This window comes from Saccharothrix sp. ALI-22-I (assembly GCF_001984175.1).
In the GTDB taxonomy this organism is placed as follows: domain Bacteria; phylum Actinomycetota; class Actinomycetes; order Mycobacteriales; family Pseudonocardiaceae; genus Actinosynnema.
The window spans coordinates 1-57671 of the sequence record NZ_MTQP01000063.1 but is presented as its reverse complement, the minus strand read 5'-3'; the positions used below and the strand labels follow the sequence as shown (position 1 = coordinate 57671).

Genomic DNA, 57671 nt, shown 5'->3' with positions numbered 1-57671 from the left:
CGGCTACCGCCTCACCTGACGGCTACCGCCTCACCTGGCGGAACCACCGGCAGTCGTACGGGCCCAACTCGATCCGCGCCTTCCCGTCCTTCACCTCGACCGTGCCGTCCACCAGCACGTCGGCCAGCTCGCCCTCCAGCTCCGGCAGCTCCACCGCCGCATCCCGGTCGGCCAGGTTGTGCACCGCGACGACCGTGCCGCCGTCGATGTCGCAGCGGTGCGCGAACACCCCCGAATCCGCCGTGTCCACCACCCGGAACGCGCCCCACGCCAACTCCGGACACTCCCGGTACCGCTCGACGAGCAGCCGCGTCCACGCCAGCAGCGACTCCGGATCCCACCGCTGCTCCGCCTCCGCGTCCCACCACATCGGCGTGCGCACCGCCTCCCGCCCCTCCAAAGCGAGGTCCTCGGTCATGCCGAGCTCCTCGCCGTAGAACAACACCGGCGTCCCCGGCAGCGAGAACAACAGGCTGTACACCATGCGGATACGGCGCATGTCGTGCCCCAACATCCCCGGCAACCGACGCCGCAACCCCCGCCCGTACAGCTGCATCTCCTCCTCCGGACCGAACGCGTCGAACACCTCCCGACGCTCCGGCACGGTCAGCTTGTCCAACGTCAACTCGTCGTGGTTGCGCACGAACGTCGCCCAATGGCAGTCACGCGGCGGCTGCGGCCGCTCCCCCAACGCGTGCGTCAACGGCCCCGCGTCCTGCCGCGCCAACGACAGGTACATCTGCTGCATCCCGATGAAGTCGAAACACATGTGCAGCTCGTCGCCCACACCGTCGTTGTGGCCGAAGAACTTCATCGTCTCCGCGTACGGCAGGTTCACCTCGCCCAGCAGCACCGCCTCACCGTTGCGCCGCGACAGGAACGCCCGCAGGTCACCCAGGTAGTCGTGCGGATCCGGCAGCTCCTCGATCGGCGCCTCCAACAGGAACGGCACCGCGTCCACCCGGAACCCCGACAACCCCAACTCCATCCAGAACCCCATCACCCGCGCGATCTCGTCCCGCACTGCCGGGTTCGCCACGTTCAGGTCCGGCTGGTGCCGGTAGAACCGGTGCAGGTAGTACTGCTTCGCCTTGCGGTCGTAGGTCCACAGCGACTTCTCCTTGTCCGGGAACACCACCCCCTTCTCCGCGTCCGGCGGCGGCTGGTCCCGCCACACGTACCAGTCGCGGAACGGGCTGTCCGGCTCCCGCGCGCTCTGGAACCACGGGTGCTGGTCCGACGTGTGGTTCACCACGAGGTCCGCGATCACCCGGATACCCCGGTCACGCGCCGTGCGGACGAACTCCACGAAATCGCCCAACGTCCCCAACCGCGGGTCCACGCCGTAGAAATCGGTGATGTCGTACCCGTCGTCCCGCTCCGGCGTCGGGAAGAACGGCATCAACCACACACACGTCACACCCAACCGGTGCAAGTGGTCGATCCGCTGCGTCAACCCCCGGAAATCACCACAGCCGCTGCCGTCGGAATCGTGGAACTTCTCCACGTCCAGGCAGTACACCACCGCGTTCTTCCACCACAGGTCCGCCGTCCTGGTCAGCTTCACGCCCGCACCTCCGGCAGCACCCGCGCACCGAACGCCTCCAGGAAACGCCCCTGCTCCCGACCCACGTGATGCAGGAAAAGCCCTTCGAACCCCAGGTCGACGTAATCGCGCAACATTCCGGTGTGCCGGCCCAGGTCCGACGACACGTTGACCACCTCCGCCACCCGCTCGGCCGTCACGTGCTCCGACGCCACGTCGAAGTGCTCCGCCGTCTCCAGGTCCCAGCACACCGGCGGACCGAACACATTGCTCCGCCACTGCTCGTGCGCGACCGCCCGCGCCTCCTCCTCCGACTCCGCCCAGCTCAGGTGCACCTGCAGGTACAACGACCCCCGACCACCCGCGTCCCGATACGCCCCCACCACCCGCTTCAGGTGCTCCACGGGTGCGTTCACGGTGATCAACCCGTCCGCCCACTCCGCACACCACCGCGCGGTCGGCTCACTCACCGCCGCACCCACCAGCCGCGGAGGCTCCTCCGGTCTCGTCCACAACCGCGCCCGATCCACCCGCACCAGCCCGTCATGCGAGACCTCCTCCCCCGCCAACAACGCCCGGATCACCTCCACGCACTCCCGCAACCGCGCGTTGCGCACCTCCTTACGCGGCCACGGATCACCGGTGATGTGCTCGTTGCTCGCCTCACCACTGCCCAACGCCACCCACAACCGACCCGGGAACATCGCCCCCAACGTCCCGATCGCCTGCGCCACGATCGCCGGGTGATACCGCTGACCAGGCGCGTTCACCACCCCGAACGGCAACCCCGTCGCCTGCATCGCCGCCCCCAACCACGACCACGCGAACGCCGACTGCCCCTGACGCGCACTCCACGGCGAGAAGTGATCCGAACTCATCGCCGCGTCGAACCCCACCTCCTCCGCCTGCCGGACCGCGGCCAACAACGCGGACGGATGAACCTGCTCGTGCGACGCGTGCACACCGATGACGGTCATGCCGTCTCACGTACCCCACGAGCCGGCAGGCGAACCGGACACACCCGGCACACCTCACACACCGAGGCCGGGCCCACTCCGGACGATTCGCTCGCTCCGGACGGTTCGCTCGCTCCGGACGCTCGGTTCAGAACGGCTCGGCGCTCGGTCGGGTTCGGCTCGGTCGGCCGGTTCAGACGGCCCAGCGCTCACGCGGCTTCGGCTCGGTCGGGCCGTCTGGGCGGGCCGGGCCGGTCGAGGGCCGGCTCAGTCGGGCCGGTCGAGGGCCGGATCTGCTCAGCCGACTCGGGCCGGCTCGGGTCAGGGTGGGGCGGGCAGGGGGCTTGTGGTCTCGGGGGCTCCTCTTGGTTTTGACCGACGTTTCAAGAATAAAATAACAGCGTTTCCTGAGGTTGCCGGACCATGATCACCCGATCGTGTGGCGGGACTCGGAGGTCAGGTGAGTTCGGGGCGGTTCGTCGGCGTCTCCGGCCGGACGTCCACCACGTCACCGTCGACCACCACACCACCCGCCATCGGGTGCTGCCCGTACCGCAGGTTCAGCGTCATCGCCCGCTCACGCTCCTCCGCCCGCCGCGCGATCCGCTTGCTGACCAACCGCCGCGTCGGCGGGAACAGCAAGAACAGGCCCACGACATCGCTGATGAACCCCGGCACGACGATCAGGAACCCCGCCGCCGCGATCAGCACCCCGTCCGCGATCTCCTGATGCGGCGCGCGCCGCGTCCGCAACGCCTCCGAGAACGCCGCCATCGTCCGCGCGCCCTCACGGCGCATCAGAACCGAGCCCACCACCCCGCCCAGGATCAGCAGACCCAGGGTCGGGAGCAGACCCCAGGCGCCGAACGCCGCCACCAGAGCGGTGACCTCGACAGCCAAGCCGATGAGCAGTACCGCCAACACGCGCATACCCACCCCAACGCACGAGCCGCCCGAAACGCTCCCCGCCGAAATATTTACGTCGAACTAGCCATCTGACAGCATATCTTCAGGCCACCTGACCGGTAGGGAGCATGGATGACTGCGCTGCACGAGGCCGCACCCACGTTGCACCGGGCTGACCCACAGCCCTACACCTACGTGCGCCGAGAACTGGTCGAACCCGACTGGCGCCGCTTCCCCGGCTGGCGCGACGTCACCGACGCCCAATGGCGCGACGCCCAATGGCAACGCGTCAACTGCGTCAAGAACCTCAAACAACTCCGCACCCTCACCGGCGACCTGCTCACCGACCGCTTCTACGAAGACCTCGTCGCCGACCAGGAACAAACGGCCACGATGTCCATGCTCGTGCCGCCCCAGATGCTCAACACCATGGCCCCCGACGCCCCCCAGGACCCCGAAGCGTTCACCACGGCGTTCCTCGCCGACCCCATCCGCCGCTACATGCTCCCCGTGCGCTCCGACCGCGACCCGGACTGGCCCAGCCACCCCCACTCCGCCCGCGACTCCCTGCACGAAGCCGAAATGTGGGTCGTCGAAGGCCTCACCCACCGCTACCCCACCAAGGTCCTCGCCGAACTGGTCTCCACCTGCCCCCAGTACTGCGGCCACTGCACCCGCATGGACCTCGTCGGCAACTCCACCCCCCAGGTCCAGAAACACAAACTGACCCTCAAACCGGTCGACCGCCAAGACCGGATCATCGACTACCTCAAGCGCACACCCGGCGTACGCGACGTCGTCGTCTCCGGCGGCGACGTCGCCAACGTCCCCTGGCCCCAACTCGAATCGTTCCTGATGCGACTACTCGACATCGAAACGGTCCGCGACATCCGCCTCGCCACCAAAGCCCTCGCCGGACTCCCCCAACACTGGATCCAACCCAAAGTCGTCGAAGGCCTCGAACGCGTCGCCCGCACCGCCTCCCGACGCGGCGTCAACCTCGCCATCCACACCCACGTCAACCACGTGCAATCCGTCACACCACTCGTCGCCGAAGCCGCCCGCACCGCCCTCGAAGTCGGCATCCGCGACGTGCGCAACCAAGGCGTGCTCATGAGGGGCGTCAACGCCACCCCCGACGACCTGCTCGACCTCTGCTTCGCCCTCCAAGGCGAAGCGAACATCCTGCCGTACTACTTCTACATGTGCGACATGATCCCCAACGCCGAACACTGGCGCGTCGCACTCTGGGAAGCCCAAGACCTCCAACACGCCATCATGGGCTACCTCCCCGGCTACGCCACCCCCCGCATCGTCTGCGACGTCCCCTACGTCGGCAAACGCTGGGTACACCAACTCCACGACTACGACCGCGAACTGGGCATCTCCTACTGGACCAAGAACTACCGCACCGGCATCGAACACGACGACCCCGAAGCACTCCACCGCCGCTACCCCTACTACGACCCGATCTCCACCCTCGGCGACACCGGCCGCCAATGGTGGACCGACCAGGCCTGAACCACCCCCCACGCCAAGCCCCGGACACCCACGTGTCCGGGGCTTCGCGCACCCCAAAGCTTGACCACGCCACCGAACGGGTAACACTCCCCCGTAACACAACGAGGGGATCATGACCCGATGGACTCACGCCGGATCGCAGTGGGCTGCGAGTTCGTCTACCACGCCGAAATCCCCACCCCGACCATCTTCCAGGTCCAACCCGGCGACGAACCACCCGTCACGATTCTCGAAGAACACCACACCACCACCCCCGACACCCCCACCGGCCACTACACCGACCTCTACGGCAACCGCTGCCTCCGACTCGTCCTCCCCGCCGGCCGATCCACCTTCACCTACCAAGCACTCGTCGACGTCCCCGACGCCACCGAAGACGCCGACGAGAACGCACCCGAACTACCACCCGACCAACTCCCCGACGACGTCCTGCTCTACACCCTCCCCAGCCGCTACTGCCTCCCCGACGTCCTCGGCGACGAAGCCTGGTCCCGCTTCGGCTCCACCCCCACCGGCTACGGCCGCGTCCAAGCCATCTGCGACCACGTCAACAAACACCTCGAATTCCGCTACGGCAGCACCACCGCCCAATCCACCGCCTACGACGTCAACACCAGCGGCTTCGGCGTCTGCCGCGACTTCACCCACCTCGCCATCACCTTCTGCCGATCCCTCAACATCCCCGCCCGCTACGTCTTCGGCTACCTCCCCGACATCGACACCAACCCCGACCCCATGGACTTCGCCGCCTGGATGGAAGTCTGGCTCGGCGGACGCTGGTGGACCTTCGACCCCCGCAACAACCGCCGCCTCACCGGACGCATCGTCATCGGCCGAGGCCGCGACGCCTCCGACGTCGCCATGGCGACTACATTCGGCGGACCCGTGCTCGAATCCATGGTCGTGACCGCCCACGAGGTCCACCCCCAGGAGGAAACCCAGTGACGGCCCACGACTCACTCACCGCACCCCTGCTCGACCACACCGCACTCGACCTCGACGCCGCACGGCGCATCACCTACCGCATCGAACAGAACTTCCGCTACGACTACGACACCCCCGTCCAAGCCGTCCGCCAACGCCTCGTCGTCGTACCACCCGCCCGACACGGCGACCTGCACCGCCGCACCCACCGCGTCCACGTCACCGGCGCCACCACCCGACGCCGCGTCGGCCGCGACGCCGCCGGCAACACCGTCGTCCGCATCCACGCCGACCGCGTCGAACGCAGCGTCGAGTTCCACATCACCGCCGTCCTCGAACGCATCCGCGCCCACGGACACCCCCGGCTGCCCGCCTCCGCCCTCGCCGACCCCCGCCTGCTGCGCCCCACCCAGCTCACCGGCGCCGACGACCACGTACGGGCCCTCGCCCACGACCTCGCCGCCGACGGCGCACGCGGACTCGACCTCGCCGAACGCATCTGCACCGAAGTCCACGCCGCGATCACCTACGAGGACGGCGCCACCACCGTCTTCACCACCGCTGCCCAGGCACTCGCCGGCGGACGCGGCGTCTGCCAGGACACCGCCCACCTGATGCTCGCCCTGTGCCACGTGCTCCGACTGCCCGCCCGCTACGTCTCCGGGCACCTCCTCGGCCAGGGCGGCACACACGCCTGGGTCGAAGTCGTCGTCCCCGAGCACGACCAGGCCGTGGCCGTCGCCTTCGACCCGTGCCACGGCCGGCGCGCCGACAACGGCTACGTCACCGTCGCCACCGGCCGCGACTACGTCGACGTGGCGCCGACCTCCGGCACCTACGTCGGCGCACCTGGCGGCCGGCTGAGCGCGACCCGCCAGGTCGGCGTGATCGCCGCCGCCTGAGCCTCTTGGCTGCTTTGTGCTGCTCGTGCTGTACCACTCCGATGTGGTTGATTTTGGTCAACACTGAAGCTATCGAGCCGATAAAACTATGAAGGCCGCTCGACTACGCCATTCCGTTGGCGACCGTGGTGCCCCGCCGTCACCGCAGGACAGACTGGCGGCCATGACCGAATCAGTCGTTGCGCTCAAGTCCTACGACATCTTCGCCCCCGAGGCGCTGGCGGACCCGATGCCGCTCCTGCACCGGATTCGCGCCGAGAGCCCGGTCAGCGTGATCCCCCAGCTCGACGCGTACCTGCTCACCCGGCACGCGGACATCCTCACGGCGCTCAAGGACCGCCGCCTCTCCCCCGCCAACATGGCACAGGCCCTGGCCACGTTCAGCCAGGCCGAGCAGGACGAGCTGCTCCCCCTGCGCCAGTCCATGGAGCTGTGGATGGGCCACACCACCGAGGCCGGCCACACGCGGTTCCAGCAGCTGCTCAAGCGCTACTTCACCCCCGCCACGGTCAACGGCTTACGCCCCAGGGTGCGCGAGCTGACCAACGAACTGATCGACGCGGTGGCCGAGCAGGGCCGGATGGACGTCGTCACCGACCTCGCCTACCCGTTGCCCGCCAACGTGATCGCCGAGATGCTGGGCATGCCGACCGAGGACCGCGAGCAGTTGCAGGCGTGGTCGCGCGACATCCTGGCGATCTTCCAGCTCACCGGCATCGATCGGCTGCGCCGCTCCCAGAGCAGTGTGCTGGAGATGCAGGAGTACGTGCGCGGCCTGGTCCGACAGCACCGCGCCGACCCGCGCGACGACCTGATCAGCATGTTCGTCGCCGCCGAGCGTGAGGGCCTGGTCAACGAGGACGAGATCGTGGCCAACTGCGTGCTGCTGCTGTTCGCGGGCCACGAGACGACCGCCGGACTCATCGCCAACGGGCTCGTGCTGCTGTTCCAGAACCCCGACGAGCTGGCCCGGCTCAAGGCCGACCCGGAGCTGACGCCCTCCGCCGTGGAGGAGATGCTGCGCTGCGACGGGCCGGCGGGCCTGATCGTGCGGGAGAGCACCGAGCCGGTCGAACTGGCCGGCCTGGACCTGCCCGCCGGCAAGCGGTTCTACCTGGCGATGATGGCGGGCAACCGGGACCCCGAGGTGTTCACCGACCCGGACCGCTTCGACATCACCCGCCGGCCCAACCGGCACACCGCGTTCGGCCTGGGCGCGTTCTACTGCCTCGGCGCCGCCCTCGCCCGCACGGAAGCCGACGAGTGCTTCCGCGTCCTGCTCGACCGCTGCCCCGACATCCGGCCCGCCTACGACGTCCTCGACCGCACCCCCGTCCCGCCGCTCACGCACCGGCTGAACTCGCTCGACGTGGAGTTCTGAGGTCGGCCGCCGTTCGCGCATGATGTGCGCGTGAATGGAACCGCAGCATGGGACGTCATCCTGCGGGACGACGTCCAGGCGGCTTGTTGACCGTCTGCTGCGTGAGGGCTTTTTTCAGCCAACACTGAAGCTATAGAGGTGAGTGTGGGTCGATCGCTTCCGCACAATGGGCGGCATGGGGAAGCCGAAGGTGTTCGTCGCGGGGCCGGTGTCGTGGAACCGGCTGGTGTTGCTGGACCGGCTGCCGGAGCCACGACCGCACACCGTGTTCGCCGCCGGCCACCGCACGGCGGTCGGCGGCACGTCGGCGGGCAAGGCGCTGAACCTCGCCTCGCTCGGCGCGGACGTCACGCTGCGGACCGTCGTGGGTGACGACGACGCCGGGCGTGCGGTGCTCGACGTGCTCGAACGGGCGGGCGTGGAGGTGATCGCCGAGGTGGCGGACACCGCCACCGAGCAGCACCTCAACCTGATGGACCCGAACGGCGGGCGGCTGTCGATCTACCTCGAACTGCCGCGACTCCCCCGTCCCCGGCACGACGACCGGTCTTCGGCCGCGTTGGCGGCGGCCGACGCGGCGGTGATCGACCTCGCCGACCACGCCCGTCCCCTGCTCGCCGCCGCCCGTGAGGCCGGCGTGCCGGTGTGGTGCGACCTGCACGACTACGACGGCGTCGCCGACTTCCACCGCGACTTCCTGGCAGCCGCCGACCACGTGTTCCTCAACGACGACGCCTTCCGCGATGAACACAGTGAGAGGGACGCGCTGCTGGTGTTCCTGAAGTCCCTCGACAAGCGGGTGATCGCCACGCTCGGGGCCGACGGCGCGATGGGCGTGGTCGACGGCGCCGTCCACCGCGTCCCCGCCGTGCCAGTCGAGGAGATCGTGGACACCAACGGTGCCGGTGACGCCTTCTTCTCCGGCTTCCTCATCGCCCACCTCGCCGGCGCGGACGTACCCGCGGCGATGGCCGCCGGTGCCGAACAAGCCGCCCGTTGCCTGGCGTCGCCGGGCTTGGCGCCCGAAATGTGAGCGTCAAGACCCGCCTGCCTGCCGACCGACGCCGCCGTGGGCGTGGTCGTCGCGAGCCGGTCGACCTGCCGGCCACTCCCCCACACCGACGACGACTCGCCCGTGCCACCCGCTTTGTGGATCTCACGGCGGCCGGATACGGCGATGTCGTACGGTGTCCGGATGACCGAGCGGGCATCGGGACACGGTGGGGTGCCGCGGGCGCTGAGTTCGTTCGTCGGCCGCAAGGAACTGCTCGCCGAGCTGCGTCGTCGGATCGGCGCGGCGCCGCTGATCACGCTGACCGGCGTCGGCGGTGGGGGCAAGACACGGCTGGCGCTGGAACTGGCCGCGCAGGTGCACCGCGCCTACGACGACGGCGTGCGCGTGGTCGAGCTGGCGTCCGCGCGCGGCGGCGACCCCGAACTGCTGGCGCAAGTCGTGTCGAGCGCGGTGGGTGTGCCCGACCAGGCCACCACCACGCCGTTGGCGACACTGGTCGACTACCTGCGGTCGCGCCAGCTGCTGCTGGTGCTGGACAACTGCGAGCACCTGGTCGAACCGGTCGCGCACCTGGTGCACACGGTGCTCGGCGCGGCTCCCGGCGTGCGCATCCTGGCCACCAGCCGGGCCCGGCTGCGGGTGCCCGGCGAGGTGCTGGTCATGGTGCCGCCGCTGGACGTGCCCGCCGAGGACGCGCCGCTGGACCTGGACTACGAGTCCGTCGCGCTGCTGGTCGACCGGGCCGAGGCGAGCGTGCCCGGCTGGCGGGTGACGCCGGAGAACTGGCCGGACGTGGTGCGGGTGCTGCGCCGGGTCGCGGGCATCCCGTTGGCCATCGAGCAGGCCGTGGTGCGGATGCGGTCGATGCCGGTGTCGCTGCTGGCCGACCGGCTGGACGACGTGATCCGCGTGCTCACCGCCAACGACACCACCGCGGTCGAACACCACCAGACCATGGCCGCCCTGATCGACTGGAGCCACGACCACTGCACGCCCGCCGAACGCCTGTTGTGGGCGCGGCTGTCGGTGTTCGAGGGCGGGTTCAGCCTGCCCTCGGCGGAGGCCGTGTGCGCGGGTGACGGCCTGGCCGCCGACGACGTCGCCGACGCGCTGGCCGGGCTGCTGGACAAGTCGATCGCGCTGCCGACCGCCGACCGCAGCCGCTACCACCTGCTGGAACCGTTGCGGCAGCACGGCGCGGCGCAGCTGCGGACCGCCGGTGAGGTGGACGACCTGCGGATGCGGCACCAGGAGTACTTCCGGCGTGAGGCGGCACGGCTGGCCGAGTCGTTCGTCGGACGCAACGAGGCCGCGTTGCTGTCGGCGGTCGACGCGGACATGGCCAACTACCGGGTGGTGCTGGCCGACCTGATCCGCAACCCGGCCACCCCGCACGTCGGGCTCCAGATGAGCGTGGACCTGGCCCGCACCCGCTGGTACACCTACGCCGGCCGATTACCGGAAGAACGGCTCTGGCTCGGACGCGCGCTGGCCGCCGTGCCGGAGACCGCGGACCCGTTGCGGGCCAGCGCGATCGCCCTCGACGCGTGGATCGCGTTGTGCCTCGGGGTGGAACGGGAGCTGGTCGCGAAGCGGGTGGACGAGGCCGACGCCCTGGCCCGTGAGGTGGGCGGGCCGCTGCCCGCGGTGACGTTCGTGCGCGGGGCGTACGCCGTGCTGGCGTTGGGCGCGGTCGAGGGTGTCGAGTTGCTGCGCCAGGCGCACGAGGAGTTCGGGGCGCTCGGACCGGCCTTCGCGGTGGACCACCACCTCGCGCACATCCTGCTCACCGTGTCGCTCGTGCTGCTCGGTTCACGTGAGCAGGCCGAACCCGCGGCGGACGAGTTCTTCGCGGCCTGCGAACGGCTCGGCGCGCAGTGGGGGTTGAGCTGGGCGCACTGGTGCAGTGGCGTGGTGCAGACCCGGTGGGGTGACCCGGAACGCGCGCTGGACGTGCTGTTGGAGGGTCTGCGGATACAGCGGGCGATCCGCGACAAGTGGGGTCCACTGTGGACGATCGAGGCGTTGGGGTGGGCACAATCGCGGGCCGGTGACGGCTACACCGCGGCCCGGATGCTCGGGTTGGCGAACAGGCTGCACCGGGTGACCGGGGTGCGGTTGGACGGCTTGGTGCCGTTCGCGTGGGTCGCCGCGCAGGCCGTGGCGCGGGCCAGGGCGGTGCTCGGCGACGAGGAGTACGCGCGGGCGTACTCGAACCAGGTGGAGTCGGTGGACCACGCGCTGGCCATCGTGCTCGACGAGGTCGCCACACCCGAGCCCGACCGCCGTCCGGGCGGGCTGACCCCGGCCGAGTGGAACGTGGCCCGGCTGGTGGGCGACGGCCTGTCCAACCCGGAGGTCGCCACCAGGCTGGTGATCTCCCCCGCGACCGTGCACACCCACCTGACCCGGATCTACCGCAAACTCGACATCGCCAACCGCCACCAGCTGATCACGCTGCTGGCGAGCATGGCCGGCTAGGTCACGACGTCCGGGCGGTTCTGGAGTCGAGCCGCCCGGACGGACGGCCGCGGTGTCGGGACCAATCCGGAGCGAGGATCGACATCACGGTGGCGTCCACGCGCTCACCCTCCCACAGCAGCGCGTCGCGCAGCACGCCCTCGGCGACGAAGCCGACCTTCTCGTAGACGCGGCGGGCGCGCGGGTTGAAGGCGTACACCTCCAGCGCGATGCGGTGCAGGCCCAGCTTCTCGAAGCCATAACCGACGATCAGCCGCACCGCCTCCGTGCCCAGGCCGCGGCCGAACGTGCCGGGCACGAACGAGATGCGGAAGCCGCAGCTCTCGTTGCCCGCGTCCCAGTCGTTGAGCACCGCTTCCCCGACCACGTCCCCCGTCGCCTGCTCCACCACGGCCAGGTCCAGCCGGTCGTCCTGATCACCGCGCGTGTCGTACCAGGCCCGCAGCCGCACCTCGTCGACGCCGCCGTGGCTGCCGGTCAGCCGCGTGATCTCCGGGTCCCCGAACATGGGCATCAACGCGGGCACGTCGGCCGCCGTGACCGGCCGGAGCAGGACCAGCTCCCCGCTCAGCGTGGGCTTGACGCCGAAATCGGGGGCCGGAGCGGTTCGATCACGATCAGCCATGGCGGCAGTGTGTCCGGCCGACCGGCCCGTTGTCCTCCGGATTCGACGCGACACGGCTACAACTTTCCCCCGACCGGTGGCAGTCCCCACGAGCGGCGGCACTCGTTGAGCAGGTCCAGGGCGGCGACCGGGTTCAGGCCGCTGACCCGTCGGACCTCGGCCAGACCGTCGAAGAACGGCGCGCGATCCATGCGCTCCTCGTCCAGGCCGTCGTCGAACACGGCCAGCACGGCGGACAACAGCGCCACGTTGACCGCGAGCACATCGCGCAGCCGCGCGTCGTCGGCGTCGACCGCCAGCAGCCGCTCCACGTACCGGTCCAGCGGTCCGCTCGCCAACGGCGTGCCCAACGGCTCGACCAGCGCCCGGAACAGCACCGGGTTGCCCGCGCCCACCGCGTGCGCCGTGGACTTGCGCACCCGCTCGACGTCCAGTTCCACCAGCCGCAGCGCCACCTCGGCCAACGTCATGCCGCTCAGGTCCAGCATCGCGATCGAGTAGCGCACCAGGTCGCGCGGGATGCCACCGGAGAGCACGTGCACCAGCGCCGCGAACTGCACGGGCAGACCGACGATCTGGTGGCCGAGCAACTCGCACGCCGTCCTCAGGTCGAGGTTCTCCAGCCGGACCACCTCGTCGAACGCGCTGTCGAACACCGTGCGCAACCCAGGACTGCCGAGGTCGAACTCGTACAGCGCGTCCTCCGACACCGACACCAGGAAGAAGCACCCGCCGGCGCCGAACACGGCCTTGATCTCGTTGAGGAACGTCCTGGCCCGCTCCCCCGTGCCCAGCCGGTCCAGCTCGTCGATACCGACGATCACCCGGCCGGGCAGCTCGTCGTCATCTTCCGTGGCGGCCCGGAGCGTCGCCGCCACCTCGCGCAGGAACTCGGAGAACTCGTCCACGATCTCGGGGTAGGTCAACGCCCGCGTCGCGAAGGCGATCGACTTCCGGCCGCTCAGCTCCACCCCGGACCGCCCGGCCTTGCCCGCTATCTCGCCGGTGTAGGTCTGCAGCGACCGCACCGCCACCAGCCGGGACATCGCCGTCTCGGCCAGGTCGGCGATCCGGGTCGGCCGGTGCCCGGTGGCCCCGTACATCCCGACGGACCGCTCGCGGAACTCCGTCAACCAGCGCCGTTGCCGCATCAGCTTCGCCGGGGGCGGTGACTTGCGCGGATCACGGCCGCGGGCGTACTCGATCACCCGCCGGCACAGGGCCGCGTACAGGTGCAGGACGAACTCCTGCGGCTCGTACACCACGGGCGCCGACACCATCAGCGTGAGGTCGGGCGCACGGCCCGGCTCGCGGTAACGGCCGGCGCAGAACGCCCGCATCAGGTTGGTCTTGCCACTGCCGCGCGGCCCCGACAGCGCGAGACTCCCCCGTCCCCGCGCGGCCACGATGCGAGCCAGTTCCTGCCCGGTCCTCGTCTGCACGTGCACCGCCCGGTCGTGCGAGATGCGCAGACCGGGCGACTCCTCGACGTCCAGCACGGTCTCGAACCGCGGGCCCAGTTCGTCGTTCAGGCGTTTGCGCAGGAACGGCAGCACACCGTCGGTGAGCAGCACCTGTTCCCACTCCTTGCGCACCGACATCCGGATCAGCCGGTAGCGCCGGCGGACCCGGCCGACGCCCTGCTCCCCCACGTTGACGAGAAACCCGCCGACCGCGGACACGCCCTTGGTCGGGACCGTCTCCAAGATCACCCACGCCACGACCAGGGCGACGAGGACGACCACCGTGACGGCGGTGGAACCCCGCGACGCGCCGATCGCCTCCGACACGAACTCCTGCACCCTCGGATCCGGCACGACATGGCGCAGCACGAGCGCCACGCTGGCCGCCATCGCGGCCAGGAAGACCAGCACGTCGTAGAAATCCGGGTTGAGCAGCACCACACCGCGGCTGCGCGGACCCCCCAACCGCGCCCGCAGTTGCGCGGAGAGGGGGAACGCGGCGACGTAGAGCACCACCAGAGCACTCTCGAACCAGCTCCCGAGCTCCTGGTAGGCGAACAGCAGGAGCGGACCGTAGAAGATCACCAAGTCCAGTACGCGCCCAGTGCCGCGCGCCACCCGGGTGAGCAGTCGTCCGGTGCCGATCGACAGGCGGCGCAGCGGGCTGCGGTGCATCGCCTCCAGTTCGGCGTGCGCCGACTCCTGCACGCTCGCCACCGCGCTGATGCTCGCGCTCTCCGCGAACACCAACGACCGCAGATCGGGTTGCGTGAGCGACGACTTGGTCAGGCCCCAGGCGATGTCCGGCTCACCGAAGGCCGCGGATACCGCGGCGCGTAACGGCTTGTCGTCATCGGCGTCCACGAGAGGTCATCTTGTCAGCGGATCCCGTCGGCCCGCGATCACGGCTCCAGCAGCACGTTGACCGCGGCGAAGGTGCTGGTCACGACCTTGTCGCCGCGATCGAGCTCCGCCGGGTCCACCGCCAGCCGGGCCGACGGCGCGCGCTCGCGCAACGCGGTCAGCGCCGCCCTCGCCTCGATCCGCGCCAGGTGGTGGCCCAGGCAGTAGTGCACGCCGTGCCCGAACGTCGCGTGTCCCAGTGCCGCGTTGCCGGTCGCGGGCGCGCGCGTCGGGTCGAACCGGTCCGCGGTCGGACCGTGCACCAGCGGGTCACGGCCCGCCGTGCCGAGGCCGATCATCACCACCGAGTCCGCCGGGATGACACCGCCGGGCAGGTCGATGTCCGCGGTGGCGCGGTAGTGCGGGGTGACGCGGATCGGCGAGTCCCAACGGGCCGCCTCCTCGACGGCGGCGGCGACGGTGTCCTGGTTCAGCGCCTCCCACGCGCCGGGCGTGGCGAGCAGGGCGACGGCGGCGTTGCCGATCAGGCCGGTGGTCGTCTCGTGTCCCGCGACGACGAACAGGATCGCGGTCGTCAGCAGTTCCTCGGGGCTGAGCTGATCGCCGTCGATCCGTGCTTCGACGAGGGCGCTGAGCAGGGCGTCGTCCGGCTGTTCCCGCTTGTACTCGACCAGGCCGGCCAGGTAGCCGAACATGGCGTCGGAGGCGGGCACCACCAGCTCGGGCCGTTCGGTCATCATCGCCGTGGTCCAGTCGTGCAGCTGGTCGCGGTCCTCCTCCGGCACGCCGAGCAGGTCGCAGATCACCGCCAGCGGCAACGGGAACGCCAGGCCGGCGATCAGGTCGGCGTCCTCGGGGAGGGCGGCGACCAGTTCCGCGGCGGTCTTCTCCACCGCCGGGCGCAGGGCGTTGATGCGGCGCGGTGTGAACGCCTGCGACACGAGGGCGCGCAGCTTGCGGTGGTGCGGCGGGTCGGTGTTGAGCATCGACGGGCCGATGATCCGGGACAGGTCGGTGGGCCTGCCCTTGCGCGCCAGCTGGTCCTGCATCGCGGCACGCAGCCCGGCGGCGTCCTTGGCCAGCCGGCCGTCGTTGAGCAGGTCGCGCGTCGGTTCCAGACCCATGGTGGTGACGAGCACTTCCAGGCCGTTGGGCAGTTCGGCCGGGTGCACGGGGCCGAGGCGGGCCAGCGCGTCCTCGTGCGCGTGGTGCTGCCATCCGCGCAGCGGACCGCCGACGAGGGCCTGTCGGTCCGGGGCGAACTCCGCGGTCAGCTGCACATCGTCTCCTCGGTATCGCTACTGGTTGCAGTGTCCACTTTCGTGTGAACACCACACCCCGCGCATCAACCGCCATCCGTATTCCGGGTGACGACATACGGAGATCGGTGGACATGACCGCACCATTGCGGATACGGAGGGTTGTACGGATGTTTGCTGATGCGGATACCACCTCCGTACGTGACGCTGTAGGGCGTTCGGCACCCCGACGGCCGAACACACGCCGGGCGGGTCAGGCGGTTGGGCCGCCGCCCGGCATCCCGGGGGGACGGGGAGGGGGCCGCACTACGCGCGGCCCCTTTTCCCCGACGCGGAACCAGCCCTCGCCACGATGCCGGAGCGGCATCCCGTGTGCCGGCGCTACCAGGAAGTCAGCCCGCTGAGCGGGCGGGCGAACACCAACTCCCCCGGCCCGGCGCGGACCACGTCATCGCCAGCCGGCAGTGCGATCAAGACAGCCTGACAGCCGCCCAGCCGATATCCACGGGTAGATTGTTTCGGTCTACACTGAAGCTACGAAGATGAGTGGCACGACCGAGCGGTCGGCGTCGACTCAGGCTGCCCAGCGGCCCGCCGCCGTCAGGACGTAGGGGGCGAGTGCGTCGGCGATGAGCGCGTAGCCCGCGGGCGAGGGGTGGAAGCGGTCGGCGGAGAACAGGCCGGGGTCGGTGGCGAACCGGTCGAACAGTTGGGACCCGACGGCCGCCACCACACCGCCCGCGCGGACCACCGCGTCGGCCTGGGCACGGGCGTAGAGGCCGCTGGCCTGCGAGACGAACGCCCGGTAGGCGGACGGCACGTGCGAGACGACGCCGAGGTCCGGCGCGGTGGCCACCACCACCTGGCCGCCCGCACGGCGCAGGTCCAGCACGGCGTCGTGCAACAGCCTCGCACCCACCGCGGGCAGCGTGAACGACGTCAGGTCGTTCGCACCGATCACGATCAACGCCAGATCGGCACCCGTGGACACGGCGGCACGCACCTGCGCGGCCAGACCGGTGGAACGCGCGCCGGACACGGCGTGCACCCCGAGGTCCACCCCGTGCCCCGCCGATCGGAGCACGTCGGTCAACAGCCGACCCAGGGTCTGCTCTGCCCGCGCGCACCCCACACCGACGGCGAGCGAATCACCCAGGACGCGAAAGCGGAGTTGTTCAGTCATCACGAAGAACAACGTCGGAACCCGTCTCCGTGCTCCCGAGCGTCGCCGACCTCACCGCCGGCGGTCGGAGTCACTTCAACTGGTTGCCGAAGCCGCCGGTCAGGTGGAACCGCCTTCGACGGGTTCCAGGACGAAGGCACAGGCACCGGCCGCGTCGAAGGCCGGGAACGCGGCCGGTGACACGAAGGACCGGGCTCGACGCGTCGATGAAGACGTACACGCTCTGGATCACGCTGTCCTGGACGGTGATCACGTCCCGCCCGGTGACCACGGGTGCCCCTCCGACCGGCCCCATGGCCCACGAATAGGTCGTCAGCGCTTGGACGGGTCGCAGTGCGCCTCGGTCGCCGTCACGTAGACCGGCACGCCACCGACCACGGCGCTGACGACGACGTCAGCCCGAATCGCCGGAAGTACCCGACCCAGACGGGGATCGACACCCTGACTTGTCGTCCACAGAATCCGCACCGGCAAAGGCTAGGGGCGGACCGGACGGCGGACCTACCAGGTCCGGACGACCACAGCGTCACCGGTTGAGGGGCGTTATTCTAGTGTTAGAATAACGACGTGCCCGAACGTCTCACACCTGCCGAGCTGACGTTGCTCGGCCTGCTTGTGGAGAAGCCGCGCCACGGCTACGAGTTGGAGGAAGTCATCACGGCCCGCGGCATGCGGGAGTGGACCGAGATCGGGTTCAGCTCGATCTACTACCTGCTCACCAAGCTCCGTGACCGTGGCCTCGTCGCCGAGACCGGCGAGTCCGGAGAGTCCGGCGTGCCTGCCCGCGGCAAGGCTCGCAAGGTGTTCGCGCCGACCCCGCCAGGCCTGCAGGCGTGTGCGGCAGGCGCCGAGCAGGCCATCGCCACCCTGCGACCGGTGTTCCCGCCGGTCCTCGTCGGGCTGGCCAACCAGCCCGTCATCCCGCCCGAGCGACTGCGCGCCGCCCTGGCACGACGGGCGGAGGCGCTGGCCGAGCGGATCGCCGAGGTCCGGGCCGCCGCGCCACCGGACGCGCCGGACTTCGTTCGCGCGATCTTCGACTACTCGCTCCACCAGCTGGAGGCCGAACAGGCGTGGCTGGCCACCTACCGAGGAGAACAGCGATGACCCCGTACGACGTGAAGCGCGAGCTGAAGGAGTTCTACGCGCCGACGAGTCGGGAGTGGACCCTGGTCCACGTGCCGCCGCAGCAATTCATCGCGGTCACGGGCGCGGGCAACCCGAACACGGCGCCGGAATACGCGCAAGCGGTCGAGGCGCTGTACTCGGTCGCCTACACGCTGAAGTTCGCGAGCAAGCGCGCGGGTCGTGACTTCGTGGTCGGTCCGCTGGAAGGCCTGTGGTGGGCGGACGACCCCTCGGTGTTCACCACGCGCGCGAAGGACTCGTGGCAGTGGAAGATGCTGATCAGCCAGCCGGAATGGATTACGGCCCAGGACATCGAGGAGGCCGCGGAGTCCGCGTCGGCGAAGAAGAAACTCCCGGCCATCGCACACGTCCAGCACGTGACGTTGGAAGAGGGCACGTGCGCCCAGGTACTGCACGTCGGCTCCTACGACGACGAAACCCCGATCTTGGCCACCCTCCACGACGAGTACCTGCCCGACAACAACCTGGCGATGTCCGGCCTGCACCACGAGATCTACCTGGGTGATCCCCGCAGAACCGAACCGGCGAAGTTGAAGACCGTCCTGCGCCAACCGGTCCGGCCGGTGGCCTGACAGAGCCTGATGTGAAGGCACCACCGGCGTCCTCGCGTTTCCACGGTGCGGGTGCTCGCCACTGGCTGTTCATCTCGGAGACGCCTCGATGGGTTAGAAAGCGCGCGCCCGTCATCGAGGTTGGAGGCCCCATGGCCCGTCCGGTCCGTCTTCTCGCAGGTCTGGTGGCTTGTGGGGTGACCATGTCGCTTCTGCCGGCGTCCGCGACGGCGACCGCGCCCGACCGGTTCCAGCGGGTCGACACCCTGTCCGTGTTCCGCAACAGCTCGGTCGGCGAACACACGGCCGCCGAGATCGCGGCGGCGACGGCGGACGGCGGGACCGTGGTCTACACCGACTCACCGGCCGGGCGGATCGGGTTCGCCGCGGTCGGTCGGGACGGGGAGCTGAAGCCCGCCGGAGTGCTCGACATGCCGGGCGAGCCGACGTCGGTGGACGTGCTGGGGCGTCTGGCGCTGGTCGCCGTCAACACGTCCGAGTCGTTCACCGCGCCCTCCGGTGTGCTGGTGGTGGTCGACCTGGACAGCAGAGCGGTCGTGGCCACGCATGACCTCGGTGGGCAGCCGGACTCGATCGACGTCTCCCCCGACGGCCGCTACGCCGCCGTGGCGATCGAGAACGAGCGTGACGAGGACGTCAACGACGGCGCGATCCCGCAGGCACCGGCGGGTTTCCTCGCCATCGTCGACCTCGCGGGTGCCCCGACTGCGTGGGAGGTGCGCCGGGTCGAGCTCACCGGGATCGCCGAGGTCGCTCCGAGCGACCCCGAGCCGGAGTACGTCAGCATCAACGGCCGGGGGCAGGTGGCCGTGACGTTGCAGGAGAACAACCACATCGCGGTGGTGGACCTGCGTTCCGCGACGGTGGTGAACCACTTCTCCGCGGGCACGCTGACCGTCCAGGGCGTGGACATCGCCGACGACGGCCGGATCGACCCGACGGCGACGATCACCGCGGCCCGTGAACCCGACGCGGTGGCGTGGCTGGACGACCGCATGCTCGGCACCGCCGACGAAGGCGACTACCGGGGCGGCGCGCGCACGTGGACGGTGTTCGACGCGGCGTCCGGCCAGGTCGTGTTCTCCTCGGGCAACGAGCTCCAGGCGGCCGCGATCCGCCAGGGGCAGTATCCCGACGGCCGTTCGGACAACAAGGGCGTCGAGCCGGAAGGGCTGGCCGTGGCCGTCTTCGGGCGCAACCGGTACGCGTTCGTCGGCATGGAACGCGCCAACCTGGTCGCGGTCTACGACATCAACGACCCGCGCCGGCCGCGACTTCTGCAAGTGCTGCCGACCGGTGTCGGCCCTGAGGGTCTGCTGCCGATCCCGGCGACCGGCACGCTGGTCGTGTCGGCCGAGGAGGACTCCGCCGAGGACGGCGTCCGGTCCTCACTCACGTCCTACCGCCTGACCCGCACGCCGCAGGTGGTGGCGTTGGCGCGCAACGCGGGTGCGCCGTCGATCGTGTCCGACGGTATCGGTTTCGGGGCGCTGTCCGGACTTTCCGGCATCCCCGGCAACCACCGCGATGTCGTCGCGGTCACCGACTCGGCGTACAGCCCGACGCGGGTGTTGACCATCGACACGTTGTCCGCGCCCGCGCGCGTCCACGCGGAACTGGCGGTGACCAAGGCCGGGCAGCCGGTGGAGTACGACGGCGAGGGCATCGCCGCACGTCGGGGCGGTGGCTACTGGGTGGCCGCCGAGGGCGACGGGAAGACGCGGCCGAACCTGCTGGTCGAGGTGACCCGTTCGGGCGAGGTCGTCCGTGAGGTGCCGCTGCCTGCCGCGGTGGCGGCGACGGCCACGAGCAACGGCTTCGAGGGCGTGACCACCACGGGACGCGGCGACGGCGAGCAGGTGTGGCTGGCCGTGCAGCGGGAGTGGAAGAACGACCGCCCCGGACAGGCGACGCTGGCCCGTTTCACCCCCGCCACGGGCGAGTGGGCGTTCGCGGCCTACCCGCTCGACGCCGCGTCCGCGGGCTGGGTGGGTCTGTCCGAGGTGACTGCCCTGAACGACCGCACGCTGCTCGTGCTGGAACGCGACAACCAGCGCGGGGACGCGGCCGTGACCAAGAAGGTCTACCGCGTCGACCTCTCCGGGGTGACACCGGCCGCCGCAGGCCAACCCAAGCCGCTGGTGGCCAAGACCGGGGCACGCGACCTGCTGCCCGCCCTCACCGCTGGTGGCGGCGCGGCGCACGACAAGCCGGAGGGCCTGGCAGTCGTGGGAGACGGTCCGCTGCGGCGCCTGGTCGGCGTGGTCGACAACGACGGCGTGGACGACGCGCCGGGCGAATCGGTGTTCCTGCGCCTCGGCTGGATTCGGTAGGCACGACTGGCGGGTGCCTGAACCACCTGGCCCAGGCACCCGCCACACCTGCCGCGCTGTGCCGCCGTGAGTCACGACCGATCCGGGCGGCCGTGACCTCTCCGACTGCGAGGGTCGGCCGGCGGCGGGACAGTGGTGCCGGGGCTTGCCGTGGCGGCGGCCGAGCCGGTGGCGATGAGCCGGCTCCCTCTGCGCTTCATGTGGTTCCCCAAGGTGGTGCGACAGCCTCAGGGCGGCTGTCGATCACGTCACCGCTAGGACCCACAAGGTCGGTCGGGGGTTGTCATCACCGTCGAACTTTTACGCACTGTGCCGACACCGTCACAAGGTGTTCAACATCCCGTCCACCCACGGCATGTCCTGATCTGCCCTGTCTCGGACCGCGCGGAGCCTGTTGTTCGAAGTCGTGGCGCCGCCGCCGCCGGGGTGCCGGCCTGTGGCTAATCGAGACGCAGGATGGTTTCCTCGATTTCGGCGTTGCGGGCGGGTGCGTAGGAGATCTCGGTGCCGGTGATCGTGAAGCCTGCCTTTTGCAGAACCCTGAGCGATCCGAGGTTGTCGCTGGCGGCGCGGGCGTACAAAGGCCGGACCGCGACCGTGTCGAGGAACAGGGCCAGGGCTTGGCCGGCGACTCCTTGTCCCCAGGCCGAACGGTCGATCCAGTAGGTGATCTCGGTGTCGCCGTCCACGACGAAGCAGGCGATGCTGCCGACGAGGTGCCCGTCGCGGGTCACCGCGCGCATCGTGACGTCGTGAGAGATCCTCACCTTCGACATGTGGGTGTCGAACGCTTTGCGATCGTCGGGGTCCTTGGCGGTGAAGGCGGCCATCCGGACCGACTCGGGGTCACGCATCTGGTCGAACAGCGCGTCGAGGTCGGAATCCTCGATCGACCGCAGTGCCACGCCTGCCACTGGTGTTCACCTCATCCTGATCCGCCTGAACTCGCGGGGAACGTATCAGCGGCATCCGACAATTCCTGGCGTGCCTGGGCGGTGTTCACAACACGTTGTTCAGTTCGCGGGGAACGAACCTGAACACGCGCTTCGCGGCTTGACTCGGGGTCGATACCGGAGCCCGTACCGCGTTCACCGTCCGCGGTACGGGCTCTCCCACGAACAGGGAGGTCCCGTGGCGCGAAGAGCAGTGGCGCTGGCGCTGGCCGCCGTACTGGCGGGAGCGGCGGCGCCCGCCCACGCCGCACCGGACAGGACCACGTTCGGCAGCACGCGGGGGAAGGCGGTGCCGGGCGATCGGAAGACCGTCACGCTCGTCACCGGCGACCGGGTCGTGCTCGACGGCGACCGGCTCGTCTCGGTCACCCCCGGCACGCATCGGGAGGACGTCTCGTTCCAGGTCACCCGGCACGCGGGCCGGCTGCGCGTCATCCCCGCCGACGTGGCGGGGGCGCTGGCCGAGGGGCGGGTGGACCAGCGGCTGTTCGACGTCACCGGGCTGGTCGAGGCCGGGTACGACGACGCGCGGCGCGACACCGTGCCGGTGATCGTCTCCGGTGGCCGCCCGCCGTCGGGCGCGCGGGTGGCCGACGCGTTGCCCGCCGTGGACGCGGTGGCGGCCGAGGTGCCGAAGGCGACCGGGTGGCTGGAACTGCCCGAGGGCACCGGCAAGGTGTGGCTGGACGGAATGGCCCGCCCGCTGCTGGACCGCAGCACCGCGCAGGTCGGGGCGCCGGTGGCGTGGGCGGCGGGGTTGACCGGCGCGGGCGTGACCGTCGCGGTGGTCGACACGGGTGTGGAGGGCGACCACCCCGATCTGGTCGGGAGGGAGGTCGCCGGGCGCGACTTCACCCACGAGCAGGACGGGATCGACCGCTACGGCCACGGCACGCACGTCGCGGCCACGATGGTGGGCCATCGCGCGCCCTACCGGGGGGTCGCGCCGGACGCGCGGCTGCTCGACGCGAAGGTGTGCGACAGCGAGGGCTTCTGCCCGGAGTCGGCGATCATCGAGGGGATGCGCTGGGCCGCGGAGCAGGGCGCGGACGTGGTGAACATCAGCCTGGGCCTGGTCCCGAGTGACGACATCGACCCGGTGGAGGCGGCCGTGGACGCCCTGTCCGCGAGCCACGGCATCCTGTTCGTCGTCTCGGCGGGCAACTCCGGGGACCAGGCGGGCACCTTGCTCTCCCCCGGCACCGCCGACTCCGCGCTGACCGTCGGCGCGGTGGAGCGGGACGACTCGCTGGCGGACTTCTCCAGCCGGGGCCCGAGGGTGGCTGACGGCGCGGTCAAGCCCGACATCACCGCGCCGGGCGTGGACATCGTCGCGGCCAGGGCGAGCACCGGCGGGTTCCTCGGCACGCCGGTCGGCGAGGAGCACATGTCCCTGTCCGGCACGTCGATGTCCTCACCGCACGTCGCGGGCGCGGCGGCGCTGCTGGCGCAGCGGCACCCCGACTGGAGCGGCGCACGGCTCAAGGCCGCACTGACCGCCTCGGCCAAGCCGAACCCGGCGCTGAGCGTCTACGAGCAGGGCTCGGGCCGCCTGGACATCGCCGCGGCGTTGGCCACGACGATCACCAGCGAGCCGACGTCGGTCGTCCTCGGCCGGCACGAGTGGCCGCACGACGACGACGTACCCGTCACGAAACCCCTGGTCTACCGCAACGACGGCGCGCAGCCGGTCACGCTGGACCTGGCGGTGCAGGCGCGTGGGCCGGACGGCGCTGAGCACCCGGTGTTCTCGGTGTCCCCGACGCGGGTCACCGTCCCGGCGGGCGGCACGGCCGAGGTCGCCGTGACGGGCGATTCACGGCAGGGGTCCGTGGACGGCGTGTACTCGGCGTCGGTGGTGGCGACCGCCGACGGCTCGGAGGTGCTGCGGACGCCGGTCGGGCTGAACCGGGAGACCGAGAGCTACCCGGTCACCTTCGACTACCCCGGCGCCTCCGAGGGCAGGGCGTTGACGCTCTTGCTGAACATGGCCACCGGCACGCGCACCTACGTGCGGGACGGCACCGCACGGCTGCCCAAGGGCGACTACCTGGTGCAGGCGCTGCTGGGCCCGGAAGAGGGCCCGCACACCATCGTCACCCGGCCGGACCTGCGGGTGGAGGGGACGACGCGGGTGATCCTCGACGCCCGCACGGCTGGACCGCTGGAGGTCGTCGCGCCCGATCCGGCGGCGGTGCCCGGCGCGCACAGCCTGGTGGTCGAGCGCAGGCTCGGCGAGGACACCGCGAGCGTGTCCGTGCACCACCCCGGCGGTTTCAAGGCGGGGACGCGGATAGGCCACGCGGGGCCGTCGCTGCCCGCTGGGGAGCTGGACGTGTTCGTGTCCGCGCAGTCCGCGAGCCCATCGGCGTCCTACTGGCTGGGGTGGACCGAGCAGGGCCGGGTGCCCGACGGGTTCGTGCGCCGGCCGCGCGAGTCGGACCTGGCGAAGGTGCGCACCACGATCGCCCTGAAGAACCTGGGCGGGTTCCGGGATCTGGCGGGCTACGTGGTCGCGCCGTCCGGGGCGTTCGGTCCGACCTTCTACACCGACGTGGCCTCCACGCCCACCTCGACGAGGTACACGACACCGGACACCGGCTGGCGGACGCTGTTCTTCGACGAAGGGAATCTGATGAGTGGGAACGAGGAGCGGTACGGCGCGGGCCTGACCTATGACCGGTCGTTCGGCGCACCGGTCATCGGTCCGATGATGTACTCCGGCGGCTACCCGAACCTGACGCGCACCGGCAACGAGGTGTCGCTGTCGCTGACGCTGTTCGGCGACCGGGAGGGCAACGAGGGCTACTCCAGGACCACGTCCACGCGGACCGCGCTGTACCGCAACGGGAAACTGGTGAGCGAGAACGACAACGCCGGGCACGGGGTGTTCACCGTGCCGCCGGGGCCCGCGGTGTTCCGGGCGCGGACCGAGGTGACGCGCGCGCAGGAGGTCTCGGACTTCAGCACGCGCATCGCGGTGGACTGGACGTTCCGCTCGGACACGACCACCGGTGAGCGGCGGCTGCCGATGTCGGTGGTGCGGTTCGCCCCGGCGCTGGACGGCACGGGCAGCGCGCCCGCGTACCGTCCGCTGACCGTGCCGCTGGTGGTGGACCAGCAGCGCGGCGTGGACAACCCGCCGCTGCGCCACTTCCGCGTGGAGGTGTCCTACGACGACGGGGCGAGCTGGGTGAGCCTCCCGGTGCTGGGCCGCGCGGTGTTGGTGGGCAACCGGGCCAGGCCTGGGACGTTCGCCTCGCTGCGCGTGCACGCCGCCGACGGCCGGGGCGGCGAGTTGAGCCAGACCGTGATCCGGGCCTACCGGCTCGGCTGACGGTCTGCGGTAAACGTCGGACGGATGGGCGCGCGCAAGTCCATCCGTCCGACGCCGTCACGGGCACAGCGGTCGTTCCGACACCCCCGGGAAGTGCGCCGCCCAGTCGACGTCGGCCGGGTCTGCGCACACCTCGCGCACCACGCGGTCGACGTCCACCGCGAGCCGCCACAGCGCGCCGCCGCGCGATTCCAGCAGCAGCAGCTCGCCGTCGGCGGGCTCGTAGCGCGCCGTGCTGAACTCCACCCCCGACACGCGCAGCGACAGCGGTTCCCTGCCGCCGGTCAGGTCCCACAGCCACACCGAGTCGCGGTGCACCGCAGTGACGGTTTGGCCGTCACGGGAGAACTCGACCCCGGCCTCCGCCGGGATGGCGTCCGCCTCCAGGAGCGTCCTGGGCTCGCCCGCGACGTCGAGCACGGTGAGGCGCGCGCCGTCGAGGTCGGAGACGGCGAGCCTGTCTCCCGGACCGGTCACCAGTGCCAACCGGGCGGAGCGGCTGAGCACCGGGGTGGCCCGCCCATCCAGGGACCGCACCTCCACGTCGCGGCGGTCGCCGTCGCGGCGCGCCAGGACCACTCCGGTGCCGTCGTCCAACGGCACGACGTTCTCGACGCCGTCGCCGGGCAGGCGGGTGCGGGTGGTGTCGCCGGGGCGCCAGTGGACCGCGGCGCCGTCCTCGACGGCGGCCATGAGGGTGCCCGCCGCGTCGATGCCCTGGGGGAACGGCCAGCCGGCCATGGTGGCGGTCCGGCGCGGGGCGTCGGGGTCGCCGAGGTCCCAGAGCTCGAACTCGTCGGGGCGGACCACCACGAGTGCGGTGCGCTCGTCGGCGCTGAGCAGGTTCAGGAAGCTGTCGGGCGGCAGTACCATCCCCCCGGCCCGCCGCCGGTCCGGCCCGTCCCCGACCCAGAGGCGGTAGGTGATCCCCGAGGACCCGGGGTCGAGCTCGTGGGTCACGGCGACGCCACCGGGCACGCGCGCATAGCCGTCGCCCAGGGTGGTGGCGGCGCCCGCCGCGCGGGCGAACAGGAGCGCGTCGCGGGCCTCGGTGGTGGGGGCGACGCGGTGGGCGGCCAGGGCGAGCGCCGCCGCGTCGCGCGGGCGGGCCAGCAGACCCAAGGCGGCGTCGGCGGCGCGCAACGACAGCGCCTCGTTGCGCTCACGGGTGGCGGCGCGCTGGGCGGTGACCGCGTAGACGGCGGTGCAGGCGAGCAGCACGACGAGCGCGGCGAGGCAGGCGACGAGTCGCCGCAGCCTGCGCACGCCCCGCCGGCGCAACACTTCCCGGTCGCGTTCGGCGGCCAGGCCCGCGTCGACGAACTCGCGTTCGGCCCCGTTGAGGCGGGGCGCCAGGCGGCGCGCCTGATCGAGGTGGACGCCGCGGTAGAGGGCGTCGGGGTCGCGGTCGTGGGCGCGCCAGGCGTCGGCGGCGCTGGTGAGCCTGCGGTGGGCGCGCAGCGCGTCGCGGTCCTCGGCGAGCCAGCCCACGAGCCTCGGCCACGCGCGCAGCAGTGCCTCGTGGGTCAGCTCGACGGTGTCGCGATCGAGGGTGACCAGCCTGGCCGTCGCGAGCCGGTCGAGCAGCGCGTCGCCCGCGTCGAGTTCGGCGCGGGCGACGCGGCGGCGGGTGTCCTCGGTGCCGTCGCCGGGGGCGACCAGGCGCTGGAACACCTGCCGCGCCGCCTGCTTGTCCGGCTCGGCGAGCGCGTCGTAGACCTGTTCGGCGGTGCGGGCCAAGGCGTGTTCGACGCCGCCCGCGTCCTCGTAGCCCGCCAGCGTGAGCACCGTGCCACGGCGACGCCGCCACGTCTCGACCAGCACGTGCGAGGCCAGCGGCAGCGCGCCCTGCTGGCCGGCGACGTCCGCGATCAGGCGCGCCACCAGCGCGTTCTCCAGCGAGGCTCCCCGGCGGGCAGCGGGTTCGATGACCGCGCGGCGGAGCTGCTCGGCGCTCATCGGCCCGACGAGCGACTGCGAGCGGTGCAGCGCGTCGAGCAGCTCTGGGTGGCGGGCGCAGTGGCCGTAGAAGTCGGCGCGCACGCCGATGACGACGCGGGCGGCCCCGGCGGCGTGGGTGAGCGCGCGCACCAGCCACCGGCGGTCGGCCTCCTGGCAGAGGGTGAAGACCTCCTCGAACTGGTCGACCACGAGCAGCAGGTCGTCGGCGGTCTGGCGCAGCAGCACGCGCAGGTGCTCGGGGTCGGCGGCGAGTTCGGCGCGGACGTCGACCGCGGACCGGTGGTCGGCGAGCGCCGCCGCCAGCTCGGTGATCGGGTCCGGGCCGGGCGTGATGACCACGTGCTCGCCCCACTGGGCGGCCAGGCCCGCGCGCAGCAGGGAGGACTTGCCCGCACCGGACGCGCCGAACACCCCGACGAAGGGCCGTTCACGCACCATCGCGAGCAGTCTGCCCACCTCGGCCTCGCGGCCGAAGAACCGGTCGGCGTCGCCGACCTGGTAGGCGGCCAGCCCCACGTAGGGGGCGTCGCCGTGGTCCGGCCCCTCGGCGGCCAGCTCCCGCCAGCGGGCGGTCCACTGCTCGACGTCTCCCCCGCAGGCGCGGACGAACGCCTTGGTCACCGCCAGGCTGGGCAGCCTGCGCCCCGCCACCGCCTCGGACAGCGCGGCGGGCGAGTAGTTCGCCAGGCGGCCGAGTTCGCGGTAGGACGGCAGCCCGGCGACGCGCCGCAGCCGCCGCAGGTCACCCGCGAACTTCAGCACCGGTGTGTCCTCCTCGACCAGCGGACGTTCCAGACGCGGCACTCTGCTCCCCCTTCGACACCTCGATCCTCCCGGCGATTGTCCCGGTGGAGATCACGAGACGACGGCCGCCGTACGGACCAGGCGGATGCGGCACATGGCCACACAGCTGGACGAAGTCCTTGCCCTTGCAGGCACCAGGACCTTCTTGCCATCCCGTGCGAGGGGTGATCGATCAGCAGCCGAGTGGGTCCGGCCCGAACCGGGGTTACTGGGCAGTATGCGGTTGTGTCCGGCTCCCGGGCCCCTGCCGCAGTCCTCGGGAAGCGGGCGTGTGCAACCTCCCCGCTACCCCACCGAGGTCCACGTGACGGCCAAAGCAACGATGGTCCCAGCGATCGTGTCGTCAGGCGCGCTCGTCCTGTCCCTGATCGCCATCCCACCGGCCGCGACCGCCGCGGTCACCAACCTGGCCCTGAACAAACCGGCCACCGGCTCTGCCGCGTGCGTGGGCACCGAAGGGCCGGAGAAGGCCGTGAACGGCAGCGTCTCCGGCGGCAACAGCGACAAGTGGTACTCGCCGGCCGGCAGCAAGTACCTCCAGGTCGACCTCGGCGCCGCCGGGTCGATCACCGGCTTCACCGTCAAGCACGCCGGCGCCGGCGGCGAGTCCACCACGTACAACACCAGGGCGCGGCCGGCAACTGCGGCGACATCGCGCTGGTGATCGCCGGCTACGGTTCCGGCGTCCGGGGGCGAGGAGTACTCCAACACGACGGTCACCGTGTCGGTGAACGGCACCAGGGTCGGTTCGTTCTCCACCGCGGTGGACTGCGCGAGCCTGGAGCAGTACAGCCCGGACGGAAACCCGGGGATCTTCCGCAACAACTGACCTGGAAGTGTCAGCGGGGAAGTGCTCGGCGGAGGTAGCCGGGGTCGGGCCCACCGAACTCCAGGCTGTTCTCATCGAGGCCGTTGGAGACGGTCACCCGCCCGTCGGAGAAGGCGAAGCTGACCGCGACCATGCCGTCAGCGATGTCGCCGCCGGCGTATTCGAGCAGTTCGGCGGCTAGGAGCTGCCGGCCTTGCAGAGCGGCCAACTCCGATCGGGCGTCGTGCCGCCAGCCGAGGTGGAAAACGTGGTCGTCGGGATGACCCCAGTCGCCGTAAGCCCAGGCCGGCTGCCCGACTGGGTCGACGGTGTTCCAGGTGATGGACAGGTCGTCGAACTTCTGGTGGTTGATCTCGACCTGCTCGCCGTCGAAGTCCAGCAGGACCGGACCGTCGGAGAACCACTCGTCGGCGTCGAGGTCCCACAGCAGCCAGGCGCGAAGCAGGCGGCGACCGGCCAGCGCTTCGAGCCGCCGGCCGTGCGCGGCGACGATCGCTGACGGGCCGTTGAGCCACTGGGGCTCGTGTCCCTGGATGTCGAAGTAGTGCACCTGCGGATTGTCTGCGCCCCCATGCCGCCGGGGCATCAGGTTTCGCCCGTCGGAAGCGTTCGGCCTCCCGGTTCCGGGACGACTGGCAGGCTCGCATCATGATCGATGCCTACGCGAAGACGTATCTGCACGACGACCTGCGCTGGATACGCGAGGCGATTCTCTCGAAGCTCGACGGGCTCGCCGAATACGACATCCGTCGCCCGCTGACCTCTACCGGGACCAACCTCCTCGGCCTGATCAAGCACCTGTCGACCTCGGAGGCCAGGTACTTCGGCGAGGTCTTCGACCGGCCGTTCCCCGAACCCCTGCCCCGGTGGGACGACGCCGCCGCACGCGGTGCCGACATGTGGGCGACCGAGCACGAGACACGGGCCGAGATCGTCGACCGATACCGGCGGGTGTGGGACCACGCCGATGCGACGATCAACGCCCTCGCCATCGACGCCCCCGGCCACGTGCCGTGGTGGCCACGCCCCGACGTGAAGCTGTTCAACGTCCTGGTCCACATGCTCACCGAGACCAGTCGGCACGCCGGCCACGCCGACATCCTTCGCGAGCAAATCGACGGCACAGTGGGAGTCGACGGGACCGGCACCGGCCGGCAGGAGAAGGACGCCGCCTTCTGGGAGAACCGACGTGCGAAAGTCGAGCGCGCCGCCAGGGCCGCCGGCGCCGCACGACCGGAAACCGTCTGACCAGGTCAAAGCTCGTCGGCGACGGCGCACCACCCCGTCGAATTCAGGCGAAGTGCAGGTTGTCCGGGGGTGAAGCCCAGCCCGACGTGACCACTAGCCGGCGGTGATGTCGTGGTCGGGTCGACGAGCGATCGCGACGACGGATTCGCGCCGGCGGGCCAGGGCAGGACGATCCACAGTGATCCTCATGATCACGTCATCGACAACGGACGCCATGTCCGTGCTCAAGGGCATGTACGCGGCGGAAGCCGAGTACCTCGCAGCGGGTGGCCCAGGGGACGCGGCGTTCGCCCCGCTCGCGCCGTTCTTCGCCGCCGATGTCGTGCTGCACCAGGCTGACGCCCTGCCGTACGGCGGAGTCTGGCGTGGCCATGAAGGCATGGAGCAGTTCTTCCTCGCGATGAGCCGAGCGTGGGACACCTTCGACATGGTCGAGCAGACCTTCCTGACCGACACCAGTCCACTGGTCATCCTGACCCACGTGCACGCACGCGCCCGTGCCACCGGCCGTGAGCTCGACTTCCCGATCCTGCAGACGATCACGGTCGAAAACGGGCGCATCACCGAGGTCCGCCCGTTCTACTGGGACACCGCCACGATCGCCAACGCCTGTTCGCTCCGCTGACGCCCGACTCGACGTGTGCCGCGAGAGCCACCGCCGCATCGCCGTTACCGAGGCTGCCCGGCGGCATATCTCCACAGCCCCGAAAGACCCAGATCAGGCAACTGGCCAGGACCGGTGACCGGCGGCCTGGCAGGCCTGAGAGTGTGATCGGCCCGGTCGGGTCACAGCAGGCTGTAGGTCTTCGCGCTGTGGTAGACCGTCGCCGTCTTCTCGTTGGCGAACCTCGACTCGACGAGGAGCTCGTGGGCCTCCTGGAAGCACTCGGCTGCCTCCCGCTTGCCGCCTTGCTTCCACAGAGCCGAGCCCAGCTCGTAGGTGGTGCGGTGCCGCAGCAGGTGGAAGTGCTCGTTGTCCAGCTTGTCGTCGTGCCGGCGAAGTCGCTCCGCGGAATCGCGCAGGACGGTCTCGGCCGCGCTGAACTGGCCGGTGGCCAGGTAGCACCGCCCCGTCGACAGGTGCAGGAACGCGCCGTCGATCAAGTCCTCGAACGGGATGTCGGGCCTGCGGCGCTCGGCGCCCTTCGCGTACAGCGACGCCAGCAGCGGTGCCGCCCGGGTCACCTCGCCGTGGTTGTAATAGGCGTTGGCGACCAGGTCCTCGAACAGGGTCATGGCGCGTTCGTCGAGGTCGAGTGAGTCGAGCTCCGCCACCAACCCGTCGTAGGCGTCGATCATCGCGTCGTACCGACCGGCCTCGTAATAGCGGGTGGCGAGGGCGCACACGGCGGCCGCGTACTGGCGATCCGGCGCCGTGCCGCGCAGGTTCGCCACCTCCTGCTCGGCCTGCTCGACCTTCCGCGCGATCGACCTGCCCGCCCTCACCGGCCACCGCTTCTGGACCGCACACAGTTCCGCCACGAGCGGGTGATCGGGGCCGTGCGTCTCGCACGTCTCCTGGATCGCCGTCCCGATGATCGTCCGCAGCCACTTGGACTTCGGTTTCACGCGGTGCAGGGCATCGACGTAGCGCGCCCGGACCTCGGTGAACAACGGATCGATCCGCGCGATGTACGCCTCGGCGTCGTTCACCCCGCGTCCGAGTATCGACAGGCGGCGGCGAGCCGAGACGGTCATGGCCAGGTCCCTGTCGTCCATGAGGAGTGTGCGGAGCAGGAACGTGTACTCGACGTACCGGTCCTCGTCTTGCATGCCAATCCCCCGTACCGCGTCGCTGATCATCGCCACACCGCCCCGCTATGTTTCATTCTGCGCGATCAACTGCGGCGAGATGCTCCGGTGGCGACTGCCGGTGTTGGCCGGTCGCACCGGGTTTCGGTAAGCCGGTCAGGCCGACCAACCGCCTGCGGCGGCTGTGGACTTGGTGAATTCGGCGAAGGTCCGCGGCGGGCGACCAAGGGCACGCTGCACGCCGTCGGAGACGTGCTCATCCCTACCCTCCCGGAGTGGCTCGATGACGTCCGCGAAGACTTCGGCGTCCGCGGGCGGCAATCCCTGCCGGACGAGTTCCGCGACGTAGTCCTCGACGGAGAGCGGCACGTAGCGGATTTCGCGGCCGGTGGCCTCGGAGATCGTGGCGACCGCCTCGGTCAACGTCACCGCCCGGGGTCCGGACAGCTCGTAGATCCGGCCCACGTGCTGGTCTTCGGTCAGCGCGGCGACCACCACCGCGGCGATGTCCTCGGCATCGACGAAGCTCGCCGCCCCGTCGCCGGCGGGCAGTCGCAGCTCACCGGCGCGGATGGCATCGGCGAAGAAGCCCTCGCTGAAGTTCTGCGCGAACCAGCCCGGCCTGCTGATCGTCCACTCCAGACCACTCTCCCGCACGGCGGCCTCGCTGTCGACGATGCCCTCCAGGACACCGCTGCTGTCCTTCGCGTAGTCCGGATCGTCGATCCCGCGCCCCGAGGCCAGCACGATCCGCCGCACGCCGTGCTGCACCGCCCGCTCGATGAACGGGCGGACGAGCTTCGTGCCGTCCAGTTGCACGATGTAGACCGACCGCACGCCCTCCAGAGCGGCATCCCAGGTGCCGCGATCGGTCCAGTCGAAGATGTGCTCGCCGTTGCGGGCCGCCGCGCGAACCGGCAGCCCCTTGGCCCGCAGTCGGCTGACGACCCGGCGGCCGGACTTACCGGTCGCGCCGGTGACAAGAATCGGATGTTCGGACATGACCCGAAGTCAACCGGCCGGCACCGAGACGATCCATGGCCAGGAAGCTCCATTTGATGTCCAGGCGTCTACGCTGAGGACATGGACGCCGTGTCGGACCTGTTGGCGGACGTACGGGCGCGCGCCGCCGTCTTCCGGCAGACGATCATGCGACCGCCCTGGGCCCTGCGGATGGCCAGTGGCGCCCCGCTGACGCTGGCCACGATGCTGCGCGGCCATGCCTGGGTCGTTCCCGACCAGCACGAACCAGTGCTCATCGGCGTCGGCGACATCGCCGTCGTCCGCGGCGACGTGCCCTACACGGTGGCCGATGACCCCGCGACCACGCCCTCGCTGGTGGTGACCAGCGCCGACTACTGCCCAGGGGCCGACAGCATCGAGCCCGCCCGGACCTGCGGAACGCCCGCCGACGGGGCCGCCGTGCTCCTCAGCGGGGCTTTCGAGCGTCGGGGAGAACTCAGCGAACGGCTGCTGCACGCCCTGCCCGCCGTGCTGGTGGTGCCGGCCGAGGACAGCCCCTCCTCTTCGGTGGAGATGGTGGCCGAGGAGATCGCCAGAGACCGACCGGGACAGCAGATGGTCCTGGACCGGCTGCTGGACCTGATGCTGGTCTCCGCGCTGCGCAGCTGGTTCGACGAGCCGGGCACCAACGCCCCGGCCTGGTGCCGTGCGCTGGACGACCCGGTAGTGGGCCCCGCGCTGCGGCTGCTGCACGACACACCCGTCCACCCGTGGACGGTGGCGGACCTGGCGAACAAGGTAGGGGTGTCGCGGGCCGCGCTCGCCCGGCGGTTCACCGCCCTGGTCGGCGAACCTCCGATGGCCTACCTCACGAGCTGGCGGATCGCGTTGGCCGCGGACCTGTTGCGGGAGACCGACCACACGGTGGGCACGATCGCGCGGAAGGTGGGCTACGCCAACGCCTTCGCGCTGAGCGTGGCGTTCAAGCGGCTGCGCGGCACACGGCCCAGTGATCACCGGAACGCGGAACCGGCGCAGTGGCGCGCTGGATGAGGCCCGCCACGTGTCGAACGGTCAGCTCGCGGGCCGCAGCGAGAGTTCACCGGCGCCGGGCCGAAGGCCGTCGAAGACGACCGTTCTGATCGACGTGATCAGGCAGGCGTCCGACTCTCCGCGGCGCGCAGGGCGCCGTCCAGTGCGCCGAGCGCGTCCACGGCGCTGCGGACGACCTCCGCGTGCAACCCGCTCTTCGTGGCGAAGTAGCGGTGGACCAGCGCCTCGGAGGCTCCCGCGGCCTCGGCGACGGCGGCCAGGCTCACCCGGTCGCCGTCCTCGATTAGACGCCGCGCACAACGGGACGCAGGATTCGCGATCAACGCGTGGCAGACTCCGGTCATGGCTTCTGGGGCGATCGGCGCGGCGGCTGCGGGAACCTGGGTGCTGGGGGATCTGACGGTCAACCGGGTCGGGTTCGGCGCGATGCGCTTGCCCCAGCGCGGCACGGCGTTCGCGCCGGAGGCCACGCCGGGCGACCGTGACCAGGCGATCAAGGTGCTGCGCCGCGCGGTGGACTGGGCGTCAACCACATCGACACCGCCGCGTTCTACTTCTCCTCGCTGCGATCGGCCAACGAGCTGATCAACACCGCGCTGTCGCCGTACACGGACGACCTGGTCATCGCCACCAAGGTCGGTCCGCGCCGGGCCGCGTCCGGTGAGTGGCTGCCCGAGGCCACACCCGATCAGCTGCGCGGCCAGGTCGAGGAGAACCTGCGCCAGCTCGGCCGCGACCACCTGGACCTGGTGAACCCGCGCCTGTCCGGGCCGGACTCGATCGCCGACCACTTCGGCGCGCTGGCCGAGCTGCGCGACGCCGGTCTGATCCGCCACCTCGGCGTGTCCAACATCCGCCCGGAGCACCTGGCCCAAGCCCAGTCGATCGCGCCGGTGGTGTGCGTGCAGAACTCCTACGGCCTCGGCCACCGCCCCCAGCAGGACCGACTCCTGCGCGCCTGCGGCGAGCAGGGAGTGGCGTTCGTGCCGTACTTCGCCATCGCCGGAGCCGGGCGCGAGTCCGGCCTCGGCGGCGCCGAGCACGGCGAGGTGCTCGCGATCGCCCGCGCGCGCCAAGCCACGCCGGCGCAGGTCCGCCTGGGATGGGCTCTGCAACGCGGACCGCACGTGCTGGTCATTCCGGGCACAGGCGACCTCGACCACCTCGCCGACAACATCGCCGCCGGAACACTGCGACTCGCGCCCGACGACCTGGCTCGGCTCGAAGCAATCCACCAAGGCGGGCAGTAGGTCGAGCGACCACGTGGTAGGCGTGGGCGGCAACGGCAGCAGCTGGAGCGACAGACGGATGGGGATGTCCGCGCAGATCAGCAGCAGGCGGGAGAGGCAGCGCCAGACCGCCCTGGCAGAGATTCACGCGGCTGTGCGCAAGCTCCTGGTCGAACAGGGACCGGCCGCGGTCACCATCAACGCGGTCGCCAGGCAGGTGGGCAGGCGTGTGTCCGGTGCTTACGGCGCCTGCCCACCTGCCAGTTCCTCCAGGCCTGGACGGTCGAGCACGTCGAGTCGCTGCCCGTCCTGCGGGCCGGAGCGTTTGACCAGGCCCTTGCGTTCCAGGTGGCCCATCGTCTTGCGGAGCTTCTCGGTCACCAGCGAGCCCTTGCCCTTGGCCGCGAACTCGGTCTTCTGCTCGGTGGCCACGGTCGGCGTGATCGCCTTCTTCCACGCGGTCAGCAGCGCGGCGCGCGGGACCGAGGTCGCGTCGCCGGCCACGTCCAGGATGATCCCGGCCAGCACGCGGCCGAGGTCGTCCTGCCGCGCTCCGTGGCGCTTGACCAGCTCCTCCAACGACGTGCGTTCCTCGCCGTCGGCGATTCCCGGCACGTCCAGCGTGGTCAGCCGCGCCCACAACGCCCGGTCGGCCGCGGTGGGCTCGCTCCCGTCGACGAGCGTGGCGGCCCGGTGGGCGTCGATGGCGGACCCCAGGGCGAGCACCAGGTCCGTCAGCTCGTCGCGGACGTCGTCGCCGCGCAGCCGGCGCGCCGCGGGCGCGATCAGCCGGTGGTGCTCGCGCACCAACGTCTCGAAATGGGCGGTCTTCGTGGCCCGGGTGGCGTCCTCGGCCGCGTCGCGCTGGTACTCGGCCTGGGTGATCTCCCCGGCTTGCGCCCGCACACGCGCGGTGGCGCGCTCGGCCGTGCGGTGCGCACGCGCTACCGCGATCCGGTCGAGCATCGCCCGCAGCACCCGGTCGGTCTGCTCGACGTAGGCGTCGGAGGCCAGCAGCCGCCAGGCCTCGGCGTCGCGGCTGCGCAGCGCGGCGTTGATGTAGCGGTCGGCGGCTTGGTCGTCGTCGGACCCATGGGGCAGTGTCACGTGTCGATCCTCGATAGTGGGCGTGTGGAACCCCCGCACGGAAACTAACAGGGTCGGGGCAAGGGTGCCGGGCCGGCTCGGACGCGCGGTCGCGGGGTGGTGTACGCGACGCGGCGCAGCAGGTGATACAGCGCGACGGATCTGCTTACCCGGTGTTCGACGTGTCTAGACTGACGAGCTCGTCATCGCATGGAGCGAACGGACATCACGTGATCTCTTCCGACACGGGCGACCGCGGACAACCTCCCGATCCGCGTGCGGTCCGGACGATCGACGAGTTCCTCGACTGTCTTCGCGCGACTCGCGAATGGGCTGGATCGCCGACATTGCGGCCCCTGGCGCTGGAGGTCGACCGCCTTCGGCGATCGCGCGCCGGGAACAACCCTCCTCCTCCCCGGGTCCCCCATCAGACCATCGGAAATCTCTTCAACCCGGACGTGAAACGGTCGAAGGTAAAGCTCGACCTCGTGCTCGACACCGTGCGCGCCCTGGGTGTCACTCGGCAGCACGCCGAGCGGTGGGCAGAGGCGTGGCAGGTGGTCTTCGGGCGCGGCCGCAGCGGGGTGAACGTCGAGAAGCGGTTGCCCGTCGACCTCACCGAGTTCACCGGTCGCGACCGGGAACTCGCGCACATCGTGGACCTCGGCGGCAACGTCGGGCCCGATGGCGTGGTGATCGCGCTGGAAGGCATGGCGGGCGTCGGGAAGACCAGTCTGGCCGTCCGGGCGGCCGCGCAGCTCCGCGACCAGGTGCGGTCCGGCGGGCTCGAACTCTACACCGACCTCAGGGGTTTCTCCTCCGACGAACTCCCGCCCGCCGACCCGGAAGCGGTCCTCACGGGGCTTGTTCGCGCCCTGGGCTACAAAGGCGAGCTGCCCCGGGACCTCGCGCACCGCGTCCGCATCTACCGCAACCTGCTCGCCGAGAAGGCCAGGGTCCTGCTGCTCGACAACGTCGGTGACGAGGATCAGGTCCGCCACCTCCTCCCGAGAGACGCCCCGGTCCTCGTGTTGATCACCAGCCGGGTCCGGTTGCCGGGCCTGCCGTCCTCCGTCGAACGCATGGCGGTGGAGGTACTGGACGACGCGGACTCGCTGGCCCTGATCACCGATATCTCACGGGTCGAACCGACCGGGGCGGACCCGGCGGAGTTGCGGCTGATCGCGGAGAAGTGCGGTCATCTGCCGCAGGCGCTGGCCGCTATCGCGGGCCACATCCGAGACCGCCCGGAGTGGGCGCTGGCCGACCACCGGCGCGCCCTCGAAGACCTCGTGCTGCACGGAGACACGGGTGGAGCGTTGAGCTTGTCGTACAAACGCCTGGCGGAGCCCCACAGGCGGGTGCTGCGGCTGTTGGCGATCTGCCCCGCTCGCGACATCACCGCCGACACCGCGGCCGTGCTCGCCGACGTGGATCACGCCTCCGCCCTCGCCTCGCTGCGCGAACTCGAACGCGCTCACCTGCTCCAGCCCAAGGCCCCGGGCCGGTACGGCCTGCACGACCTCGTTCGCGCGCACGCCCGGCGAATGGCCGCGGTCGACGAGCCGCCCACCGGACGCGACGAGGCGTTGACGAGGTGGCTGGACGATCTCCAGGCCACCGCCTGGGCGGCGACCTGGCAGTTCGGTCCCGACCAGCGCGCCCGGCTGCCCGAACCCCTACTGCCCGTACCCCACTGCGCGGACGCCGAGTCCGCCGGCCGGTGGCTCACGGCTGAACGGCCCAACCTCGTCGCCGCGGTCGAGTGGGCCGCCGAGCACGGCCAACCCGAACGAGCGGCGCGCCTGGCGAACACGGTGTCCCGCTACCTCAGGGACGCCGGGTACTACGACGACTGGTTGTTCGTCCACGTCCAAGAGCTGAGCGCGGCTCGCCGCGGCACGGACCGGAAGGCCGAGGGCACCGCCCACCTCAACCTGGGCGTGGTGCACGAGCGCTGGGGTTCGTTCGAGCGCGCGCGCCACCACTACGAAGAGGCGTCGACCATCGCCCACCGGATCGGCGACGAGGCCATGTACGCGCTCGCGCTGATCAGGACCGGGAGCTCCCTGTCGGAATCCGGCCGCGCGGACGAAGCGGGTGAGCTGCTGGCGGCAGGAGCCGACCTCGCCCGTCGCCTGGGAGACCGGGAAGCGGAGGCCTCCGCCGAGAACAGCCTCGGCATGTTGGCCCACCAACTCGGCAGGTACCAGGACGCGCTCGTCCACTACAACCGGGCCCACGCCCTGTCGACGGCGCTCGGCAACCGGGCCAACGCCGCCAAGGTCGGGTCCAACATCGGCATCATCAGCCAGCAGCTCGGCGACTACCCGACGGCCCTGGCCCACTTCGAGGAAGCGCTCGCCGTCAGCAGCGATCCCATCGACGTCGCCGGCACCACAGCAGCCCTGCTCAACCTCGGCTCGCTCCTGCCTCTGATGGGCCGGTACCGCGAAGCCACCGCGCACAGCGAGCGTGCGTTGAAGCTCGCGGTCGGGGTGAAGGACCGCGACGGCGAGGCCAGGGCGTTGGGGGACATCGGCACGATCGAGCGCCTGTCCGGGGACCCGACCGCCGCCCGTCGCAGCCACCAGGCGGCGCTGGACATCGCGATGGCCCTCGACGACCTGGATCTCCTGACCGAAGCGCTCAACGATCTCGGGGAGACGCTGGTCGCCTCGGGCGACCACCTCGAAGCCGACCGGACCTTCTCCCGGTCCCTGGAGCTGACCGACACGACCGGCAATCCCTTCGAGAACGCCCGAGCGCTGACGGGGCTGAGCGCCGCCGCGAAGATGAGAGGTCACGACGACACAGCTCGTGACCTGTGGCATCAGGCGTTGGCGATCTACACCCGCCTCGGGGTTCCCGAGGCGGCCCGGCTGCGGGACGGCGCCGGAAGCTGAAGCCCGGCCCGCTGTTGTCCAATCCTGTCCAATTGCTGTGACCGCGAATCCCGATGTCGACAGTGTGGTGTTGTCAGCCCGACGCGCCATGCGTCACCCTTCGAGGAAGCGATCGCACCATGGACGACAACCTCTTCGACGTGCCTCGCGGTACACCGCCGGTCCTCGGCGGCCGGCCTCCGGGTCACCTGGTCGCGGACGAGCCCGGCCTCGTCCTCCTACCGATCGACTCGGTCCGGTACGACTCCCAGCTCAACGTCGAGTTGCGTCTGCTCGACGACGACCGGCTCGCGATGTTCGCGTACAGCACGCTGGCCAACCTCGTGCGCGGCTGCGGAGAGCTCCAACCGTGGGCGGCGATCACCCCGGCGGACGTCGACACCCTCGCCGTGTCGGCTTCGGTGGACGTCGTGATCTGGGACGCGGCGTTGCCCGAACGGTTGCGCCACGTCCGGGAGGCACAACCGTGACGGGCAACGGGTTCTCCGTCGACCCGGGGTCGCTCGGGTACTGGGCGGAACGCATCCGCACCGCGCGGGACGACGTGGACGAAGCACTGGCGGCCGTGCCCGTCACCGTGGACAGCGGCGGCCCCGTCGACCGCAAGCTGGAGCGGGTTCTGGCCGGGTTGGTCACCGAGGGCGGTCTGGTCGCCGACCACCTGCACGCCGTGCAGGCCAACGTCGACGCCGCCGTGCGGGACTACCTGGATGTCGACGATCACCACGCCCGCCACCTGTGGACGATCGGAGACGACCGGTGAGGCAGACGATCCCCACAGTCCTCAGCGGCCGTGCGACCGCATGCCGCGACGCCGCCAAGGCGCTGCACGGCCTACGGGAAGCGGCAGACTTCACCGCGGATGTCACCTCGGGCGCACGAACCGAGTCCGCGACAGGGTGGAGCGGCGACTCGGGCGACCACTACCGGAGCGCGCTCGGTGGCGGCCGGACCCGAGCCGAAGACCTCGGCGACCGCGCCGGCCGGATCGCGCTGGCCCTGGAGGTCTTCGCCGACGAGCACGACGCGGTGCGGGCCGAGATCACCGACGCACGCGCCGTCGCCCGGTCCGGCGGCCTGACGCTCACGGCGACCGCCATCAACAGCCCCTCCCCCGTCGGCGGTCCGGTCGTGCCGATGGACGCGCTGTTCGACACCGTGGCGGCGAAGGTCTCCGCCGCCCGTAAACGCGAGCAGGCGGCACGCGAAGCACTGGACCAAGCGCTCAGCGACGCGTCGACCTTCGCCGACTTCCTCAAAGCAACCGAGACCACCAGGACCGCGAGCATCGTCAAGGGGCTTTTCGGGCTCGTGGACGGCGGTGCCGCGCTAGGCCGTTCCGCGGCGGCCAACAAACGGCTCGCCGACGCCGCCCTGGTCATCGCCGGCGACACTTCACTGAGCCCCGGCCTTCGGCACCTCGGACTGGCGGGCGCGATCCACAACTCGACCCTGTTCCACGGCAAGGTCGGCGCGGGGCAGATGTTCAAAACAACCCAGCGGGCACTGTCCAAGGCGCCCGAGGTGAAGGCGCTGAAGCCGTTCGGGTACGCGGGCGGCGGAATCGCGGCGGTCGGCGTCGGCCTGTCGATCGCCGGAGGCGCACCGGTCGACAAGGCCGTTGCCGGTGGTGCGGCCAGTTTCGCGGCGGCCGCGCTGACCACGGCCGCGCTGGGAGCCGGGCCGCCGGGCTGGCTCGCCCTCGGCGCGAGTCTGGCCGTGTCAGCCGGCGTCGGGTACCTGGTCGACCAGAACTGGGATTCGATCAAGGAGGGGATCTTCCACAACTGACCCCCAAGGCGCTTGCCATGGAACTGGTGGACCACCGGCCAACGGCCTCGAAGTCGCGGTAACCGCGCCACTGCGGACGCCCGGGCGAACGGCGTCGGTCCACACTGGACCGGCGCCGTTCGCCCGGGAAGATCAGCCGACCTCGACGGCGGTCCAACGCTGGTTGGCACCCGAAGTCGGCGTGTACAGCCCGATCCGGGCCCCGTCGTCACGGGACTCACCGATCACGTCGAGCATCGCACCGGTACCCGCGTTCACGAAGGTCCAACTGCCATCGCCCGTGGACGACAGGACCCACCGCGCGTCAGGCCCGTCCGAAGCGTTCGACACCAGCACCGCGTCACCGTTCACGGCGGCGAGACGCTGCCCGGTGGCGTCGTTCACCACGGCGAACTGCGCCCGGTTGCCGTACCCGCCGGAACGCCGCTCCAGCCGCCACACCTGGTCCGCCGCGGCGGCGTCGGTGGTGCGCTGCACGACGCTGTCACCCGACGGCGCCAGCGACTTGCCGCTCTGCACGCCGGTCAGCCGCTGCTCCCCGCCCAACGCCGCGTCCCGGTTCGCCCCGTGCACGCCGCTGACCAGGAACGTCGTGACCGACCGCGCGGGCACCTCCAGCGTCGCCTTCCGGTCCTTCACCCGCACCGCGGCGCCTTTGACGAGCGCGCCGTTCGCGTCGGTCACCACCGGCCGCACCTGCGCGTGCGGCCAGACCGCGGCGAACGCGGACAGGTCGAGCGTCACCGACTGCGCCTGCTCGGTCTTGTTCAGGTGCACCACGGACTTCAGCTCGGCGAACGGCCCGCGCACCGCGGCGACGTCGGTGGTCGTGTCGACCTTCACCAGCCGGTCGCCGGGCTTGATGTGGTGGGTGAAGTTGCGCAGGGTGTCGAACTTCGTGTTGACCCGCGGCGTGCACGTGGCCAGGGTGTCCTGCGGGCCGCAGTTGAACGGGATCTGGACGACGCCCCAGTTCATGCCGTCGGGCGTCTCGCCGCCGGGCTTCATGTTGTCGTAGTCCTCGATCGCCTGCCACAGCTGCCAGGTCCGCGGTTCGAGCTCGCGCAGGTCGTCGATCACGCGTTCCGCGATGCCGAGACCGGGGTCCATGCTGGTGAAGCTCTGCCCCGAACCCCAGGAGCCGTCGACCTCGCTCATCCACAACGGCTTGCCCGCGCCCTTGGCGATGTCACGGGCGGACGTGCGCCGGCCGGTACCGTAGGTGTGCACGTTGAGCTGGCCGACCTGGGCGCGCACCGACTCCGGGTAGCCCGCCCAGTCCTCGGCGAAGATGCCGGGGTTGGTCTCGTCCGGCGCGGAGACGACCGCCCGCAACTTCCTGTCCTGCAACGCTTTCGCCGCCGCCGGCACGACCTTCGCCTGGAGCGCGGGGCTGATGTGCGCGCCCTCCTGGCGGCCGCCGGTCGGGTTGCCGTCGGCACCGAGGGTGGTGCGCCAGTACGGGGTGTTGGGTTCGTTGAACGGGTCGAGCGTGGTGAACCGGATGCCGTGCGCGCGTTCCAGCTCCACCATCGCCTGCGTCAGGTAGGCGGCGAAATCGTCGACGCGGTCGGCGCGCAACTGGTCGGCGGACGGGTCGAAGCCGCCGGAGACGTAGCCGCTGACGGTCTGGAACCACGGCGGCGAGTTGCTGAAAGCCTCCCAGCGCTGCACCTTCGACTTGATCTTGTCGACCCACCAGCGCTGCCGCGGATCGGCGGCCTGGTCGAACAGGCTCGGGTCGCCTGCGCGCCACCAGTCCGTGTCGGTGCGCGTCGTCCCGGCGGGCGCCTTCCACCAGCCCGGCACCGCCGCGCCGGCCCGCAGGTAGGACGGCACGTCAGGGGCGTTGCCGCCGCCGATGTTGTACCGCGCGACGGTGAGGTTGAGGCCGTCCTCGCCGAACAACAGGTCCGCCAGCTTGTTGCGGATCTCGTCCGGGTAGCCGCCGGTCGCGTTGGCGAACCAGATCAGGCTCGTGCCCCAGCCCTGGAACGACTCCTGCTGGTAGGTCGGATCGGGCCGCACCGTGACGGCGGCCTCTTCCGCGGCCGTCGCGGGCGTCACCAGGGCGGATGCCACCAACGCCGACGCGGCCAGGACAGCGGTGAGTCTGATCATCGGTTCTCCGTTGAACGAGTCGATGTTAGCGCTAACACCTAACCGGGCGCCCTTGATCGCGTCAAGAGCACGCCGATCCGGGACCGGCGGCTTTCCGCCTGGCTGCGCGGACACCGCGACGTGGCCTCTCGTCGGGTCGTAGTCGCCTGTGCCTTGAACGGGGCGGTGTTGTCGGTGCCCGCCGTTCAAGGTCCGCCGTTCAGGGTCCGCCGATCAGCTGGCTGACGAGGGTGCGGTAGGCGTCCTTCATGGGCAGGTCGTGTTCGGTGTGGACGTGACGCCGGGTGGTGGTGAGGTCGACGCCGCGGACGGGATCGTGGCCGGACCGGCTGTGGTTCTCCCACCAGAGGCCGATGCCCCGGCGTTGCCAGGCGGGCAGGTCGTTGAAGTTGATCCCGTGCTGGAACAGCAGCTCGTTCTTGTCCGCGGCGTTCGTCCCGTTCAGACGCCGGGTGGCCTCCTGGGGGGACACACCGGCCTTGCGGAGAGTCCAGTAGCACCAGCCGTTCAACGCGCAGCGGGTGGCGTCGGCCTGCCGCCAGGAGACGTAGTCGATCACGTCACCCGCGCCGGCGCCGGTCCAGATCCGGCTGTCGAAATGCGCGGGTTGGCCGGCGGCGTGGGTGAACGCGGCGGAGGCGACGGCCGCGGAGATCGACACGATCTTCTCCACGCTCCGCCCGAACATGCCGTGGCCCGGGTCGAGCACGATGGAGATCTCGTCGCTCTCGGTGTAGGCGTAGCGCGCATCGAACTCGGTCAGCAGGGCTTGCGCGGTCTCCACCATGAGCCGGGAGAACCCCTCGTCGAACGGCTTGTCGAACCGCTCCTCGGTGAACCGGGAGAACCCGCGCCCGTCCACCCGCACGACCATCCACACACCGACCGGCACCGTCAACGTGTGGAACCACTCCCTGGCACGTTGCCCGGCCTCGAACTCGGCCCACCGCATGGTCACTCCTCCAGGGGTTGAACGTCGAACCCGCCCCGGCCGTCGAACCGCACGGTGAACAACTCGTCGAACCCGTCGGCAGGCCGCGGGCGCCGGAGGCGCTTCAGGGTGGCATAGAGCCCCACGTCGGGCACCCTGGTTCTGTCGTCCCTGACGGCGTTGCGCACCACCGACCCGGTGAGGTCCGGCGGGAACCAGTATCCGACGATCCGCGCCCCGCGCTCCCGACCAGCCGCGATGATCGGCCCCCATTCCTCGGTCGAGGGATTGGTGTTGTCGACCGCGACGTTGTGCCCGGCGTCGAGCGCCTCGGCGATCAGCCGCATCTGCCGAGCCTGCCGCCGCCGCGCGTTCGGGAAGGCGTCCTTGCTGACCTGCTCGTGCGTGACGGCCAGCACGGTGCGGTAGAAACTCGTCTTCCCCGACGCCTGAAGCCCGATCAAGATCACGACCTCTGTCACCGGGCGATTCTATTCCGCACAGCGCTGAAGGGGCGGCCTCGGTGCCGGCGCTATCCGAACGCGAGACATCGGCTTCGTTGAGCGGAGTTCGCCGCATACTGACTCCGTCAGGGCACCGTGAACTCTTCCTCTGCGGGAAGGGTCGATGCGCCACCTGATCCGGCCGTCATACCGATCGGTCACCGCCGCCGACATCCACCGATCGGTTGACCGGCGGGCTTCCCGGGTTGATGTGCGGGGTCGTACGAATCGTCGATCCGCCGCGCCGCGTGCCGCACCAGGCTGAGGCCATGACTCGGACGAGTATCACGGTGGGACCGGTCACCACCGGAGAACGGTCGCTCGCACCGGACCTGGCCCGCGGGGTGATGCTCGCCTTGATCGCCCTGGCGAACTCCGTGGTGTACCTCTACGGCCGCCCATACGGCGTCCGCCAGCACATCGTCGAGGACGGCTTGCTCGACCGGGTGGTCAGCGTGCTGGACGTGGCCTTGGTCGACGGGCGCGCGTACCCGATGTTCACCGCCCTCTTCGCCTACGGCGTCGTGCACGTGTACCAGCGGCAGCGGGCGTCCGGGGCGGACGACCGGGAGGCCAAGAGGCTCCTGCGGCGGCGGAGCCGGTGGCTGATCGTGTACGGCGTTGCGGGAGCGGGTGCGCGCGTTGGCCGGGAGCGTCGGCATCGAGTCCGCGCCGGGGGACGGGACAGCGGTCAGCGTCACCGTCCCGGCGATCGGGGTGGACCGGTGACGCCGCTGCGACTGGTGGTCGTCGACGACCACCCGGTGGTGCGGGACGGACTGCGGGGCATGCTCGGCACACAACCGGACCTGGCGGTCGTCGGCGAGGCGGCCTCCGGGACCGAGGCCCTGACCGTGGTGGCCGCGGTTCGTCCGGACGTGGTGCTGACCGACCTGCGGATGCCCGCCCCGAGCGGCGGCGCCCTGATCCGACTGCTCATCGACCGCGTCCCGACCATCCGGGTCCTGGTGCTCACCACCCACGACACCGACTCCGACGTGCTTCCCGCCATCGAGGCGGGCGCCATCGGCTACCTGCTCAAGGACGCTCCCCGCGAGGAGCTGTTCCGCGCCGTACGCGCCGCCGCGCGCGGCGAAACCGTCCTCGCACCGTCCGTCGCCGCCCTCCTGCTCACCCGCATCCGCCCCCGACGTCCGCCGACCGAGGCCCGGCTGAGCGCGCGCGAACACGAGGTCCTCTCCCTCGTCGCCGAAGGCAAGACCAACCGTGAGGCCGCCGCCCTCCTCTACATCAGCGAGGCCACCGTGAAGACCCACCTCCTCCACATCTACGCCAAGTTGGAGGTCACCGACCGCGCCTCCGCCGTGGCGGCCGCCTACCGGCGCGGTGTCCTGAACGGGTGACCGTTGGTCCGCACCATCACGAGGACCGACCGTGGTGGACGAAGGGCCAAGCCCGTGGGGACGCCTCACGTCCTCGGCGTCCGGGCCGCGTGGCCGAGCCCCTGACCGTGTGACGCCGCAGTTCTGCGGCGGCGGACTACCGACGAACGGGTGAATTTCGCCTGATTCCAGGGCGTGCCGGCGTGATCGTTGGAACCTGGAGGTGATCTCGGCGACGGACCGGATCACCCGCCGCCCCATGGAGTGCCGGACGCCGCATGACCGGAAAACCCGAGGAAGAGCCGCCTTTCCAGGGGCTGCACGCCCTGCTGGACGTCATCCGCGACCTCGTCGACCGCCCGCGCTGGAGCTGGCGCAGGCCCAAGGAGGGCGAGTACCGCGGCGACCGGCCGCTGCCGATCCTGTCGCTGGTCGGCACGGCGCCCGGCGACGTGTCACGTTCGCTCGCGACCCGGCTGAACCAGCCGGAACGGGACAAGGTCGCGCACGTCATCGTGAACGCGGCCGACCCGTCGCCCGGCGCGGCCGGCGCGCTGCTGCCGTTGCTGGACGTCGTGCACCAGCTGCTGGAGTGGGACAACAAGGGTGCGGGCGGTCGGCTGCGGTTCCAGCACTACCGGCTCGCGTCCTGGCTCACCCGGCAGACCATCGAACCCGTCGACGGCCGGGACGCACGCGCGGCGAGCCTCGCGATGCTGCGCACCTGGTACAAGAAGGACCGCCCCCGGGCGATGACCGGCGACGACGGCGACGGCGGTCTGCCGTGGTGGGCACGCCTGCTCGTCGCCGTCGGCGGCCCGTTGGCGTTCTGGTTGTGGACGCACCGCTGGCCGATCGTCGGCCAGGTGCCGCGGTGGTTCATGCGGCAGCCGTTCATGGTGCCGCTGCACTCGACGACGTTCGTGGGCTTCGCCGAACGCCTCACCATCGGCCGGCGCGGCACCGAGGACCCCGAGCAGATCAAGAAGGTGCTGGTCCACGCGTTCCTGCGGGATCTGCGACTGGCCTACCGGCCGCGCGGCCTGCGCCCCCGGCGGTGGCGGCGCACCGCGTACGTCGTGCTCGTGCTGGACGACGTCACCGACGCCGGCTGGGAGCTGCTGCGCCTGGTCAACGACGTGCGCAACGAGAAGGGCGACCTGGACCCGCTGCTGGTGGTGGCGCGCAGCGACGCCCCGCCGTCGTGGCAGAGCCCGCACAGGATGCCCCCGGTGCGCGACGTCCAGTCCGTGGTGGACCGCTGGTACCGGATGCTGCCGACGCTGCGGCAGCGGCAGGAGGGCGACGCGCGGTTCGTGTTCGCCCGCCTGCCCGACCCGTCCGACGAACCGTCCGACGCCGACCGCGAGGCGTGGCCGAAGATCCGCTCACTGCCTCCGCGCAAACCCGCGTGGCTGGCGCGCAAAGGCGTCGCCCTGACGGCCACGACGCTGCTGATCGCCGTGCCGCTGCTGTCCGCCGGCGGCTGGATGGTGAACCGCTGGGCCGCCAACTGCCTGCCCAGCCCGTCCTCCGGCGCCGTCGCGCGATGGGACGACACCCTCGGGCAGTGCGTGGGGTACAGCGACAACAGCGACCTTGTGTTCGGTCGGGACCCTCGGCTGCGGCTGGCGCAGTTGGCCGTGTTCGATCAGAACACCGTCGCGCGCGACCTGCACGAGGCCAACCCCGAACGGCCCCTGGTCAGCATCGTGTACTTCTCCGGTCTGACGCACCCCGAGGCGGACCCCGGCACCGACCACTCCGTCGCGGAGGAGTTGGAGGGTCTGCTGATCCGGCAGCAGCAGCACAACCGCAAGGAGCAGACCGAGCCGTTGCTGCGGGTGATCGTGGCCAACGGCGGCAGCGCGATGAAGGCCGCGCCCGAGATCGTGCGGGACCTGCTGGCGCCGCTGCTGCGCGACGACCCGACCGTGCTCGGCGTCATCGGCATGGACCGGACCGTGCCGGAGACCGAGACGGCGATCGCGATGCTGGGGCACCTGGGCACGGCCGTGGTGACGATGGTGCTCACCGGCGAGCGCCTCGGCGAGGTGTCGCCGCTGTACTTCCAGCTCCCGCCCGGGAACCGGGTGCAGGCGCGGATGGTCGAGGAGTACGCGCACCGGACGTCACGGCAGATCACCGTCTACCACCCGCCCGCCGACGACGCGTACATCAGGACCCTGGTGGACGAGATGGTCGCCGCGGTGGAGGCGCGCGAGCCCGACGTGGAGGCGCGGCGACCCGTCCGCTGGGAACGGTCACCGGATGAGGTGGACGTACGTTGCGGGCGCGGGGAGATCGCGTTCTACGCGGGCCGCGAGGACCAGTTCGCGGCGTTCCTCAACCGGGTCGTGAGCCTGTGCGGGCGCGACGATTCGCCGACCGTCGTCGGCGACGACTCCGTGATCAGGTTCGTGGCGGAGCAGAGGAGCCGTGACCAGTACGAGCTGAACGGACTGCCGGTGTCCTGGGTGGACATGGGCGGGTGGGTCGTGGCGGCGGGCCGGTCGTGCCGCGACGAGGGCAGCCCGGCGACCAACCAGAACAAGCAGCCGCTGGTGGCGTTCTGCGACGGGTACAACGGGCTCTACCAGGTGTCGGACTCCAAGTCCCCGGCCGCCAACGACTACGCGCGCGAACTGGCGAAGACGCCCGGCCCGCCGTGGCCCGGACAGGGCATCGGCCTCGCCTACGACGCGGCGGGCCTGTTCGTCGCCGCCGTGCGCCGCAACCAGCAACGCCCCGGCCACAGCCCGGAGTACCTGCCCCACCGCGCGGCCATCGCCCAGGAGCTGATCGAACGCAGCCCGTTCGACGGCGCCACCGGCGAGATCAGCTTTCGCGACTCCCGAACCGGCGCACAGCGCAAACTCATGATCGCGCGCATCGACGACATCGGCGACGCGTCCGCGGTACCCCGCTGCGAGTTCGTCTACAGCGACGGCCGACCCGAGTCCTGCCCCCGCTAGCGCCGGACCCGCTGCCCCGTCCGGCTCTGTGCGACCCTGTAAGTCGGACGAGTCGACGGGGAGTGTGACGAAAACGTGGTGATCTTCGGCCTTCGGACCAAGGTCTTCGTGCTGGCGATGATGACTTTGCTGTGCCCCCGGTGCGGCAACTCGGCGGCGCACCCCGTGCACAAGTCGGTCACGAAGTTCACGCTGTTCTTCATCCCGCTGTTCCCGGTCAAGACCAGGTACACCACGCAGTGCACGTTCTGCGGCGTCACCAGCCGCCTGTCCAAGGATCAGGCGACGCAACTGATCTGACAGGCGAGTGGACAAGCCCCGGTCATCCCAGGGACACGGCGTGCAGCACCAGCACCAGTACCCGTCCCGTACCTGACCACCGGTCCGCGATCCCTCGACGCAGCCTCTTGTGCACGTTCCCAGTCAACCTGGTCAATTAGATCTTGAATCCACCACAGATCTGCGCTTTCATGTTGTGCACGTTCACAGAAGAGCCCGCTTCCGCCACGTGGGCACCGCACACCTCGATCAAAGGAGATCGAATGTCCGGACCCTGCCGGGCGACGAAAGTCGCCCTCGTCCTGGCGACTGTCGCGCTCCCGTTGACCACGCTCACCCCGACCGTGTCCGCGGCGACGTCCCTGAGCATGCTCGGGGCCGACGTCTCGACGGCACAGCGCTCCCTCGACCTGGGCGCGAAGTACTACGACGCGTCCGGGACCGCCCGGGACCCGCTCGACGTCCTCAAGGGCGCGGGCGTCAACTACGTCCGCCTGCGCGTCTGGAACAACCCGAAGAGCGGCTACAACAACAAGTCGAAGGTGCTGGCGTACGCCAAGGCCGTGAAGGCCAAGGGCCTCAAGCTGCTGGTCGACTTCCACTACTCCGACACGTGGGCGGACCCCGGCAAGCAGTACAAGCCGGCGGCCTGGTCGAGCCACGGCATCAGCCAGTTGCAGACCGACGTCTACAACTACACCTACGACGTGTGCAACAGCCTCAAGTCCCAGGGCACCACGCCGGACAGCGTCCAGATCGGCAACGAGATCAACGTCGGGATGCTGTGGGACGACGGCAAGATCGTCAACAACGACTTCACCAACCTCAGCCTCCTGCTGAAGGCCGGCTACAGCGCCACCAAGGCGTGCAACAGCGGCACCAAGGTGATGATCCACACGGCGAACGCCGACAGTCTCGACCACGCCCGCTGGTTCTACGACGGGATCAGGGCGAAGGGCGTCGCCTGGGACATCACGGCGCTGTCGTACTACTGCATGTGGCACGGCACGCTGTCCAACCTCTACAACGTCATCGCCGACGTGCGCTCCCGGTACGGCAAGGACGTGGTGGTCGCGGAGACGGCATACCCCTTCACCACGCAGAACGCGGACGGCACCAGCAACTCCATCAACTCCGGCTGCTCGGGCTACGCGCTGACGTGGGCGGGCCAGGCCACGAACTTCACCCACGTGCAGAACACCGCGCGCAACGCGGGCGCCATCGGCGTCTTCTACTGGGAACCGACCTGGTACGCGGTCCCCGGCAACGGCTGGGACCCGGCCGACATCAACGGCAGCGGCAACGGCTGGGACAACATGGCGATCTTCAACTGGTCCGGCCAGATCAACCCGAACGTCCGCTGGACCCCGTGACCGGCTGAGGGCGGGACCGCCACAACAGCGGTCCCGTCCTCAGGCGTGGGACAGACGGCGCAATCCCCCGCGACGTGTTCGTGGTCGACACCGCCTTCACCGATGCCGGTATCCAGGTCGTGAAGATCCCGCCACGCCGCCCACGCGCCGACTGCTACGTCGGAAGGTCGGTCAGGCGCGGGTCGACGTGGATCTTCGGGCCGGGGCCGGCCCCGGCGGGTCGCTCGCCCGCGAGGACGGCTCCGACCTGGTCGAGGCCGATGGTCGCGGCGACGAGCGGGCGCGGGTCGACCACGCCGGCGGCGTAGGCGTCGATAGTGGCGTCCAGTCCCGGCGAGGCCGACAGGACGCCGACCGCGGTGACGTCCTTGAGCGCCAGCGTCCTGGTGTCGACGGTGCTCGGGGTGCCCGCGAGTCCGATGTAGACGACACGGCCGGCGGGCTCGACCCGGTCCAGGGCCAGGGCGGGCAGGTGCGGGGCGTTGGAGGCGTCGATGACGGCGTCGAACGGGAGGCCTGGCAGGTCGTGCTCGGTCCACGTGTGCTCGAAGCCGAGCGTGCGGGCGAACGCGAGGGAGTCTGCGGTCTGACCCATGAGGTGCACCTCGGCGCCGGCGGCACGGACGAACATCGCCACCATCAGCCCGATGGCGCCCGGCCCCAGGACCAACGCCCGGTCCCCTGCCCCCACATCGGCCGCCTCCGCCGCACGCAGCGCGTTGCCGCCCGGCTCCACCAGCGCGCCGAGCACCGGGTCCACGGACTCCGACAGGACGTGCAGCGAGGTCACCGGCACGGCCAGCTTCTCGGCCAGGGCACCGGGCCGGCCGTCGCGGATGCCGACCTCGTGCCGCTTCTCGCACACGTGCTGGTGGCCGCGCAGGCAGCGGCGGCACGTGCCGTCGCCGATCATCGTGTCGCCCATGACGCGGCGGCCGATCCAGGTCGGGTCGACGCCGTCGCCGACCTCGGCCACGACGCCGGCCCACTCGTGGCCCAGCCGCAGCGGGTAGGAGGAGTGGCCCTCGTGCAGGTAAGCCATCTCCCCGGTGAAGAACTCGACGTCCGTGCCGCACACGCCGACCCGCTCGACGTCCACGACTACCTCGCCGGGCACCGCGACCGGCACCGGGACGTCCTGGACGGAGCACTCGCGGGGACCGGTGAGCACGAACGCCCGCATGGTGCGGCTCATCGTGGTGCGAGTACGTGCTGGCGTTGGGCGCCGAGGCCCTGGATGCCGAGTTCGACCACGTCGCCGGGCTGGAGCCAGATCTGGGGGGTGTGGCCCATACCGACGCCGGGCGGGGTGCCGGTGTTGATCAGGTCGCCGGGCTCCAGGACGAGGAACTGGCTGAGGTAGTGGACGATGAAGTGCGGGTCGAAGATCATCGTCTTGGTGTTGCCGGTCTGCCGGCGCACGCCGTTGACGTCCAGCCACATGTCCAGGGCGAGCACGTCGTCGATCTCGTCGGGGGTGACCAGCCACGGGCCGGCGGGGTTGAACGTCTCGGCGGACTTGCCCTTGCTCCACTGGCCGCCGCGCTCGATCTGGAACGCGCGTTCGCTGACGTCGTTGACCACCAGGTAGCCGGCGATGGCGTCACCCGCCTCGGCCGGCGAGTCCAGGTAGGACGTGCGCTTGCCGATCACGACGCCCAACTCCACCTCCCAGTCCGGCTTGGTGGAGCCGCGCGGGATGCGCACGTCGTCGTTCGGGCCGATGAGGGTGTTCGGGGACTTGGTGAACAGGATCGGCTCGTCGGGCACGGCCTGGCCGGTCTCGGCGGCGTGGTCGCGGTAGTTCAGGCCGATGCACAGGATCTGGTGGGGACGCGCGATCGGTGCGCCGATGCGTTCCCCGGCGAAGCGCGACACCTGGCCGGCTGCGGTTCGGTCGGCCACGACGGGACGGACGCGGTCGAGGCCGTCCGAGCCGAAGAACGCCTCGTCGAAGTCGGTGACGACGTCGGAGAGGTCGACGTAGGTCTGGTCGTCGATGCGGGCGACGGGCTTCTCGGAGCCGGGCGCGCCGATGCGCATGAGGTGCACGGGGTTCTCCAGGGTGCGGCGGTGCGGGTCGGGCGAGGTGGATCAGAGGGTCGAGGACCAGGTGGGCACGGGCAGGCCGGGCACGTCCACGCGGGTCGTGAAGAGCCGTCCCGAGTCGGGGTGGGCGTGCCGCTGCTCGTCGTCGAGGCCGTCGGTGGCGGTGGTGATGACGAGGGTGCGCAGGTCGTCACCGGCGAAGGCGACGCAGGAGGTGTGCGGGGCGGGAACGGCGAGGCGGTCGGCGAGGGTGCCGTCCGGGGCGTACCGGCGGACCTCGCCCGCTCCCCACACGGCGACCCACAGGTGCTCGGCGGCGTCGAGCGCGATGCCGTCGGGGAGACCGCCGTCAAGCCGCAGGTGCACCCGCCGCTCCCCCACCGCGCCCGTCACCGGGTCGTAGTCGCGGGCGAAGACGACACCCCGGACGGTGTCGACGCTGTACATCCGGCTGCCGTCGGCGGACCAGGCCAGGCCGTTGGACAGGGTCAGGTCACCGTCCAATTCGGTCAGGCGGCCGTCGGTTTCGAGGCGTACCAGCACCTCGCGCTCCGAGGGGCCGTCCAGGGAGAGGGTGCCCACCAGGAAGCGGCCGGCCGGGTCGGTGCCGCCGTCGTTGAGCCGACGGGCCTCACCCGACGGGATGACGCGGGGACCGTTCTCGCGGCGGCCGTCGGGGTGGAGCACGACCAGGCGCTCCTGGGCGGCCACCAGGAGCGTGCCGTCCGCGGCCACGGCCACCGCGCCGACCATGCCGTCGAAATCATGCCGTGCGGTGACCTCGATCCGACCGCCGTGGAGGCGTCCCTCCAGCACCGCGCCGCCGAGGATGTCGACCCACAGCAGACGGCGCCGGGCGGCATCCCACAGCGGGCCCTCGGCGAGCTGGAACGCCTCGGCGGTCGCCGTGACCGGGTCGCTCATCGCGGTGCCCCTTCCCATTGGCCGAGTGCGGCGCGGATCTCGTCGACCGCGTCGACCAGCGCCCGCAACGGCGTCCGATAGGTCAGGGCGCTGACGCTCACCGCCCCCGAAGGGATGATCCGCGAGGTCGCGTAGACCGGCAGCGCGAGGCAGTTGATGCCGGTCTCGCTCTCCTGGTCGTCCACGGCGTAGCCGTGCGCGCGGGTCACCTCCAGTTCGCGGTGCAGGTCCTCGACGGTGCACAGGGTGTGCGGCGTGCGGCGCGCCAACGGCTCGTCACCGACCCACTCCGCCACCGCCTCCAGCGTGTCCAGGCGGTGGGCCAGCAGCAGTTTTCCGACGCCGGTGGCGTGTGCCGGGTTGCGCCCGCCGACCGTGGAGGTCAGGCGGACGGCCCCGCTGGACGGGTCGACCTTGGCCCGGTAGACGACTTCACGACCGTCGAGCACGGCGTAGTGCGCGGTCTCGCCGAACCGCTCGGCCAACGCCTCCAGCACCGGGCGGATGCGCACGTGCTCCGGACGGGCCTCGTGGTGAGCGAACGCCATCCGCAGGAACTCGTCACCCAGCACGTAGTGGCCGCGCGCGTCCTGGTCGGCCAGTCCGGCGCGGCGCAGCGAGCCGAGCGCCCGGTGCACGGTCGGCTTGGGGCTGCCGATGACCCGGGTCAACTCCTCCAACCCGACGCCGTCGGGGTAGCGGGCCAACTCCTTGAGCACCGCCAGCACGCGGTCCGACCCGACAAGGCGGGGATCGTCGCCCCGCCCGGTATCGGCCACATCCGGCGCTACCGCTTCGGCGAGCATCTGCGTATCGTTCATGGAGTTCCAAATTTTAGACCATCGTACCGATTATCGGAAGGCGGTCGGCAGTGACGCTGCGCAGCGCTCAGTGGTACGCGGGTGAGGACCGCAACGCCTACATCCACCGGGCCTGGATGCGCCGCGGCGCGCCCGACGACGCCTTCACCGGCCGCCCGCAGATCGCCATCGCCAACACCGCCTCCGACCTCACCCCGTGCAACGCCCACCTGACCGAGGTCGCCCAGTCGGTGAAGAACGGGATCTACGAGGCAGGCGGCATCCCGCTGGAGCTGCCCGTGGTGTCGCTGGGCGAGACGCAGGTCCGTCCCACCGCGATGCTGTGGCGCAACATGGCCGCGATGGCCACCGAGGAGATGCTGCGGGCCAATCCCATCGACGGCGTGGTGCTGCTCGGAGGCTGCGACAAGACCATCCCGTCACTGCTCATGGCCGCCGCCTCGGTCGACCTGCCCGCCGTCGTCGTGCCCGGCGGCCCCATGCTCACCGGCACCTTCCGCGGCGTCCCGCTGGGCTGTGGCACCGACGTGTGGCGGCTGTCGGAGGAGGTCCGCGCGGGCTCGCTGTCCGCCGAGCAGTTCACCCGCTCCGAGTCGTCGATGATCCGCAGCCGGGGCCACTGCAACACCATGGGCACCGCCTCCACCATGGCGCTGGTCGCCGAGGCCCTGGGCACGGTCGTCCCCGGCGTCGCGGGCACCCCCGCGCCGGACAGCCGCCTGCTGGAAGCCGCCCACGGCACCGGGCGACTGGCCGTGGACATGATCACGGCCGACCGGCGGCCCAGCACGTTCCTGACCAAGGCCTCGTTCCACAACGCGATCGTGGCGCTGGCCGCCATCGGTGGGTCCACCAACGCCGTGGTGCACCTGCTGGCCATCGCCGGACGCCTCGGCATCGACCTGACCATCGACGACTTCGACCGCATCGGCTCGCACGTGCCGGTGCTGGTCGACCTGCTGCCCGCCGGCCGGTTCCTCATGGACGACTTCCACCGCGCCGGCGGCCTGCTCGCCGTGCTGCGCGAGGTGCGCGACCTGCTCGACCCCGACGCGGTCACCGTCACCGGCAAGCCCCTGGTCGACTACCTGGAGGACGCCCCGATCTGGGACCCGGAGGTCATCCGCACCCGCGCCACCCCGTTGGTCGCGGAGGGCGGTATCGCGGTGCTGCGCGGCAACCTCGCCCCGAACGGCGCGCTGATCAAGCCCGCCGCCGCGTCACCGCACCTGTTGCGCCACCGGGGACGGGCTGTCGTGTTCGACTCGATCGAGGACTTCCACGCCCGCGTCGACGACCCCGACCTGGACGTGGACGCCGACTCGGTGCTGGTGCTGCGCGGCTGCGGCCCCAAGGGCTACCCCGGCATGCCCGAGGTGTCCAACATGCCGCTGCCCAGGAAACTGCTGGAGCAGGGGGTGCGGGACATGGTGCGGGTCTGCGACGGCCGCATGAGCGGCACCGCCTACGGCACCGTCGTCCTGCACGTCGCCCCCGAGGCCGCTGCCGGCGGACCACTCGCCCTGGTCCGCACCGGTGACGTCATCACGCTGGACGTCGAGGCCCGCCGCATCGACGTGGAGGTGTCCGACGAGGAACTGGCCCGACGCACACCGAACGAGGCCACCGTCGCCGCGTTCGCCAACCCGCGACGCGGCTGGGAACGCCTCTACGTCGACCACGTGCTGCAAGCCGACACCGGCGCCGACCTGGACTTCCTGCTCGGCTCCAGCGGCTCGGAAGTCAGCCGTGAGTCCCACTGACCCCCGGACATGGCCCTGCTCCACCTCGAACCGACCGCTCCCCACCTGACAGGACCACCATGACCACCAGGACAGCCCTCGTCACCGGCGGTGCCAGCGGCCTCGGCGCGGCCACCGCACAACGGCTCCGCGCGGACGGCCTCAAGGTCACCACGCTCGACCTCGCCGGCGCCGACGTGACCGCCGACGTCACCGACGAAGAGGCGCTGCGGCACGTGGCCGCCGAGATCGGTCCCGTCGACGTGCTGGTCAACTCCGCCGGCATCGTCGGACCGAACAAACCCCTGCTGGAGACCACCGTCGAACAGTGGCGGCACGTCCTGGACGTCAACGTCCTGGGCACCGCCAACACCATGCGGGTCTTCGTCCCCGGTATGCGCGACCGCGGCTGGGGCCGCGTGGTGAACTTCGCCAGCATGGCGGGCAAGGACGGCAACCCCAACCTGTCGGTCTACTCCGCCTCCAAGGCCGCCGTCATCGCCCTGACCAAGTCCGCCGGCAAGGAACTGGCGACCACCGGCGTCCTGGTCAACGTCATCGCCCCGGCCGTCTTCGCCACCCCCATGAACAACGACACCGCCCCCGACGTGCTCGCCCACATCACCAGCCTCATCCCCATGAAGCGGGTCGGCCGCCCCGAGGAAGTCGCCGAACTCGTCGCCTTCCTCGGCTCCGACCGGGTCAGCTTCTCCACCGGCGCCGTCTACGACATCAGCGGCGGCAGGGCCACCTACTGATCGTCACCAGGCCACGCCGGGCACGCTGACCGCGACGCCTCCCGAACGTTCGGTCCGTGGCGTGCGCGGCGCGCCGGTAGGCACGGCGTGCGGCCGGACTGCGCCGGTAGGCGGGCGGGATCAGCCGGAGAACCGGGTATCCGGGTGTGGAGGTCCGTAGTCTGGGTGTCGACGCCTGAGGCGGGAGTCGAACCGTGGCCGTTGCGGGAGGACCTCATCCGGCGGCCGAGCTGACCAGCTTCGTGGGCCGTAGGCGGGAGCTGGCCGAGGCCCGGAAGCTGCTGTCGAACAGTCGCCTGCTCACCCTGACGGGTGCGGGCGGTGTCGGCAAGACCCGGTTGTCGTTCCGGATCGCCGAACAGCTGCGGCGGACCTTCCCGGACGGCGTGCACGTGGTGGAGCTCGACGCGTTGCACGATCCGTCGCTGCTGGCGCAGAGCGTGGCGGCGAGGTTCGGGCTGCGTGACGCGTCGGTCGAGCCCGCGGCACGGCTGGCCGAGTACCTGGAGGACAAGCGGCTGCTGTTGGTGCTCGACAACTGCGAGCACCTGGTGGACGCGTGCGCGATGCTGGTGGGCAAGCTCCTCGCGGCCGTGCCGGGTTTGAGCGTGCTCACCACCAGCAGGCACGTGCTGGGCATCGCGGGCGAGCAGACCATGCCGGTCCCGCCGCTCACGGTGCCGGACGACACGGACCGGACGAACGGCTCCGAGGCGGTCGACCTGTTCGCCGACCGAGCGGCGGCCGTGGTGCCGGGCTTCACCGTCGACGAGGGCAACCGGCGCCAGGTCGTGCGCATCTGCCGCCGGCTGGACGGCATCCCGTTGGCCATCGAGCTGGCCGCCGCCTGGGTGCGCAC

General features: G+C 70.8%; 49 protein-coding genes and 1 pseudogene (1 of these 50 running past the window's edge). 28 read left to right on the top strand and 22 right to left on the bottom strand.

The window, feature by feature from the left end; all coding sequences use genetic code 11:
* Window positions 1-19 carry the final stretch of a response regulator gene (locus ALI22I_RS23645; protein ID WP_077007738.1) on the top strand. Its footprint begins 650 nt before the window's first position, so only the last 19 of its 669 coding nucleotides appear in the window; the start codon falls outside the window, past its left edge; the stop codon is at window positions 17-19.
* A 3-nt stretch (window positions 20-22) separates the two neighbouring features.
* On the opposite strand, the gene ALI22I_RS23640 is transcribed toward ALI22I_RS23645, so the two are convergent.
* From ALI22I_RS23640 to ALI22I_RS23630, 3 genes are all read right to left on the bottom strand, one after another.
* The gene (locus tag ALI22I_RS23640; protein WP_077007737.1) at window positions 23-1567 is read right to left on the bottom strand and encodes an alpha-amylase family protein; all 1545 of its coding nucleotides are present in this window, start codon (window positions 1565-1567) and stop codon (window positions 23-25) included.
* Window positions 1564-2523 carry a TIGR03885 family FMN-dependent LLM class oxidoreductase gene (locus ALI22I_RS23635; protein WP_077007736.1) on the bottom strand — a complete coding sequence of 320 codons (960 nt, stop codon included), beginning with the start codon at window positions 2521-2523 and terminating at the stop codon, window positions 1564-1566. The genes ALI22I_RS23640 and ALI22I_RS23635 overlap by 4 nt, the downstream gene beginning before the upstream one ends.
* A 435-nt stretch (window positions 2524-2958) precedes the next feature.
* Window positions 2959-3432: an FxsA family protein gene (locus tag ALI22I_RS23630; protein WP_077007735.1), complete on the bottom strand. Its 474-nt coding sequence runs from the start codon at window positions 3430-3432 to the stop codon at window positions 2959-2961.
* 108 nt (window positions 3433-3540) lie between these two features.
* Between ALI22I_RS23630 and ALI22I_RS23625 the strand changes: the two genes are divergently transcribed.
* The 6 genes from ALI22I_RS23625 to ALI22I_RS23600 all read left to right on the top strand — a co-directional run bounded on the left by ALI22I_RS23625 (window position 3541) and on the right by ALI22I_RS23600 (window position 11632).
* Entirely contained in the window at window positions 3541-4929 is a 1389-nt protein-coding gene (locus ALI22I_RS23625; protein ID WP_077007734.1) for a KamA family radical SAM protein, read from the top strand.
* A 120-nt stretch (window positions 4930-5049) separates the two neighbouring features.
* Window positions 5050-5874, top strand: a complete 825-nt coding sequence (locus ALI22I_RS23620; protein ID WP_077007733.1) for a transglutaminase-like domain-containing protein — start codon at window positions 5050-5052, stop codon at window positions 5872-5874.
* The gene (locus ALI22I_RS23615; protein ID WP_077007732.1) at window positions 5871-6755 is read left to right on the top strand and encodes a transglutaminase family protein; all 885 of its coding nucleotides are present in this window, start codon (window positions 5871-5873) and stop codon (window positions 6753-6755) included. The genes ALI22I_RS23620 and ALI22I_RS23615 overlap by 4 nt, the downstream gene beginning before the upstream one ends.
* A gap of 163 nt (window positions 6756-6918) precedes the next feature.
* Window positions 6919-8136, top strand: coding sequence for a cytochrome P450 (locus ALI22I_RS23610; RefSeq protein WP_077007731.1), 1218 nt, complete (start codon window positions 6919-6921; stop codon window positions 8134-8136).
* A gap of 175 nt (window positions 8137-8311) precedes the next feature.
* A complete protein-coding gene (locus ALI22I_RS23605) occupies window positions 8312-9169 on the top strand; it encodes a carbohydrate kinase family protein (RefSeq protein ID WP_077007955.1) in 858 nt (285 codons plus the stop codon).
* A gap of 162 nt (window positions 9170-9331) precedes the next feature.
* The gene (locus ALI22I_RS23600; RefSeq protein ID WP_179118330.1) at window positions 9332-11632 is read left to right on the top strand and encodes a helix-turn-helix transcriptional regulator; all 2301 of its coding nucleotides are present in this window, start codon (window positions 9332-9334) and stop codon (window positions 11630-11632) included.
* A 1-nt stretch (window position 11633) separates the two neighbouring features.
* Here the strand turns inward: ALI22I_RS23600 and ALI22I_RS23595 are convergent, their stop codons facing one another.
* The 4 genes from ALI22I_RS23595 to ALI22I_RS23580 all read right to left on the bottom strand — a co-directional run bounded on the left by ALI22I_RS23595 (window position 11634) and on the right by ALI22I_RS23580 (window position 17026).
* Window positions 11634-12257: a GNAT family N-acetyltransferase gene (locus tag ALI22I_RS23595; RefSeq protein ID WP_077007729.1), complete on the bottom strand. Its 624-nt coding sequence runs from the start codon at window positions 12255-12257 to the stop codon at window positions 11634-11636.
* 56 nt (window positions 12258-12313) lie between these two features.
* Window positions 12314-14584 carry a hypothetical protein gene (locus ALI22I_RS23590; protein ID WP_077007728.1) on the bottom strand — a complete coding sequence of 757 codons (2271 nt, stop codon included), beginning with the start codon at window positions 14582-14584 and terminating at the stop codon, window positions 12314-12316.
* A 38-nt stretch (window positions 14585-14622) separates the two neighbouring features.
* Complete coding sequence (locus ALI22I_RS23585) at window positions 14623-15864, bottom strand: cytochrome P450 (protein ID WP_083751962.1); 1242 nt, start codon at window positions 15862-15864, stop codon at window positions 14623-14625.
* Between the two features lie 553 nt (window positions 15865-16417).
* Window positions 16418-17026, bottom strand: coding sequence for an SGNH/GDSL hydrolase family protein (locus ALI22I_RS23580; RefSeq protein WP_238598528.1), 609 nt, complete (start codon window positions 17024-17026; stop codon window positions 16418-16420).
* A gap of 176 nt (window positions 17027-17202) precedes the next feature.
* Here ALI22I_RS23580 and ALI22I_RS54755 point away from each other — a divergent pair, with 176 nt between their 5' ends.
* A complete protein-coding gene (locus ALI22I_RS54755; protein WP_274522994.1) occupies window positions 17203-17334 on the top strand; it encodes a hypothetical protein in 132 nt (43 codons plus the stop codon).
* 4 nt (window positions 17335-17338) lie between these two features.
* Here ALI22I_RS54755 and ALI22I_RS51095 read toward each other — a convergent pair whose 3' ends face one another.
* Window positions 17339-17494 carry a hypothetical protein gene (locus ALI22I_RS51095; protein WP_179118329.1) on the bottom strand — a complete coding sequence of 52 codons (156 nt, stop codon included), beginning with the start codon at window positions 17492-17494 and terminating at the stop codon, window positions 17339-17341.
* Between the two features lie 99 nt (window positions 17495-17593).
* Here ALI22I_RS51095 and ALI22I_RS23575 point away from each other — a divergent pair, with 99 nt between their 5' ends.
* The 3 genes from ALI22I_RS23575 to ALI22I_RS23565 all read left to right on the top strand — a co-directional run bounded on the left by ALI22I_RS23575 (window position 17594) and on the right by ALI22I_RS23565 (window position 21080).
* The gene (locus tag ALI22I_RS23575; RefSeq protein ID WP_077007726.1) at window positions 17594-18133 is read left to right on the top strand and encodes a PadR family transcriptional regulator; all 540 of its coding nucleotides are present in this window, start codon (window positions 17594-17596) and stop codon (window positions 18131-18133) included.
* The gene (locus ALI22I_RS23570; protein WP_077007725.1) at window positions 18130-18747 is read left to right on the top strand and encodes a GyrI-like domain-containing protein; all 618 of its coding nucleotides are present in this window, start codon (window positions 18130-18132) and stop codon (window positions 18745-18747) included. The genes ALI22I_RS23575 and ALI22I_RS23570 overlap by 4 nt, the downstream gene beginning before the upstream one ends.
* A 182-nt stretch (window positions 18748-18929) precedes the next feature.
* A complete protein-coding gene (locus tag ALI22I_RS23565; protein WP_202971055.1) occupies window positions 18930-21080 on the top strand; it encodes an esterase-like activity of phytase family protein in 2151 nt (716 codons plus the stop codon).
* 440 nt (window positions 21081-21520) lie between these two features.
* Here ALI22I_RS23565 and ALI22I_RS23560 read toward each other — a convergent pair whose 3' ends face one another.
* On the bottom strand, window positions 21521-21994 hold the full coding sequence (locus tag ALI22I_RS23560; protein WP_077007723.1) for a GNAT family N-acetyltransferase: 474 nt from the start codon (window positions 21992-21994) through the stop codon (window positions 21521-21523).
* Between the two features lie 217 nt (window positions 21995-22211).
* Here ALI22I_RS23560 and ALI22I_RS23555 point away from each other — a divergent pair, with 217 nt between their 5' ends.
* Complete coding sequence (locus tag ALI22I_RS23555; protein WP_083751961.1) at window positions 22212-25370, top strand: S8 family peptidase; 3159 nt, start codon at window positions 22212-22214, stop codon at window positions 25368-25370.
* Between the two features lie 57 nt (window positions 25371-25427).
* On the opposite strand, the gene ALI22I_RS23550 is transcribed toward ALI22I_RS23555, so the two are convergent.
* The gene (locus ALI22I_RS23550; RefSeq protein WP_077007721.1) at window positions 25428-28136 is read right to left on the bottom strand and encodes an nSTAND1 domain-containing NTPase; all 2709 of its coding nucleotides are present in this window, start codon (window positions 28134-28136) and stop codon (window positions 25428-25430) included.
* A 304-nt stretch (window positions 28137-28440) separates the two neighbouring features.
* Here ALI22I_RS23550 and ALI22I_RS23545 point away from each other — a divergent pair, with 304 nt between their 5' ends.
* On the top strand, window positions 28441-28800 hold the full coding sequence (locus tag ALI22I_RS23545; RefSeq protein WP_143532388.1) for a discoidin domain-containing protein: 360 nt from the start codon (window positions 28441-28443) through the stop codon (window positions 28798-28800).
* Between the two features lie 175 nt (window positions 28801-28975).
* On the opposite strand, the gene ALI22I_RS23540 is transcribed toward ALI22I_RS23545, so the two are convergent.
* On the bottom strand, window positions 28976-29515 hold the full coding sequence (locus ALI22I_RS23540) for a hypothetical protein (RefSeq protein WP_143532387.1): 540 nt from the start codon (window positions 29513-29515) through the stop codon (window positions 28976-28978).
* Between the two features lie 98 nt (window positions 29516-29613).
* Here ALI22I_RS23540 and ALI22I_RS23535 point away from each other — a divergent pair, with 98 nt between their 5' ends.
* Together ALI22I_RS23535 and ALI22I_RS23530 are read left to right on the top strand one after the other, a co-directional pair.
* Entirely contained in the window at window positions 29614-30213 is a 600-nt protein-coding gene (locus ALI22I_RS23535; protein ID WP_077007718.1) for a DinB family protein, read from the top strand.
* A gap of 187 nt (window positions 30214-30400) precedes the next feature.
* Window positions 30401-30838 carry a nuclear transport factor 2 family protein gene (locus ALI22I_RS23530; RefSeq protein WP_077007953.1) on the top strand — a complete coding sequence of 146 codons (438 nt, stop codon included), beginning with the start codon at window positions 30401-30403 and terminating at the stop codon, window positions 30836-30838.
* A gap of 161 nt (window positions 30839-30999) precedes the next feature.
* On the opposite strand, the gene ALI22I_RS23525 is transcribed toward ALI22I_RS23530, so the two are convergent.
* Together ALI22I_RS23525 and ALI22I_RS23520 are read right to left on the bottom strand one after the other, a co-directional pair.
* Window positions 31000-31986 carry a tetratricopeptide repeat protein gene (locus tag ALI22I_RS23525; RefSeq protein ID WP_077007717.1) on the bottom strand — a complete coding sequence of 329 codons (987 nt, stop codon included), beginning with the start codon at window positions 31984-31986 and terminating at the stop codon, window positions 31000-31002.
* Window positions 31987-32121: 135 nt separating this feature from the next.
* Window positions 32122-32967 carry an SDR family oxidoreductase gene (locus tag ALI22I_RS23520; RefSeq protein ID WP_077007716.1) on the bottom strand — a complete coding sequence of 282 codons (846 nt, stop codon included), beginning with the start codon at window positions 32965-32967 and terminating at the stop codon, window positions 32122-32124.
* 81 nt (window positions 32968-33048) lie between these two features.
* On the opposite strand from ALI22I_RS23520, the gene ALI22I_RS23515 reads away from it, so the two are divergent.
* On the top strand, window positions 33049-33981 hold the full coding sequence (locus ALI22I_RS23515; RefSeq protein ID WP_077007715.1) for an AraC family transcriptional regulator: 933 nt from the start codon (window positions 33049-33051) through the stop codon (window positions 33979-33981).
* A gap of 98 nt (window positions 33982-34079) precedes the next feature.
* Here the strand turns inward: ALI22I_RS23515 and ALI22I_RS23510 are convergent, their stop codons facing one another.
* Complete coding sequence (locus ALI22I_RS23510) at window positions 34080-34325, bottom strand: TetR family transcriptional regulator (RefSeq protein WP_077007714.1); 246 nt, start codon at window positions 34323-34325, stop codon at window positions 34080-34082.
* Between ALI22I_RS23510 and ALI22I_RS23505 the strand changes: the two are divergent.
* Window positions 34324-35231 (top strand): annotated as a pseudogene (locus ALI22I_RS23505) (oxidoreductase). The gene ALI22I_RS23510 and the pseudogene ALI22I_RS23505 overlap by 2 nt on opposite strands.
* Window positions 35232-35450: 219 nt before the next feature.
* On the opposite strand, the gene ALI22I_RS23495 reads toward ALI22I_RS23505, so the two are convergent.
* Window positions 35451-36317: a hypothetical protein gene (locus ALI22I_RS23495; protein WP_077007713.1), complete on the bottom strand. Its 867-nt coding sequence runs from the start codon at window positions 36315-36317 to the stop codon at window positions 35451-35453.
* A 437-nt stretch (window positions 36318-36754) separates the two neighbouring features.
* Between ALI22I_RS23495 and ALI22I_RS23490 the strand changes: the two genes are divergently transcribed.
* The 4 genes from ALI22I_RS23490 to ALI22I_RS23475 all read left to right on the top strand — a co-directional run bounded on the left by ALI22I_RS23490 (window position 36755) and on the right by ALI22I_RS23475 (window position 40993).
* On the top strand, window positions 36755-39202 hold the full coding sequence (locus ALI22I_RS23490) for a tetratricopeptide repeat protein (RefSeq protein WP_077007712.1): 2448 nt from the start codon (window positions 36755-36757) through the stop codon (window positions 39200-39202).
* Between the two features lie 119 nt (window positions 39203-39321).
* On the top strand, window positions 39322-39672 hold the full coding sequence (locus ALI22I_RS23485; protein ID WP_083751960.1) for an SAV_915 family protein: 351 nt from the start codon (window positions 39322-39324) through the stop codon (window positions 39670-39672).
* Window positions 39669-39965 (top strand): hypothetical protein, encoded by a 297-nt coding sequence (locus ALI22I_RS23480; RefSeq protein WP_077007711.1) that lies wholly within the window; start codon window positions 39669-39671, stop codon window positions 39963-39965. Before ALI22I_RS23485 ends, ALI22I_RS23480 begins: the two co-directional genes overlap by 4 nt.
* Complete coding sequence (locus ALI22I_RS23475; RefSeq protein ID WP_077007710.1) at window positions 39962-40993, top strand: hypothetical protein; 1032 nt, start codon at window positions 39962-39964, stop codon at window positions 40991-40993. Before ALI22I_RS23480 ends, ALI22I_RS23475 begins: the two co-directional genes overlap by 4 nt.
* Before the next feature lie 132 nt (window positions 40994-41125).
* On the opposite strand, the gene ALI22I_RS23470 is transcribed toward ALI22I_RS23475, so the two are convergent.
* From ALI22I_RS23470 to ALI22I_RS23460, 3 genes are all read right to left on the bottom strand, one after another.
* Complete coding sequence (locus ALI22I_RS23470; protein WP_077007709.1) at window positions 41126-43114, bottom strand: RICIN domain-containing protein; 1989 nt, start codon at window positions 43112-43114, stop codon at window positions 41126-41128.
* A 199-nt stretch (window positions 43115-43313) separates the two neighbouring features.
* The gene (locus tag ALI22I_RS23465) at window positions 43314-44066 is read right to left on the bottom strand and encodes a tRNA(His) guanylyltransferase Thg1 family protein (RefSeq protein WP_077007708.1); all 753 of its coding nucleotides are present in this window, start codon (window positions 44064-44066) and stop codon (window positions 43314-43316) included.
* A 2-nt stretch (window positions 44067-44068) separates the two neighbouring features.
* Complete coding sequence (locus tag ALI22I_RS23460) at window positions 44069-44527, bottom strand: AAA family ATPase (RefSeq protein ID WP_077007707.1); 459 nt, start codon at window positions 44525-44527, stop codon at window positions 44069-44071.
* A gap of 746 nt (window positions 44528-45273) precedes the next feature.
* Here ALI22I_RS23460 and ALI22I_RS23455 point away from each other — a divergent pair.
* From ALI22I_RS23455 to ALI22I_RS23440, 4 genes are all read left to right on the top strand, one after another.
* Window positions 45274-45912 (top strand): response regulator, encoded by a 639-nt coding sequence (locus ALI22I_RS23455; protein ID WP_077007951.1) that lies wholly within the window; start codon window positions 45274-45276, stop codon window positions 45910-45912.
* Window positions 45913-46169: 257 nt separating this feature from the next.
* Window positions 46170-48866, top strand: a complete 2697-nt coding sequence (locus ALI22I_RS23450) for an ABC transporter substrate-binding protein (protein ID WP_077007706.1) — start codon at window positions 46170-46172, stop codon at window positions 48864-48866.
* A 75-nt stretch (window positions 48867-48941) separates the two neighbouring features.
* Entirely contained in the window at window positions 48942-49166 is a 225-nt protein-coding gene (locus ALI22I_RS23445) for a zinc-ribbon domain-containing protein (RefSeq protein WP_077007705.1), read from the top strand.
* A 242-nt stretch (window positions 49167-49408) separates the two neighbouring features.
* Window positions 49409-50518, top strand: a complete 1110-nt coding sequence (locus ALI22I_RS23440) for a glycoside hydrolase family 53 protein (RefSeq protein ID WP_077007704.1) — start codon at window positions 49409-49411, stop codon at window positions 50516-50518.
* A gap of 154 nt (window positions 50519-50672) precedes the next feature.
* On the opposite strand, the gene ALI22I_RS23435 is transcribed toward ALI22I_RS23440, so the two are convergent.
* The 4 genes from ALI22I_RS23435 to ALI22I_RS23420 are packed head-to-tail and all read right to left on the bottom strand — an operon-like array spanning window position 50673 to window position 54312.
* Entirely contained in the window at window positions 50673-51713 is a 1041-nt protein-coding gene (locus ALI22I_RS23435) for a zinc-dependent alcohol dehydrogenase (RefSeq protein ID WP_238598527.1), read from the bottom strand.
* Entirely contained in the window at window positions 51710-52570 is an 861-nt protein-coding gene (locus ALI22I_RS23430; RefSeq protein WP_077007702.1) for a fumarylacetoacetate hydrolase family protein, read from the bottom strand. The genes ALI22I_RS23435 and ALI22I_RS23430 overlap by 4 nt, the downstream gene beginning before the upstream one ends.
* 42 nt (window positions 52571-52612) lie before the next feature.
* Window positions 52613-53491, bottom strand: coding sequence for an SMP-30/gluconolactonase/LRE family protein (locus ALI22I_RS23425; protein ID WP_077007950.1), 879 nt, complete (start codon window positions 53489-53491; stop codon window positions 52613-52615).
* Entirely contained in the window at window positions 53488-54312 is an 825-nt protein-coding gene (locus ALI22I_RS23420) for an IclR family transcriptional regulator (protein WP_083751959.1), read from the bottom strand. The genes ALI22I_RS23425 and ALI22I_RS23420 overlap by 4 nt, the downstream gene beginning before the upstream one ends.
* A gap of 50 nt (window positions 54313-54362) precedes the next feature.
* Here ALI22I_RS23420 and ALI22I_RS23415 point away from each other — a divergent pair, with 50 nt between their 5' ends.
* The 3 genes from ALI22I_RS23415 to ALI22I_RS23405 form a co-directional block, all read left to right on the top strand.
* Window positions 54363-56075 (top strand): IlvD/Edd family dehydratase, encoded by a 1713-nt coding sequence (locus ALI22I_RS23415; protein ID WP_077007700.1) that lies wholly within the window; start codon window positions 54363-54365, stop codon window positions 56073-56075.
* 59 nt (window positions 56076-56134) lie between these two features.
* Window positions 56135-56812, top strand: coding sequence for an SDR family NAD(P)-dependent oxidoreductase (locus tag ALI22I_RS23410; RefSeq protein ID WP_077007699.1), 678 nt, complete (start codon window positions 56135-56137; stop codon window positions 56810-56812).
* A gap of 194 nt (window positions 56813-57006) precedes the next feature.
* Window positions 57007-57671: ATP-binding protein (locus ALI22I_RS23405; RefSeq protein ID WP_179118328.1), on the top strand; the 665-nt coding region annotated here is incomplete at its 3' end.

Coding starts and splice junctions, on each gene's coding strand:
- ALI22I_RS23635 (WP_077007736.1), bottom strand. CDS start 2,523: ATGACCGTCATCGGTGTGCACGCGTCGCACGAGCAGGTTCATCCGTCC.
- ALI22I_RS23630 (WP_077007735.1), bottom strand. CDS start 3,432: ATGCGCGTGTTGGCGGTACTGCTCATCGGCTTGGCTGTCGAGGTCACC.
- ALI22I_RS23625 (WP_077007734.1), top strand. CDS start 3,541: ATGACTGCGCTGCACGAGGCCGCACCCACGTTGCACCGGGCTGACCCA.
- ALI22I_RS23620 (WP_077007733.1), top strand. CDS start 5,050: ATGGACTCACGCCGGATCGCAGTGGGCTGCGAGTTCGTCTACCACGCC.
- ALI22I_RS23610 (WP_077007731.1), top strand. CDS start 6,919: ATGACCGAATCAGTCGTTGCGCTCAAGTCCTACGACATCTTCGCCCCC.
- ALI22I_RS23605 (WP_077007955.1), top strand. CDS start 8,312: ATGGGGAAGCCGAAGGTGTTCGTCGCGGGGCCGGTGTCGTGGAACCGG.
- ALI22I_RS23600 (WP_179118330.1), top strand. CDS start 9,332: ATGACCGAGCGGGCATCGGGACACGGTGGGGTGCCGCGGGCGCTGAGT.
- ALI22I_RS23595 (WP_077007729.1), bottom strand. CDS start 12,257: ATGGCTGATCGTGATCGAACCGCTCCGGCCCCCGATTTCGGCGTCAAG.
- ALI22I_RS23580 (WP_238598528.1), bottom strand. CDS start 17,026: ATGACTGAACAACTCCGCTTTCGCGTCCTGGGTGATTCGCTCGCCGTC.
- ALI22I_RS23570 (WP_077007725.1), top strand. CDS start 18,130: ATGACCCCGTACGACGTGAAGCGCGAGCTGAAGGAGTTCTACGCGCCG.
- ALI22I_RS23565 (WP_202971055.1), top strand. CDS start 18,930: ATGTCGCTTCTGCCGGCGTCCGCGACGGCGACCGCGCCCGACCGGTTC.
- ALI22I_RS23535 (WP_077007718.1), top strand. CDS start 29,614: ATGATCGATGCCTACGCGAAGACGTATCTGCACGACGACCTGCGCTGG.
- ALI22I_RS23530 (WP_077007953.1), top strand. CDS start 30,401: ATGATCACGTCATCGACAACGGACGCCATGTCCGTGCTCAAGGGCATG.
- ALI22I_RS23525 (WP_077007717.1), bottom strand. CDS start 31,986: ATGCAAGACGAGGACCGGTACGTCGAGTACACGTTCCTGCTCCGCACA.
- ALI22I_RS23520 (WP_077007716.1), bottom strand. CDS start 32,967: ATGTCCGAACATCCGATTCTTGTCACCGGCGCGACCGGTAAGTCCGGC.
- ALI22I_RS23515 (WP_077007715.1), top strand. CDS start 33,049: ATGGACGCCGTGTCGGACCTGTTGGCGGACGTACGGGCGCGCGCCGCC.
- ALI22I_RS23510 (WP_077007714.1), bottom strand. CDS start 34,325: ATGACCGGAGTCTGCCACGCGTTGATCGCGAATCCTGCGTCCCGTTGT.
- ALI22I_RS23485 (WP_083751960.1), top strand. CDS start 39,322: ATGGACGACAACCTCTTCGACGTGCCTCGCGGTACACCGCCGGTCCTC.
- ALI22I_RS23470 (WP_077007709.1), bottom strand. CDS start 43,114: ATGATCAGACTCACCGCTGTCCTGGCCGCGTCGGCGTTGGTGGCATCC.
- ALI22I_RS23465 (WP_077007708.1), bottom strand. CDS start 44,066: ATGCGGTGGGCCGAGTTCGAGGCCGGGCAACGTGCCAGGGAGTGGTTC.
- ALI22I_RS23450 (WP_077007706.1), top strand. CDS start 46,170: ATGACCGGAAAACCCGAGGAAGAGCCGCCTTTCCAGGGGCTGCACGCC.
- ALI22I_RS23440 (WP_077007704.1), top strand. CDS start 49,409: ATGTCCGGACCCTGCCGGGCGACGAAAGTCGCCCTCGTCCTGGCGACT.
- ALI22I_RS23435 (WP_238598527.1), bottom strand. CDS start 51,713: ATGAGCCGCACCATGCGGGCGTTCGTGCTCACCGGTCCCCGCGAGTGC.
- ALI22I_RS23425 (WP_077007950.1), bottom strand. CDS start 53,491: ATGAGCGACCCGGTCACGGCGACCGCCGAGGCGTTCCAGCTCGCCGAG.
- ALI22I_RS23420 (WP_083751959.1), bottom strand. CDS start 54,312: ATGAACGATACGCAGATGCTCGCCGAAGCGGTAGCGCCGGATGTGGCC.
- ALI22I_RS23410 (WP_077007699.1), top strand. CDS start 56,135: ATGACCACCAGGACAGCCCTCGTCACCGGCGGTGCCAGCGGCCTCGGC.